The organism is Streptomyces sp. NPDC059454, assembly GCF_042749965.1.
Classification (GTDB): Bacteria; Actinomycetota; Actinomycetes; order Streptomycetales; family Streptomycetaceae; genus Streptomyces.
Genome location: NZ_JBHYVC010000058.1, coordinates 1 through 50,026 on the forward strand (window position 1 = coordinate 1; position 50,026 = coordinate 50,026).

At 73.4% G+C, this 50,026-nt stretch carries 38 protein-coding genes; 25 read left to right on the plus strand and 13 right to left on the minus strand.

The window, feature by feature from the left end:
* The first annotated feature begins 33 nt into the window (after window positions 1-33).
* On the plus strand, window positions 34-294 hold the full coding sequence (locus ACFXAE_RS28840) for an integrase core domain-containing protein (protein WP_384720122.1): 261 nt from the start codon (window positions 34-36) through the stop codon (window positions 292-294).
* Between the two features lie 571 nt (window positions 295-865).
* Here the strand turns inward: ACFXAE_RS28840 and ACFXAE_RS28845 are convergent.
* Complete coding sequence (locus ACFXAE_RS28845; RefSeq protein WP_384720052.1) at window positions 866-1,837, minus strand: pirin family protein; 972 nt, start codon at window positions 1,835-1,837, stop codon at window positions 866-868.
* A gap of 180 nt (window positions 1,838-2,017) precedes the next feature.
* Between ACFXAE_RS28845 and ACFXAE_RS28850 the strand changes: the two genes are divergently transcribed.
* Window positions 2,018-2,851: a pentapeptide repeat-containing protein gene (locus ACFXAE_RS28850; protein ID WP_384720054.1), complete on the plus strand. Its 834-nt coding sequence runs from the start codon at window positions 2,018-2,020 to the stop codon at window positions 2,849-2,851.
* Here the strand turns inward: ACFXAE_RS28850 and ACFXAE_RS28855 are convergent.
* The 4 genes from ACFXAE_RS28855 to ACFXAE_RS28870 are packed head-to-tail and all read right to left on the minus strand — an operon-like array spanning window position 2,829 to window position 6,947.
* Entirely contained in the window at window positions 2,829-4,958 is a 2,130-nt protein-coding gene (locus tag ACFXAE_RS28855) for a xanthine dehydrogenase family protein molybdopterin-binding subunit (protein WP_384720056.1), read from the minus strand. The two genes, ACFXAE_RS28850 and ACFXAE_RS28855, sit on opposite strands and share 23 nt — an antisense overlap.
* Window positions 4,955-5,974, minus strand: a complete 1,020-nt coding sequence (locus tag ACFXAE_RS28860; protein ID WP_384720058.1) for an FAD binding domain-containing protein — start codon at window positions 5,972-5,974, stop codon at window positions 4,955-4,957. Before ACFXAE_RS28860 ends, ACFXAE_RS28855 begins: the two co-directional genes overlap by 4 nt.
* Window positions 5,975-6,511 carry a (2Fe-2S)-binding protein gene (locus tag ACFXAE_RS28865; RefSeq protein ID WP_384720060.1) on the minus strand — a complete coding sequence of 179 codons (537 nt, stop codon included), beginning with the start codon at window positions 6,509-6,511 and terminating at the stop codon, window positions 5,975-5,977. It abuts the gene before it with no gap.
* Window positions 6,512-6,533: 22 nt separating this feature from the next.
* The gene (locus tag ACFXAE_RS28870; protein WP_384720062.1) at window positions 6,534-6,947 is read right to left on the minus strand and encodes an SRPBCC family protein; all 414 of its coding nucleotides are present in this window, start codon (window positions 6,945-6,947) and stop codon (window positions 6,534-6,536) included.
* A 201-nt stretch (window positions 6,948-7,148) separates the two neighbouring features.
* On the opposite strand from ACFXAE_RS28870, the gene ACFXAE_RS28875 reads away from it, so the two are divergent.
* Entirely contained in the window at window positions 7,149-7,808 is a 660-nt protein-coding gene (locus ACFXAE_RS28875) for a lysophospholipid acyltransferase family protein (RefSeq protein ID WP_384720064.1), read from the plus strand.
* 8 nt (window positions 7,809-7,816) lie between these two features.
* On the opposite strand, the gene ACFXAE_RS28880 is transcribed toward ACFXAE_RS28875, so the two are convergent.
* Window positions 7,817-8,260 (minus strand): DNA-binding protein, encoded by a 444-nt coding sequence (locus tag ACFXAE_RS28880; protein ID WP_384720066.1) that lies wholly within the window; start codon window positions 8,258-8,260, stop codon window positions 7,817-7,819.
* A gap of 161 nt (window positions 8,261-8,421) precedes the next feature.
* Here ACFXAE_RS28880 and ACFXAE_RS28885 point away from each other — a divergent pair, with 161 nt between their 5' ends.
* Complete coding sequence (locus tag ACFXAE_RS28885; RefSeq protein ID WP_384720068.1) at window positions 8,422-8,865, plus strand: SRPBCC domain-containing protein; 444 nt, start codon at window positions 8,422-8,424, stop codon at window positions 8,863-8,865.
* Between the two features lie 89 nt (window positions 8,866-8,954).
* Window positions 8,955-10,433: a glutamate-cysteine ligase family protein gene (locus ACFXAE_RS28890; RefSeq protein WP_384720070.1), complete on the plus strand. Its 1,479-nt coding sequence runs from the start codon at window positions 8,955-8,957 to the stop codon at window positions 10,431-10,433.
* 54 nt (window positions 10,434-10,487) lie between these two features.
* Here ACFXAE_RS28890 and ACFXAE_RS28895 read toward each other — a convergent pair whose 3' ends face one another.
* A complete protein-coding gene (locus ACFXAE_RS28895) occupies window positions 10,488-10,868 on the minus strand; it encodes a hypothetical protein (RefSeq protein ID WP_384720072.1) in 381 nt (126 codons plus the stop codon).
* 253 nt (window positions 10,869-11,121) lie between these two features.
* On the opposite strand from ACFXAE_RS28895, the gene ACFXAE_RS28900 reads away from it, so the two are divergent.
* From ACFXAE_RS28900 to hypE, 15 genes are all read left to right on the plus strand, one after another.
* Window positions 11,122-12,828 carry a hydrogenase maturation protein gene (locus ACFXAE_RS28900; RefSeq protein WP_384720074.1) on the plus strand — a complete coding sequence of 569 codons (1,707 nt, stop codon included), beginning with the start codon at window positions 11,122-11,124 and terminating at the stop codon, window positions 12,826-12,828.
* 56 nt (window positions 12,829-12,884) lie between these two features.
* On the plus strand, window positions 12,885-13,973 hold the full coding sequence (locus ACFXAE_RS28905) for a hydrogenase expression protein HypE (RefSeq protein ID WP_384720076.1): 1,089 nt from the start codon (window positions 12,885-12,887) through the stop codon (window positions 13,971-13,973).
* 65 nt (window positions 13,974-14,038) lie between these two features.
* Window positions 14,039-15,820, plus strand: coding sequence for a nickel-dependent hydrogenase large subunit (locus tag ACFXAE_RS28910; protein WP_384720078.1), 1,782 nt, complete (start codon window positions 14,039-14,041; stop codon window positions 15,818-15,820).
* Window positions 15,817-16,401: a hypothetical protein gene (locus ACFXAE_RS28915; protein WP_384720080.1), complete on the plus strand. Its 585-nt coding sequence runs from the start codon at window positions 15,817-15,819 to the stop codon at window positions 16,399-16,401. Before ACFXAE_RS28910 ends, ACFXAE_RS28915 begins: the two co-directional genes overlap by 4 nt.
* Window positions 16,398-17,048 carry a DUF5947 family protein gene (locus ACFXAE_RS28920; RefSeq protein WP_384720082.1) on the plus strand — a complete coding sequence of 217 codons (651 nt, stop codon included), beginning with the start codon at window positions 16,398-16,400 and terminating at the stop codon, window positions 17,046-17,048. Before ACFXAE_RS28915 ends, ACFXAE_RS28920 begins: the two co-directional genes overlap by 4 nt.
* On the plus strand, window positions 17,045-17,683 hold the full coding sequence (locus tag ACFXAE_RS28925) for a DUF6084 family protein (protein ID WP_384720084.1): 639 nt from the start codon (window positions 17,045-17,047) through the stop codon (window positions 17,681-17,683). The genes ACFXAE_RS28920 and ACFXAE_RS28925 overlap by 4 nt, the downstream gene beginning before the upstream one ends.
* A complete protein-coding gene (locus tag ACFXAE_RS28930; protein ID WP_384720086.1) occupies window positions 17,680-19,089 on the plus strand; it encodes a hypothetical protein in 1,410 nt (469 codons plus the stop codon). Before ACFXAE_RS28925 ends, ACFXAE_RS28930 begins: the two co-directional genes overlap by 4 nt.
* Complete coding sequence (locus ACFXAE_RS28935) at window positions 19,086-19,673, plus strand: hydrogenase maturation protease (RefSeq protein ID WP_384720088.1); 588 nt, start codon at window positions 19,086-19,088, stop codon at window positions 19,671-19,673. The genes ACFXAE_RS28930 and ACFXAE_RS28935 overlap by 4 nt, the downstream gene beginning before the upstream one ends.
* Window positions 19,670-19,786: a DUF6893 family small protein gene (locus ACFXAE_RS28940; protein ID WP_384720090.1), complete on the plus strand. Its 117-nt coding sequence runs from the start codon at window positions 19,670-19,672 to the stop codon at window positions 19,784-19,786. Before ACFXAE_RS28935 ends, ACFXAE_RS28940 begins: the two co-directional genes overlap by 4 nt.
* Before the next feature lie 98 nt (window positions 19,787-19,884).
* Window positions 19,885-20,280: a hydrogenase maturation nickel metallochaperone HypA gene (locus ACFXAE_RS28945; protein ID WP_384720092.1), complete on the plus strand. Its 396-nt coding sequence runs from the start codon at window positions 19,885-19,887 to the stop codon at window positions 20,278-20,280.
* Window positions 20,281-20,282: 2 nt separating this feature from the next.
* A complete protein-coding gene (hypB, locus tag ACFXAE_RS28950; RefSeq protein WP_384720094.1) occupies window positions 20,283-20,978 on the plus strand; it encodes a hydrogenase nickel incorporation protein HypB in 696 nt (231 codons plus the stop codon).
* Window positions 20,975-23,356 carry a carbamoyltransferase HypF gene (gene hypF / locus ACFXAE_RS28955; protein ID WP_384720096.1) on the plus strand — a complete coding sequence of 794 codons (2,382 nt, stop codon included), beginning with the start codon at window positions 20,975-20,977 and terminating at the stop codon, window positions 23,354-23,356. Before hypB ends, hypF begins: the two co-directional genes overlap by 4 nt.
* Window positions 23,357-23,398: 42 nt before the next feature.
* Window positions 23,399-23,710 (plus strand): HypC/HybG/HupF family hydrogenase formation chaperone, encoded by a 312-nt coding sequence (locus ACFXAE_RS28960; RefSeq protein WP_384720098.1) that lies wholly within the window; start codon window positions 23,399-23,401, stop codon window positions 23,708-23,710.
* Window positions 23,707-24,837: a hydrogenase formation protein HypD gene (gene hypD, locus ACFXAE_RS28965; protein WP_384720100.1), complete on the plus strand. Its 1,131-nt coding sequence runs from the start codon at window positions 23,707-23,709 to the stop codon at window positions 24,835-24,837. Before ACFXAE_RS28960 ends, hypD begins: the two co-directional genes overlap by 4 nt.
* Window positions 24,830-25,897 (plus strand): hydrogenase expression/formation protein HypE, encoded by a 1,068-nt coding sequence (gene hypE / locus ACFXAE_RS28970; RefSeq protein WP_384720102.1) that lies wholly within the window; start codon window positions 24,830-24,832, stop codon window positions 25,895-25,897. Before hypD ends, hypE begins: the two co-directional genes overlap by 8 nt.
* Window positions 25,898-25,990: 93 nt before the next feature.
* Here hypE and ACFXAE_RS28975 read toward each other — a convergent pair whose 3' ends face one another.
* Together ACFXAE_RS28975 and ACFXAE_RS28980 are read right to left on the minus strand one after the other, a co-directional pair.
* Window positions 25,991-26,713, minus strand: coding sequence for an FAD binding domain-containing protein (locus ACFXAE_RS28975; RefSeq protein ID WP_384720104.1), 723 nt, complete (start codon window positions 26,711-26,713; stop codon window positions 25,991-25,993).
* 208 nt (window positions 26,714-26,921) lie between these two features.
* Entirely contained in the window at window positions 26,922-28,373 is a 1,452-nt protein-coding gene (locus ACFXAE_RS28980) for a WGR domain-containing protein (RefSeq protein WP_384720106.1), read from the minus strand.
* Between the two features lie 131 nt (window positions 28,374-28,504).
* Here ACFXAE_RS28980 and ACFXAE_RS28985 point away from each other — a divergent pair, with 131 nt between their 5' ends.
* Entirely contained in the window at window positions 28,505-40,231 is an 11,727-nt protein-coding gene (locus tag ACFXAE_RS28985) for an amino acid adenylation domain-containing protein (protein ID WP_384720108.1), read from the plus strand.
* Here the strand turns inward: ACFXAE_RS28985 and ACFXAE_RS28990 are convergent.
* The gene (locus ACFXAE_RS28990; protein ID WP_384720110.1) at window positions 40,208-40,765 is read right to left on the minus strand and encodes a tellurite resistance TerB family protein; all 558 of its coding nucleotides are present in this window, start codon (window positions 40,763-40,765) and stop codon (window positions 40,208-40,210) included. The genes ACFXAE_RS28985 and ACFXAE_RS28990 overlap by 24 nt on opposite strands.
* A gap of 165 nt (window positions 40,766-40,930) precedes the next feature.
* Here ACFXAE_RS28990 and ACFXAE_RS28995 point away from each other — a divergent pair, with 165 nt between their 5' ends.
* Both ACFXAE_RS28995 and ACFXAE_RS29000 read left to right on the plus strand, forming a co-directional pair.
* Window positions 40,931-42,061: an acyltransferase family protein gene (locus ACFXAE_RS28995; RefSeq protein WP_384720112.1), complete on the plus strand. Its 1,131-nt coding sequence runs from the start codon at window positions 40,931-40,933 to the stop codon at window positions 42,059-42,061.
* Between the two features lie 140 nt (window positions 42,062-42,201).
* On the plus strand, window positions 42,202-46,170 hold the full coding sequence (locus tag ACFXAE_RS29000) for a metallophosphoesterase (RefSeq protein WP_384720114.1): 3,969 nt from the start codon (window positions 42,202-42,204) through the stop codon (window positions 46,168-46,170).
* A gap of 57 nt (window positions 46,171-46,227) precedes the next feature.
* Here the strand turns inward: ACFXAE_RS29000 and ACFXAE_RS29005 are convergent, their stop codons facing one another.
* The 3 genes from ACFXAE_RS29005 to ACFXAE_RS29015 form a co-directional block, all read right to left on the minus strand.
* The gene (locus ACFXAE_RS29005; protein ID WP_384720124.1) at window positions 46,228-46,608 is read right to left on the minus strand and encodes a hypothetical protein; all 381 of its coding nucleotides are present in this window, start codon (window positions 46,606-46,608) and stop codon (window positions 46,228-46,230) included.
* 37 nt (window positions 46,609-46,645) lie between these two features.
* The gene (locus ACFXAE_RS29010; protein WP_384720116.1) at window positions 46,646-47,878 is read right to left on the minus strand and encodes a ricin-type beta-trefoil lectin domain protein; all 1,233 of its coding nucleotides are present in this window, start codon (window positions 47,876-47,878) and stop codon (window positions 46,646-46,648) included.
* 168 nt (window positions 47,879-48,046) lie between these two features.
* Window positions 48,047-48,403, minus strand: a complete 357-nt coding sequence (locus tag ACFXAE_RS29015) for a hypothetical protein (protein WP_384720118.1) — start codon at window positions 48,401-48,403, stop codon at window positions 48,047-48,049.
* Window positions 48,404-49,184: 781 nt separating this feature from the next.
* Between ACFXAE_RS29015 and ACFXAE_RS29020 the strand changes: the two genes are divergently transcribed.
* Window positions 49,185-49,463: a hypothetical protein gene (locus ACFXAE_RS29020; RefSeq protein ID WP_384720119.1), complete on the plus strand. Its 279-nt coding sequence runs from the start codon at window positions 49,185-49,187 to the stop codon at window positions 49,461-49,463.
* A 98-nt stretch (window positions 49,464-49,561) separates the two neighbouring features.
* Complete coding sequence (locus ACFXAE_RS29025) at window positions 49,562-49,984, plus strand: DUF350 domain-containing protein (RefSeq protein ID WP_217132512.1); 423 nt, start codon at window positions 49,562-49,564, stop codon at window positions 49,982-49,984.
* The last annotated feature ends 42 nt before the right edge of the window (window positions 49,985-50,026 follow it).

The window sequence follows — 50,026 nt, forward strand, 5'->3', positions numbered from 1 at the left end:
GTATCAATTCGGTATACGGAGAGGCTGTCCGACATCGGGGCTTCAGCCTCGGTCGGCTCGGTCGCGGACAGCTACGACAACGCGATGGCCGAGGCCCTGAACGGAACGTTCAAGGCCGAGCTGATCGAGATGCAAGGCCCTTGGCGGGACGTCGACCAGGTCGAGCGGGCGATCTTCCAGTGGGTCACGTGGTACAACGAGGAACGGCTCCACTCCGCCCTCGACTACGTACCGCCCGCCGAGTACGAACGCGACTGGTGGCGGCAACAGGAAGCCACCCCGCAGTCCGCCTGAAGCAAGATCACCGGACTCTACGAAAGTCGGGGCAGCTCAGCCCATTGAGCGAGTCAGCCACTGGCTTCGCACCCGGCAGCGACTCGCTGGCCGTGTGCGAATGTTGCAGCCGATCGGGGACTGATGGACACCATCGCTTCCGAGGGAAGCCTGTAACTCAAGCGTCCTGACCCAGAAGTCAGGGTTGGGTACCTACTCGCCCAGCACGCCGCTTGTCAGGTTTCCACAAGCGGCTACTCCCCCTACACATGTGGATGGCCTCACACGACGGATCCAACACTCCAGCGCCCGCGTCAGCGGAGAGTTACGGCGCTGAGAACGCCTCGCGAGGTACACAAGCAGAGAGCGCTCTGCGTCAGCCGATACCTGATGACTCGTCAGTAAAGTCAGCAAAAGGTCAGCAAGTGTTCGGCTAGAGTTGCCCACAGATGCCCACACATTGGGAATCGCAGGCAGCTTCAGAGGCACGTATGCGGCTGGAGCCGACGCGGGCGCTGCGGGATTCGCGCGTTGCCGGCCAGGAGCAGCAGCGATCTCGCCCTGTCGACGTACGGCGTGCCGTATCCGCAGGTCAGCGCACTCTTCCTCGCGGCTTCAAGGGTGCGTTCGGCAGTTCCGGCGCGGGCAGTGGAGCCCCGTCGTACCCCTGTACCTCGCCGAAACGTGCCCCCTTCATCCAGTCCTCGCGGGCCTGTACGATCTCGTCATGTGACCGTCCGATGAAGTTCCACCACATGACGATCTCCTCCTCGAAGGGCGGCCCGCCCAGGAGCAGCAGCCGGGCCGGGTCCGTCGCCCGGTTGACCAGGGTGAGGGCGCTGCGGCCCGGGGGCGCGTACCCCAGTTCGGCCGGCTTCAGGGACGTGCCGGCGAGGAGGACGTCGCCGCTGTCGACGAGGACTCCGTGTTCGAAGCCGGGGTCCACGTCGAGGGTCACGCGGGCGCCCGGGTCCAGGATGATCTCGGCGCCGAGCAGTGGGGTGAAGGTGCGCACCGGTGAGGTGTCGCCGGCGAGCGTGCCCAGGAAGACGCGCGCCTCGCCGCCGTCCAGCGCGACCGGGGCGGGGACGTGGTGCTGGAAGTCCCGGGCCGTGTCGCGGTGTTCCGCGGGCAGCGCCACCCACAGCTGCGCGCCGTGCAGGATCCGGGTGCTCCGGGTGGAGACCTCGGAGTGGCTGATGCCGTACCCGCCCGTCATGAGGTTGAGTTCGCCGGGCCGGACGTAGGCGTGGCTGCCGAGGCTGTCGCGGTGTTCGATCTCGCCGCTGAACAGCCAGCTGACCGTCTGCAGGCCGGTGTGCGGGTGCGGCGGCACCCGCATGCCCCCGGACTCGGTGATGTCGTCGGGGCCGTAGTGGTCGGCGAAGCACCACGCCCCGATGAGCGTCCGCGCCCGCTGGGGCAGGGTCCGCCGTACCCGCATGGCCCGGGGGCCGCCGAGGGGCACGTCCCTCGGGGTGAGGATCTCGATGTCCGGCGGGAGCGGTCCGTCGACGTCCGCGCCGCAGATCGTCTCCGTCGGACGCGTTTCCGTGTTGCTCATGCTCCGATCCTCCTCCACCACAGAAAAGTTCGAAGTTCAACTTTAATGGGTCGATCGCAGGACGAGCGGCCCGGGATCGCGCGCCGACGGCCGTGAGCCGTCGGCCGTCCCCGGAAATCCGCAGGTGAACCGTCTGCGAGAATGGGCGCGACCCCTCGTCGTACAACGGGAGCCCGCACGGTGTCACCACAGCACGAAACCTCCACGGCCTCCGGGGAGCGCAAGGACCTCCAGGCCGACTGCGCCAACTGCTTCGGCCTGTGCTGCGTGGCCCTGCCCTTCGCCCGCTCAGCCGACTTCGCGGCCGACAAGGCCGCCGGGCAGGCCTGCTCCCACCTCCGGACGGACTTCCGCTGCGGCATCCACGAGCGGCTGCGCGACCGGGGCTACCCCGGCTGCACCGTCTTCGACTGCTTCGGCGCCGGACAGAAGGTCTCCCAGGTCACCTTCGGCGGCACCGACTGGCGCCGGGCGCCGAAGTCGGCGCGCTCCATGTTCGAGGTCTTCCCCGTGATGCGGCAGCTGCACGAGCTGCTCCATTACGTCACCGAGGCCCTCGGCCTCACGGCGGCCCGACCCGTCCACCAGGAGCTGCGGCGGGCGCTGGCCCGGATCGACGGCCTGACCCGCGGCAGCGCCGAGTCGATCGCCGGGCTGGACGTGCACGCGCTGCGCGGTGAGGTCAACCCGCTGCTGCTGCGGGCGAGTGAACTCGCCCGGGCCCGGGTCCCGGGCCGCAGGAGGAACCACCGCGGAGCCGATCTGATCGGCGCGCGGCTGTCCGGCGCCGACCTGCGGGGGGCGAGTCTGCGCGGCGCCCTCCTCGTCGCCGCCGACCTCGGCGGGGCGGACCTGCGCGACGCCGACCTGATCGGTGCCGACCTGCGCGACGCGGACCTCGGCGGCGCCGACCTCACCGGCGCGCTCTTCCTCACCCAGGCGCAGCTCGACGCGGCCAGGGGCGACGCGGCCACCGTACTGCCTCCCGCCCTCAGCCGCCCCGCCCACTGGTAGGCGCGGGCGCTCCCGACAGTCCGGCGAGCACCTTGTCCGGGGTCAGCGGGAGTTCGCGGAAGCGGACGCCGGTGGCGTGGTGGACGGCGTTACCGATGGCGGCCGCACTGCCCACGTTGCCGATCTCGCCGATTCCCTTGCCGCCCATCGGGTTGAGGCGGGTGTCGTCCTCGTCGATCCAGTGCGCCTCCACGGCGGGCACGTCGGCGTGCGCGGGCACGTGGTACGACGCCAGGTCGCACTCGGTGAAGTCGCCGAACGCGGCGTCCATCGTGCTGCCCTCGGTCAGCGCCATGCCCAGCCCCATGATCATGCCGCCGATGAACTGGGAGCGTGCGGTGCGGGCGTTGAGGATCCGTCCGGCGGCGAAGACACCGAGCATCCGGCGCACCCGGACCTCGCCGGTGACGGAGTCGACGGTGACCTCGGCGAAGTGCGCCCCGAAGGCGTGGCGGGCGTAGGGGCTCTCGGCGTTCGCCCGGCCCGTCGTGTCGGCGTGGGCGGTGACGCCCTCGTCGGGCAACCGGCCCGTGAGGCCGCCCAGCCGACCCGCGAGCCCGGTGCACGCGTCGTGTACGGCCCATCCCCAGGAGGCGGTTCCGGAGGATCCGCCGGCCACGGACGCGGACGGCAGGCCGCTGTCGCCGATCTCGGTCCGTACCCGGTCCAGGGGCACGCCGAGGGTGTCCGCCGCCACCTGGGCGAGCACGGTACGGGCTCCGGTGCCGATGTCGGTGGCGTTGACGCCTACGACGAAGGTTCCGTCCGGCAGTGCGCGTGCCTCGGCGGTGGACGGCTGGACGAGGACGGGGTAGGTGGCCGCCGCGACGCCCGTGCCGACGAGCAGAGGTCCCTCCGCCCGGGTACGGGGGCGGGGGTCCCTGCCGTCCCAGCCGAAGCGGCGGGCGCCCTCGCGCAGACACTCCGTGAGGTGCCTGCTGCTGAACGGTTTGCCGCTGTCCGGTTCGCGCTCGGGTTCGTTGAGGAGGCGCAGCCGGACCGGGTCCGTGCCGAGGGCGGTGGCGAGTTCGTCCACCGCCGACTCCAGGGCGTACATGCCGGGGCATTCACCGGGGGCGCGCATCCAGGACGGGGTCGGCACGTCGAGCCGGACCACGCGGTGGAGCGTACGGCTGCTCGGGGTGGCGTACATGACGCGTGCGGGGACCGCCGCCTGTTCCACGAACTCCTTGACGCGGGAGCTGTGCGTGACGATCTCGTGGATCAGGCCGGTCAGCCGGCCGTCGGTGTCCGCGCCGAGCCGCAGCCGGTGCAGGGTGGGGGCCCGGTGGCCGACGAGGGCGGGCATGTCGCGGCGGGGCAGGGCGACGGTGACGGGCCGGCCGGTCTCCCGGGCGGCCATGACGGCGAGCACGACGTCGGGGCGCGGGGTGCCCTTGGACCCGAAGCCGCCGCCCACATGGCCCGTGACGACGGTGATCCGGTCCTCGGGCAGCTCGAACAGCGCGGCGAGCGTGGCGCGCACCGCGGTGCCGCCCTGGCTGGAGGTGTGCACGACGAGGCGGTCGCCTTCCCACGCGGCCGTACTGGTGTGGGGCTCCATGGGGTGGTTGTGCAGCGGCGGCACACGGTAGGAGACGTCGACCCGGACGGGAGCGGAGGCGAAGGCGCCGTCGGGGTCCCCGTACTCACGGCGGGCCGGGTGTCCGGCGTTGGCGGTTTCCGGCTCGTACGCCTCGGGATGGTCCGCGGCGAGCGTCACGTCGTGCTCCTCCGCGGCGTACTCGACCCGGACGGCCGCGGCGGCGGCACGGGCCTCCTCCGGGGAGCGGGCGACGACGAGCCCGACGATCCAGCCGCGGTGCGGCACCCCGGGTTCCTGCAGCACGGCGAGGGTGGGGTCGTCGGGCTCGGCGAGCCGGGGGGCGTTCTCGTGGGTGAGCACGGTCAGGACGCCGGGCAGGCCGAGGGCGGCCGTGGTGTCGACGGCCGTCACCCGGCCGCGGGCGACGGCCGCGAGGACGGGCCGGGCGTGGGCGCGGTCCGGCAGGGGGTGTTCGGCGGCGTAGCGGGCGCCGCCGGTGACCTTCAGACGTCCTTCACGGCGTTCGGCCGGAGCACCCAGCGCGGTACCGGTGCCGGTCATGAGTCCTCCGTGAGGTGTCGGGCGCGCCGGGTCGGTGGCGCGAGCCGGGTCAGGACGTCCACGGCGAGATTGCGGGCGAGGGGCACCTTGTAACCGTTGTCGCGCAGCGGCCGGGCCGCCTCCAGTTCCAGGTCCACGGCGCGGGCGAAGGAGTCCGGGGTCGCCGGGGCGCCGCGCAGTGCCGTCTCGGCGCGCTGCGCCCGCCACGGTTTGTGGGCCAGCGCGCCGAAGGCGAGCCCCACGTGGGTGACGGTGCCGTCGTCCGCCGTGTCCAGGACGGCGGCGACCGACGCCAGGGCGAACGCGTACGAGGCGCGGTCGCGGGCCTTGCGGTAGGCGGAGGGCAGCGACGCCGTGGCGGCCGGGAGCAGCACGCCGGTGATCAGTTCGCCGGGCCGGATCCCGGTGTCCCGCTCCGGGTGGTCACCGGGGAGCCGGTGGAACCGGTCCGCCGGGACGTCCCGGGCGCCCCGGTCGCCGTACAGCTCCACGCGCGCGTCCAGGGCGGCCAGGGCGACCGCCATGTCCGAGGGGTGGGTGGCGATGCAGTGCTCGGAGTGGCCGAGCACCGCGTGGTCGCGGTGGGTGCCCTCCCGGGCGCCGCAGCCGCTGCCCGGTGCGCGCTTGTTGCACGGCTTGGACAGGTCCTGGAAGTAGGGGCAGCGGGTGCGCTGGAGGAGGTTGCCGCCGGTGGTCGCGGCGTTGCGCAGCTGTCCGGAGGCGCCGGCGAGGAGCGCCCGGGACAGGGCGGGGTAGCGGTCGCGGACCAGGGGGTGGGCGGCGAGGTCGCTGTTGCGGACGGTGGCGCCGACGCGCACGGAGCCGTCGGGCAGTTCCTCCACCGTGTCCAGCGGCAGCCGGCCGACGTCGACGAGGACGCCGGGGCGTTCCACGCCCAGTTTCATCAGGTCGACGAGGTTGGTTCCGCCGCCGAGGCAGCGGGCGTCGGGATGCGCGGCGAGCGCCTCGGCCGCCTCCTCGACGGTGCCGGCCCGTACGTATCCGAAGGGTTTCACTCAGATCACGTCCCGTACGGCCTCGACGATGTGCGGATAGGCGCCGCAGCGGCACAGGTTGCCGCTGAGCCGCTCGCGGATCTCGGCGGCGTCCAGCGCAACGGGGCGTCCCGAGGGGGTGGCCGGGTCGGTGACGTGGGACGGATGGCCGGCCGCGGCCTCGGCGAGGGCGCCGACGGCGGAGCAGATCTGTCCCGGCGTGCAGTACCCGCACTGGAAGGCGTCCCGGTCGAGGAAGGCCTGCTGCAGGGGGTGCAGACCCTCGCCGCCGTCGGTGAGGCCCTCGACCGTGGTGATGTCGCGGCCGTCCAGGGACACGGCCAGGAGCAGGCAGCCGTTGACGCGGCGGCCGTCGACCAGGACCGTGCAGGCCCCGCACTGGCCGTGGTCGCAGCCCTTCTTGGCCCCGGTGAGGCCGAGGTCCTCGCGCAGGACGTCCAGCAGGACCCGCCGGTGGTCGAGGAGGAGGGTGTGCGGCTCGCCGTTCACCCTCAGGGTCGTTTCCGAGCGGTGCTCGGGGGTGGGCCCGCTGCTCATGGCGTACCTCCGCGGCGGCCGGTCAGCCGGCGGCGTTGTCGACACGGAGGCGTACCTGTTCCTCCAGGCGCCGGAGGCTGGTGTCCAGGGCGTCGCCGACGGCCTTCTCGCCCGGGTCGTGGCTGTCGTCGAAGAAGGACAGGTGCACCGTGACCTCGCTGGCCCCGCTGTCGATGCCGGCGACCTGCAGCCAGCCGGTGTAGCCGCCCTGCTCCCGCGTGCCCCATTCGAGCCGCATCTGCTCCCGCCGGGCACGGAACAGCGCGGAGGTGTCCTCGTCGGAGCGGTCCTCGTGCACGGTGACGGCGGGCAGTTCCTCGGCGTGCACATGCAGGTCGTCGGGCAGCCAGTCACCCATCTGGTCGATGTTGGCCGCCTGGTCGAAGACGTGCTCGGGTGATGCGGGCATCGTGTGTGAACGCTCGTACTCGGTCATCGCGGCACCGTCCCTGGGGTTCGTGTGCCTGGCGGGTACCCAGGGCGCCCTGAGGTGATTCAGCCGTCGTCCCCGCCCTGGGTCGTCCCGGCCCCGGTCCGAGCAGGAGGCGCCACCGGTCCGAGTACGCGTACTCAGGCGCGAGGGCCCGCCGCGCCCGAAACTGACCGGCAGGAATCCCGTCTGCCGGAAGGACCTCCCTTGCTCAGCCGTGCCGCCACCGTCCTGCTGCCGTTGTTCGGGCGGCTCACCGTCACCCGTGAGACCGACGGGCCGTTCCCCGCGGGCAGTGTCTTCGTCGCCAACCACGACTCGACGGCCGATCCGGCGCTCGTACTGGCCGCCCTGCGCGAAGTGGGCGTGACACCGGCCGTCCTGGCGACGGCGGGGCTGTGGCGGGTGCCGGTGCTGGGGCGCCTGCTGTCGGCGGGTGGACACGTTCCCGTGCACCGGGGATCGGCCCGCGCGGCGGACGCGCTGGAGGCCGCGGCGGAGGTGGTGCGGTCGGGACGCCATGTGCTCATCTACGCGGAGGGCGGCCTGCCTTCGCGCCGGGACGCGAGGTGCGCCGCGCCCCGGCCGTTCCGTACCGGTCTGGCACGGCTCTCGGCCGCCACCGGCGCCGCGGTCGTCCCCGTGGGCCAGGCGGGGGCCCGGCGGCTGGCCTCCGGACCGGTCCCGAAGCAACTGGCCGGTGTGCTCACCGCTCCGGTGCGCCGTCCGCGCCTGCACGTCCACATCGGCCGTCCCGTGCACCTGCCGCCCGGTACGGCGACCGGCACGGAGACGGCGCACCGGGCGGTCACCACCGCCTGGCGGCGAGCCGCCCGGGCCGTGGGCGAGCCGGCCCGCGGCGGCTGACCGGGCGGCTACCGGTCGTCCGTGTCGGTGCGGCCGGCCAAGCGCTCGTAGCGTTGCCGGGCGGCCTGCGGGCTGCGCAGGCCGAGGCCGAAGGCGATCTCGGGCCAGGTCATGCCGCGTCCGCGCGCCATCTGCAGGAGTCCGGCCTCCAGTTCGTCCATCTCCGCGCGGGCACGGGGTACGAGGCTCAGCGCGGCGGTGATGTCCGCGCGGTCCACCTCGGGTTCGCCGTCCTCGGGCAGCGCGGCGCCGCTGAGCAGGAAGGCCACGAGCCTGACCGCCTCGTGCGGACCGATCACGCCGGGGTGGATCTGGCGGCGGCGCTGCTCGTCCGTGGCCGCGTGCCGCTCGGCGATGCGGAACAGGGAGGCGTGCACCCGTTGCACTCGTGCCGCGTCGGAACTCGGCGGCGTGAAGGGGTCGTCGGACTGACCGGGAGTCGTCGGAAGCATGGCAGGAGCATCACAGGATGAACATTCTGTTGTCAACCAAAAATGCCCGCCGGGGGCCGATGACTTTCCGCGCCCCCGCACGTCCACCCCTGTGACAGGCTCACCCGCCGACCGGGACGCAGGACAAGCCGACCGGGACACACGACAATGGGGACAACGCCATGAGCGCCGAGCGGACCACCACGGACGACACCTTCTCCTACCACCTGACCCGCACGCTGGACGCCCCCGTGGGCAGGGTGTGGCAGGCGTGGACCACTCCGGACCGGTACGCCCGGTGGGCGTACGCCGTCCCCGGTTCCGTCGAGATGGACGTACGGCCGGGCGGCGCCTGGAAGGCCACCGTGGTCACGCCGGACGGCGGCGAGTTCCCGCTGACCGGGTCCTACCTCGACGTCGCCGAGAACCGCCTGCTGGTGGTGGGGATGGACGCCCCCGGGAAGCCCGAGCCGTCGACGATGGCCGTGGAACTCGCCGAGGACGGCGGCCGGACGCGGATCGCGGTCCGCCAGACGTGCGACACGGCGGAGGAACGCGACATGGCCGAGCAGGGCAGCACCATGCTCCTCGACAGCCTGACCGCCTTCCTGGCCGGGGACGCCTAGGCGACGGACGGGCTCGCGTGGTCGGACCCGCCCGCCGGTGCGACGCTGGGGTGGACAGTTCCGAGGACGAGAGCCCTGGAGGGAGACCGATGGGACGGGACGTCCCGGCGCTCACCTTCACCCGCGAGGACCGCCGCCGCTACCGGATCAAGATGCAGGAGTGCCTCGAGACGTTCGCGCAGATGCTGCGCGAGTCACGCTTCGAGGCCGAACGGCCCCAGGTGGGGCTGGAGATCGAGCTGAACCTGGTCGACGAGCGGGCCGAGCCCGCGATGCGCAACACCGATGCGCTGGAGGCGATCGCGGACCCGGCCTGGGCCACGGAGCTGGGCCGGTTCAACCTCGAGATCAACATCCCGCCGCGGCGGCTCACGGCGGGCGGCCCCGACTCCTGGGAGTCCGAGATCCGCGACGCGCTGAACCACGCGGAGCAGCGCGCCAGGTCGATCGGCGCCCGTCTGATCATGACGGGCATCCTCCCCACCCTGCGCCAGGAGGACGCCGGCGAGGGAGCGCTGTCGGAGAACCCGCGCTACCGGCTGCTCAACGACCAGATCTTCGCGGCGCGCGGGGAGGACCTGCACATCGAGGTGACCGGCATCGACCGGCTGCGGACCTACGCGGACACGATCACCCCGGAGGCCGCCTGCACCAGCACGCAGTTCCACCTCCAGGTGTCCCCGGAGCAGTTCGCCGCCTACTGGAACGCGGCACAGGCGATCGCCGGCGTCCAGGTCGCACTCGCCGCCAACTCACCCTTCCTGTTCGGCAAGGAGCTGTGGCACGAGACCCGCATCCCGCTGTTCGAGCAGGCCACCGACACCCGCCCGCAGGAGATCAAGGTGCAGGGGGTGCGGCCCCGGGTGTGGTTCGGGGAACGCTGGATCACCAGCGTCTTCGACCTCTTCGAGGAGAACCTGCGCTACTTCCCGGCCCTGCTCCCCCTGTGCGACGAGCAGAACCCGGCGGAGACGCTGGAGCGGGGCGACACCCCCGAGCTCGCCGAACTGACCCTGCACAACGGCACCATCTACCGCTGGAACCGCCCGGTCTACGCCGTCGCCCACGACAAACCGCACGTGCGGGTGGAGAACCGGGTGCTGCCCGCAGGACCGACCGTGGCCGACACCCTCGCCAACGGCGCCTTCTACTACGGGCTGACCCGCGCCCTGGTGGAGGAGGACCGTCCGGTGTGGTCACGGATGTCCTTCTCGGCCGCCGAGGACAATCTGCGGACGGCGGCGCGGTACGGCATCGACGCCCGGCTGTACTGGCCCGGGATGGGCGAGGTGCCCGCGTCCGAACTGGTCCTGCGGCGGCTGCTGCCGCTGGCGCACCGCGGGCTGGAGCGCTCCGGCATGGACGACGCCTGGCGCGAGCCGCTGCTCGGCGTCATCGAGCAGCGCTGTGTCACCGGCCGCAACGGAGCGGTGTGGCAGAAGGAGATGTTCCATCACATCGAGTCCTCGGCGCACTGCGGCCGCCACGAGGCGCTGCGGCGCATGACGCAGCAGTACATCGACTACATGCACCTCAACGCCCCGGTCCACACCTGGCCCGTCGACTGACCCGGGCGGGCGTCCGGGCCGGAACCGTGACCCGCCCGTACACCCGCCCGCCCGTCAGCCCGGCCGGCGTCCGGTGTCGGAGTCACCGGGGTCGACCCCGGTGAAGGCGGACTCGTCCTTCGTGCCGCTGGGGCGTGCGGAGCGGCCCCGGCGGCCCGTGTCCCGCTTGCCCTCCTCACCCCGCTCCGCGTACTCCTCGCCCCGCTGCGCGTCACTGCGCGCGACGTCACCCGGGACGGAGGTGCGCTCCTCCTCCACGTGCTTGCGGCCCGCTCCGCGCGACGGCGCGTGTTCCTCCGCGTGGAAGGAGCGGCGGGCGCTCGGGTTCTCCTCCTGCCGTGTCTCGTCGACGTCCGGGGACCAGCCGTGGTGCTCGCTCCCCTGGTGACGGCCGGCCCCGCGGCCCTGTGACGGTGACTTGCGATCCTCGGGCATGTGTCGGCCCACCTGTCCGCTCTCGTAGGGGGCGCGTCCCTCAGCACCCCGGCAGTAAAAGCGTCCCACTCATCACCATGCAGGGCATATCGGGTGATATTGAGCCTTTCACGCCTCCCGCCATGCGGTCGGAAGGATCACCCGCGAGGGTGAGGAACAGGATTCGTGTCGACGTTCGGGGCCCGGTATGCCCGACCATCGCAGTCAGCCGGGCCGCCCCCGTTCCCGCCGCCCCTCCGGAAGGGCCGTCGCCATGCGCATCCTGCTCGTCGCCAGCGCCTACAACAGCCTCACGCAGCGGGTCCACACCGAGTTGCGGGACCGCGGGCACGCCGTCGCCGTCGAGGTGACGCCGGCCGGCCGGGACGTGGTCGCGGCCGCGGACCGGCACGATCCCGAGCTGATCGTGGCCCCCCTGCTGAGGACGGTCGTCCCCCGCGAGGTGTGGACGGCCCGGACGTGCCTGATCGTGCACCCGGGTCCCGTCGGCGACCGGGGGCCGTCCTCCCTGGACTGGGCGATCCACGAGGACGCGGCCGAATGGGGCGTCACCGTTCTGCAGGCCGAGGAGAAGATGGACGCCGGGCCCGTGTGGGCCACGGCGACGTTCCCCGTGCCCCGGGTCGCCAAGAGCGACCTGTACCGGGGCGAGCTGTCCGACGCCGCCCTCGACGCCGTGCTGACGGCCGTCGAACGGTTCGCCTCCGGCCGTCACTCCCCCGCCGCCCAGGAGGGAACGCCCGCCGCGCCGGGTGCCCGGACCCGGCCTCCGATGCGTCAGGAGACCCGCCGTATCGCGTGGGCGGACGATCCGACCACGACGGTGCTGCGCAAGCTGCGCGCCGCCGACTCCCAGCCCGGCGTCCTGGACGGACTGCTCGGTGAGGAATGGTTCCTGCACGGCGGTCATCCGGAGCACGGACTGCGCGGACGTCCCGGCGAACTGCTGGCGACCCGGGCGGGCGCGGTCTGCCGGGCCACCGCCGACGGCGCGGTCTGGATTCCCGAACTGCGGGCGCGTACCGGCCCGGGTGTCCCGCGCGCCTGCAAGCTGCCCGCCGCGCTCGCCCTGGCCGGGCGGCTGCCGCGGCTGCCGGAGCTGTCCGTGCCGCCGCTGTGCCCCGCCGGTGACGGCGCGCCCTGGTCGGACATCACGTACCGGGAGGACGGCCCGGTCGGGACGCTGTCGTTCTCCTTCCCCGGCGGTGCGATGTCCACCGGCCACTGCCGGCGGCTGCTGAAGGCGTACCGGGCGGCCTGCGAGCGGCCCACCTCGGTGCTGGTGCTCGGCGGCGTCCGCGACTTCTTCTCCAACGGCATCCACCTCGGCGTCATCGAGGCGGCACCGGACCCGGCGGCGGAGTCCTGGGCCAACATCAACGCCATGGACGACCTCGTCGAGGCCGTCCTGACCACCACCGACCGGCTGGTCGTCGCCGCGATCGGCGGCAACGCGGCGGCCGGCGGCGTCATGCTGGCGCTGGCCGCCGACGAGGTGTGGTGCCGCTCCGGCTCCGTGCTCAACCCGCACTACCGCCTCATGGGCCTGTACGGCTCCGAGTACTGGACGTACAGCCTGCCGCGGCGGGTGGGCGCCGCGGCGGCCGAGCGGCTCGTCCGGGAGGCGCTTCCGGTCAACGCCGGGCAGGCGAGGGACACCGGCCTGGTCGACCGGGTGATCGAGTGCCCTCCCGCCCGTTTCCCCGCCGAGGTCACCCGGCTGGCCCAGCACTGGGCGGGTTCTTCCGGCGCGCAGTCGCGGCTCGTCGCGAAGAAGGCCGAGAGCGAGCGCCGCGAGGCCGTCACGCCACTGGCGGCGGTGCGCGAGCGGGAACTCGCGCACATGCACAGGATTTTCTTCGACCCCGGTGCTCCGTACCACGCGCTGCGCCGGGCGTTCGTACGCAAACAGCCGTCGCCGGCTCCGCCTGCGGTGCCGTCCGGTGCGGCCGACGCTTGAGCCAAGGACACGGGCCGAGAGATCGGCATGACCGCATTCCTCCCCAGGAGGCGTTGATGAACGCAAGCCCTCCGGCCACGAACGCCGAGGCGGAGACGTCCGGCGGCATCGGCACGGACGAGAAGCCGATCCACATCCTCTGGATCAACGCCGGGCTGAGCTGCGACGGCGACTCGGTCGCCCTGACCGCCGCGATGCAGCCCAGCATCGAGGAGATCGCCCTGGGCGCTCTGCCGGGTCTGCCGAAGATCGCCGTGCACTGGCCGCTCATCGACTTCGAGTGCGGTCCTGTCGGCGGATCGGACACGTTCATCGAGTGGTTCTTCAAGGGCGAGCGCGGGGAGATCGACCCGTTCGTCCTCGTGATCGAGGGGTCCGTGCCGAACGAGGCGATCAAGAAGGAAGGGTACTGGTGCGGCTTCGGCGACAACCCGGAGACCGGTCAGCCCATCACCACCAGCGAGTGGATCGACCGGCTGGCGCCCAAGGCCCTCGCCGTGGTGGCCATCGGCACCTGCGCGACCTACGGCGGCATCCACGCCATGGCCGGGAACCCGACCGGCGCGATGGGCGTGCCCGACTATCTGGGCTGGGACTGGAAGTCGGCGGCCGGCATCCCGATCGTCTGCGTCCCCGGCTGTCCCATCCAGCCGGACAACTTCGCCGAGACCCTCACCTATCTGCTCTACCAGGCCGCGGGCTCCGCGCCGATGATCCCGCTGGACGACAAACTGCGCCCCACCTGGCTGTTCGGCGCCACCGTGCACGAGGGGTGCGACCGGGCCGGCTACTACGAGCAGGGCCAGTTCGCGATGTCGTACGACTCCCCGCAGTGCCTGGTGAAGATCGGCTGCTGGGGGCCCGTGGTGAAGTGCAACGTGCCCAAGCGCGGCTGGATGAACGGCATCGGCGGCTGCCCGAACGTCGGCGGCATCTGCATCGCCTGCACCATGCCCGGCTTCCCCGACAAGTTCATGCCGTTCATGGACGAGCCGCCCGGCGCAAAGTTCTCCTCCGCCGCCAGCGGCGCCTACGGAGCGGTGGTGCGCAAGCTGCGGACCATCACCGCGCGGACGGTGGACAAGGAGCCCAAGTGGCGGCACACCGGCCGGGAACTCACCACCGGCTACCGGCCGCCCTGGTGATCACCGCCTGACGCCGGCCCGCGACCCGCTCACCGACCCGAACGACCGAAGGGCAGCACAACACAATGGCGACCTCGACGACGACCGGTGACGGCACCGGCCTGGTGGAGATGGCATGGGACCCGATCACCCGGATCGTGGGCAGCCTCGGCATCCACACGAAGATCGACTTCAAGCAGAAGCGGGTCGCCGAGTGCTACAGCACCTCGTCGGTCTTCCGCGGCTACAGCCTCTTCATGCGGGGCAAGGACCCCCGCGACGCCCACTTCATCACCAGCCGCATCTGCGGCATCTGCGGTGACAACCACGCCACCTGCTCGGTGTACGCGCAGAACATGGCGTACGGCGTGAAGCCGCCGCACCTCGGTGAGTGGATCATCAACTGCGGCGAGTCCGCGGAGTTCATGTTCGACCACAACATCTTCCAGGAGAACCTGGTCGGGGTCGACTACTGCGAGAAGATGGTCCGCGAGACCAACCCGGGCGTCCTCGAACTCGCCGAACGCACCGAGGCACCGCACGCCGCCGACCACGGCTACCGCACCATCGCCGACATCATGCGCTCGCTCAACCCGCTGGAGGGCGAGTTCTACCGGGAGGCGCTCCAGGTCAGCCGGTACACGCGGGAGATGTTCTGTCTGATGGAGGGCCGCCATGTGCACCCCTCCACGCTGTACCCGGGCGGTGTCGGCACCATCGGTTCGGTGCAGCTCTTCACGGACTACATGACCCGCCTCATGCGGTACTGCGAGTTCATGAAGCGGGTCGTGCCGCTCCACGACGACCTGTTCGACTTCTTCTACGAGGCGCTGCCCGGCTACGAGGAGGTCGGCCGCCGGCGCGTACTGCTGGGCTGCTGGGGCGCGTTCAACGACCCCGAGTACTGCGACTTCACCTACGCCAACATGACGGACTGGGGACGGCGCATGCTCGTCACCCCCGGTGTGATCGTGGACGGCAAGCTGGTCACCAACGACCTCACCGAGATCAACCTCGGCATCCGCATCCTGCTGGGCAGCTCGTACTACGAGGACTGGGAGGGGAAGGAGCGGTTCGTCACCCACGACCCGCTCGGCAACCCCGTCGACCCGCGCCATCCGTGGAACCAGCACACCATCCCGGCGCCCCAGAAGCGGAACTTCGACGACAAGTACAGCTGGGTGATGTCCCCGCGCTGGTTCGACGGCAAGGACCACCTGCCGCTGGACACCGGCGGCGGTCCGATCGCCCGTCTGTGGTCCACCGCGCTGTCGGGGCTCGTGGACATCGGGTACGTCAAGGCGACCGGGCACAGCGTCGTCATCAACCTGCCGCGCACGCTCACCAAGCCGGAGACCACCTTCGAGTGGAAGATCCCGCAGTGGTCCAACGCGCTGGAACGCAACCGCGCCCGTACCTACTTCCAGGCCTATGCCGCCGCCGTGGCCCTGCACAGCGCGGAGAAGGGCCTGGCGGAGGTGCGCGCCGGACGCACCCAGACCTGGGAGAAGTTCGAGGTGCCGGACGAGTCGATCGGCGTCGGTTTCACCGAGGCGGTGCGCGGTGTGCTGTCGCACCACATGGTCATCCGGGACGGGAAGATCGCCAACTACCATCCGTACCCGCCGACCCCGTGGAACGCCTCCACCCGCGACACCTACGGCACCCCCGGCCCGTACGAGGACGCGGTGCAGAACACGCCGATCTTCGAGGAGAACTCCCCGGAGGACTTCAAGGGCATCGACATCATGCGCGCCGTGCGCAGCTTCGACCCGTGTCTGCCGTGCGGCGTCCACATGTACGTCGGCGACGGCCGGACGGTGAAGTCGATGCACGTGCCCACCGGCCTGAGCGGTCTGGCCGGATGAGCGGCGCGCGGACCGCGCCGAACGCGGAGACGGCCGGGCGGATGGTCGAGGAGGTCCTCGACCGGCTCGCCTCCTCGGGCGACCGCGCGGCCTGCGAGGCCGCCGAGGAACTCGTGCGCGTCCTCATGGAGTTCTACGGCGCCGCGTTCGCGCGGGCCATGGACCTGCTCGGCCACCGCCCGGAGCGGCCGGCCCGCGAGGCCGTGGACACGCTGCTCCGTGACGAGCTCGTCGCGGGCCTGCTGGTCCTGCACGGGCTGCACCCGGACGACGCGCCGACCCGTGTCGCCCACGCCCTCGCCGCCCTCCCGCAGGACGTGGAGAGCGCCGGCTTCGACCCGGCCACGGGCGAGTTGCGGCTGCGGCTCCTCGGCTCGGCCGGCTGCGGCTGCGGCGGCTCCCGGGACGCCGTCGGACAGGCGGCGCAGGACACGCTCGCGTGTTTCGCCCCCGAGGTGACGACGGTGACGCTGGAGGCGGACCCGGCGTCCGAGCCGGTGCTGCTCCAGATCGGCACGGGCCCGCCGGGCTCGTCCTCGTCCGGGCCGGGCGGCCGTCCGCCGGCCACTACGGCACCGTGAGTACGCGGCAACGCCCGGCGCGCGGGGGCCTGTTCCGGTTCACCGCGCCCCGGCCGTCCCGCGAGGAGCGCTGCGAGCTGTGTGCCGCCGCCCTGCCGGACCCCGGTCACCGGCACCTCGTCGACACCGAGCACCGCGCCCTGGTCTGCGCCTGCGACCCCTGCACCCGGCTGCTGGACGCGTCGGGCGCGTCGGGCGCGTCCACGGGCCGGTTCCGCGCGGTTCCCGGCCGCTACCTGAGCGATCCCGCGCACGGACTCGACGAGACGGACTGGGAGCGGCTGCGCATCCCCGTCGGCGTCGCCTTCTTCTTCCGCAACTCCGCGCTCGACCGGCTGGTCGCGCTCTACCCGAGCCCGGCCGGCGCCACCGAGAGCGAACTGGAGCCCGAGGCCTGGCAGTCCGTCCTGGACGCCTCTCCCCTGGCCGGGCTCCTCGAACCCGACGTGGAGGCACTGCTGCTGCGCCGCCACCAGGAGCGGGTGGAGTGCCATCTGGTGCCGATCGACATCTGCTACGAACTGGTGGGCCGGATGCGACTGCGGTGGCAGGGCTTCGACGGCGGCGCGGCGGCACGTGCCGATCTGGAGGAGTTCTTCGCCCATGTGCGCGAGCGAGCCCGTGACTTCACCGGGAGCCCGTCGTGACCGAGTTCGGCTTCGCGTGCACCGGGGTGCGCGCCGACCCGTACGCCGCGGGTCCGGCGCTGGTCTTCCGGCTGCGGGTCACCGCGTCACCGGACGCGCGGGTGCACGCGCTGGCGCTGCGCTGCCAGATCCGCATCGAGCCCGCCCGCCGGGGCTACGACGACACCGAGGCCGCCGCCCTGACCGACCTGTTCGGGGAACGGTCCCGCTGGGGCGCCACCCTCAACCCCCTGGAGTTCGCCCAGGTCCCGGTGATGGTGCGGGGGTTCACCGGCGAGACCGAGACCGACCTGGTGGTGCCCTGCACCTACGACATGGACATCGCCTCCTCCCGCTACTTCCACGCCCTGGACGACGGGGAGGTGCCGCTGCGGATGCTGTTCTCCGGCACCGCCTTCACCGGGGCCGGCGGGTTCCGGGTCGAGCCCGTCCCCTGGGACCGGGAGGCCGTGTTCCGGATGCCGGTGAGGACCTGGCGGGAGATGGTCGACCGGCACTTCCCCGGCTCGGGCTGGATCCGGCTGCCGCGGGACGCGATGGACGCACTGCTCGCCTACCGGTCCCGGGAGGCGCTGCCCTCGTGGGAGGCGGCCGTCGACCGGCTGCTGGAAGCGGCGGGTGAGAGGACACGATGACCACGACGACGTTCACCGCCTCCGCCGAGGCCCGCCTCGCGGTGGCCCGGCACGTCGCAGACGCCGTGCTGTTCGAGGGGTACGTGCTCTACCCGTACCGCGCGTCGGCCGCCAAGAACCGGCTGCGCTGGCAGTTCGGGGTGCTGGTGCCCCCCTCCTGGACGGCGACGGCCGCCGAGCACGACTTCCAGCACACCGAGCTGCTGATGGAGCCGCGCCGGGGCGCCGTCCTCTCCGTCGAGGTGCGCTTCCTGCACGCCCGGCGGCGCACGGTGCAGCGGGTGCTGCCGGGCGGCGGTTTCGAGACCGTCGGCGAACTGCGCCTGGCGGACCGGGTGATCGTCCCGTGGGACGAGGGCCGCGAGGAGCGGGTCCGGCTCACCGTCTCCGTCGAGCAGCTGGCGGGCTCCGGGACCGTCGTCCCCTTCGGCCGGCCGGCGGGCGAGGAGACCGAGCCGGTCACGGACGCGGGCGGGACGGTCCTGGGGCGGCTGGTCCGGCGCCACGAGGCGGTGGAGGGCGTGCTGCGCCTGTCGGCGAGCCCGCTGGACGGCCCGTACGCCACCCAGCGGCTGAGCGTGGTCGTGGAGAACACCGGCGAGTGGCTGCCCGGGGAAGGCGCCGGCCGTGACGCGGCGCTGTCCCGTTCCCTGGTCGCCACGCACACGCTGCTGCACCTGGACGCCGGGCGGTTCCTGTCCCTGACGGACCCTCCGGAATGGGCGAAGGAGGCCGCCGCGGCCTGCCGCAATCTGCACACCTGGCCCGTCCTGGCCGGTGAACCGGACTCCCGTGACCTGGTGCTCTCCTCCCCGATCATCCTGGAGGACCATCCGGCCATCGCCCCGGAGAGCCCGGGCGCCCTGTACGACGCCACGGAGATCGACGAGATCCTCGCCCTGCGCACCGCGGCCCTCACGGACGAGGAGAAGCGCGAGGCGAGGGGGACGGACGACCGGGCGGCGGCGGTGATCGACCTCACCGAATCGATGCCCGCGGAGGTGCTGGAGCGGCTGCACGGGGCGGTCCGCGGCCTGCGCGAGGTCACCGCGCCCGCGGTGCCGGTGTTCGGTGACACGGAGGGCGGCCCCCTCCGGCCGGACACCCCCTGGTGGGATCCGGGGGCGGACGCCTCGGTGGACCCGGCCCACGACCACGTCCTGGTCGACGGGCGGGAGGTGCGGGCGGGCAGCCGTGTCGTGCTGCGGCCCCGGCTGCGGCACACCGATGCCCAGGACCTGTTCCTCACCGGCCGGCGCGCCCTGGTCGAGGCGGTCCTCCACGACGTCGACGGGGGCGTGCACGTCGCGGTCACCGTCGAGGACGATCCGGGCGCCGACATCCGCCGGGAACAGGGCCGGTACCTCTACTTCCAGCCCGACGAGATCGACGTGGAGGCGCCTTGACCACCGGTACCGCACGTCCGCGCACCCTGGTCGCCGGGGTCGGCAACATCTTCCTCGGCGACGACGGCTTCGGCGTCGAGGCCGCCCGCGCCCTGGCCGGACGGCCGCTGCCCGAGGGCGTCGAGGTCTCCGACATCGGCATCCGCGGCGTCCATCTGGCCTACCGGCTCCTCGACGGGTACGACACGCTCGTCGTGCTCGACGCGACGGCGCGGGGCGGCGCGCCGGGCACCCTGTACGTGATCGACGCGGCGGAGCCCGGCAGCCGGCGGTCACCGGGCGGTGTCCCCCTGGACGGCCATCGCATGTCGCCCGACGCCGTGTTCGCCCTGCTCGACACCTTGTGCGCGGGCACCGGCGCGGTGCCGCCCCGGCGCACGCTGGTCGTGGGCTGCGAACCCGCCACCGTCGAGGAGGGCATCGGCCTGAGCCCGCACGTCGCCGCCGCGGTGCCCGAGGCGGCGCGTCTGGTCGTCGAACTGATCGGCGGACCGGTCGTCGGACCGGTCGTCGGACCGGTCGTCGACGGAACCGTCGTCCGGGTCGACGGCACCCCCCTTCCAACCCTTCGGAGAGCACCATGAGCAAACGCCTCGTCGGCGGTGTCGCCGCCGTCCTCACCCTGTCCGCGCTGGCGGCGGTCACCGTGAACCTCTGGCCGGACGTGCGGCGTTACCTGCGCATCCGCAGTATGTGACGCCCGCCGAACGGGCTACGGTCCCGGCGCGCCGGGCCGCCGGCCGCACCGGCCGTGCCTCTAATGGGCAGCGAACCCACCCCCGGGACGGAGCGGCGATGCACGAGATGTCCGTCGCCCTGTCCGTCGTGGACCAGGTCGAGCAGGCGGCGCGGTCCGGTGGTGTGCAGGGGGTGCGCCGTGTCGCCGTCGAGATCGGCGAACTGGCCGGCGTCGTTCCCGACGCCCTCGCCTTCTGCTTCGAACTCGCCTGTGCAGGAACGTTGTTGGAGGGGGCCGAGCTCGTCACCCGGTTCGTGCCCGGCCGGGCCTCCTGCGCGCCGTGCGGGCGCACCTGGGACACGGGCATGCCGCCGGACATGATCTGCGCGGCCTGCCGCGGGGGCGCCGGCGAACTGCTCTCGGGCCGCGAACTGCGGATCGCCGAGGTGCACTGGTCCACGCCGTCCACCGCACCCGACCTCACACCGGTACCGCAATCCGAGGAGAGCTGACGATGTGCCGCACAGTCGACCTCCGGCAGGCCGTGCTCGCCAAGAACACCATGGCGGCGGACGTCCTGCGCACCGAGCTCACGGCCCGGGGCACCACCGTCGTCAACCTCCTGTCGAGCCCCGGCAGCGGCAAGACGGCCCTGCTGGAGCGTGAACTGCTGCTGGCGCGGGAACGCGGCATCAGGACCGCGGCCCTCACCGCGGACCTCGCCACCGAGAACGACGCGAGGCGGCTGGCCCGTTCGGGGGTCCCGGTCAAACAGGTGCTCACCGACGGGCTGTGCCACCTGGAGGCGGACATGCTCGCCGGGCACCTGCACGACTGGCTGCCCGACGCCACCCGGCTGCTCTTCGTGGAGAACGTGGGCAACCTCGTGTGCCCGGCCTCCTACGACCTGGGCGAGTCCCTGCGGGTCGTCCTGGCGTCCGTCACCGAGGGCGAGGACAAGCCGCTCAAGTACCCCACCGCGTTCGGCCTCGCCCAGCTGGTGCTCGTCACCAAGTCCGACCTGGCCGGTCCGGCCGCGTTCGACGAGGCCGCCTTCCGTGCCCATGTGGAGCGGGTCAACCCGGGTGTCGAGGTGGTGCCGACCTCCGTACGGACCGGCGAGGGCGCCGGTGTCCTGGTGGACCGGGCGCTCGCGGCGGCGGACGGGGGCGCGGTCCACGCGCCGGTGATGGCGCGGGCCGAGACGTGAGCACCGCTCCCGGCGTCCGTCCCGCACCGGTACCGGAGACCGGCCCCCTGCGGCGCGTCCGTGTCCTCGTACGGGGCGTGGTGCAGGGCGTGGGCTTCCGGCCGTTCGTGTACGGGCTGGCCACCGGTCTCGGGCTGGCGGGGCACGTGACGAACACCGGTGACGGCGTGGTGGTCGAGGTCGAGGGAGCGCCGTCGGCCGTCGACCGGTTCCGCGCGCGGCTCGCGCCGGACGCGCCGCCGCTCGCGGTGGTGGAGTCGGTGGAGGCCACCGAGCTGCCCGTCACGCGGGAGAGCGGCTTCGGCATCGTCGCGTCCCGCTCCGGCGGGCCCGTGCGGACACTCGTCGCGCCCGACACCGCGACCTGCGCCGACTGTCTGGCCGAGCTCGGCGACCCCGGCGACCGGCGCCACGGCCATCCGTTCATCACCTGTACGCACTGCGGGCCGCGTTTCACCCTCGTCACCGGTCTGCCGTACGACCGTGCGCACACGACGATGGCGGGCTTCCCCCTGTGCCCGGACTGCACCCGCGAGTACCACGACCCCCGTGACCGGCGTTTCCACGCGCAGCCGGTCGCCTGTCCCGCCTGCGGTCCGCGGCTGCGGCTGGTCACCGGCCCCTCGTGCACCGGCGTGCCGCTGCCCGGCGGCGACGATCCCGTCGGCGCGGCGGGCGCGCTGCTCGCCGCGGGCGCCGTGCTCGCGGTCAAGGGCATCGGCGGCTACCACCTGGCCTGTGACGCCACCCGTCCGGAGGCGGTGGCCGAACTGCGCCGCCGCAAGGCGCGCGGGGACAAGCCGTTCGCGCTCATGGCGCGGGACGCCGGGGACGTCGAGCACCTGGTGCGCATCGGCGCGGTGGAGCGGGAACTGCTCACCGGGCGGGCGCGGCCGGTGGTCCTGATGCGGCGGCGCCCCGGTGTCCGGCGGGCCCCGGGGGCGCCGGTGCCCGCGGACGCCGTCGCGCCGGGCAGCCCCGACCTGGGCGTGATGCTGCCGTACACGCCGGTGCACCACCTGCTGCTGGGGGCCGCGGGGGCGCCCCGGCTGCTGGTGATGACGAGCGGCAACGTGTCCGGGGAGCCCATCGTGACGGACGACGACGAGGCCCTGGTGCGGCTGGCGGGGCTGGCCGACGCGTGGCTGTCGCACGACCGGCCGATCCAGGTGCCGTGCGACGACTCCGTCGTCCGCGTCTGCGACGGCGAGCCGCTGGTGCTGCGCCGTTCCCGCGGTTACGCGCCGCTGCCGGTCACGCTCCCGGTTCCGGTGGTCGCGGCGCTCGCGGTCGGCGGGGACCTGAAGAACGTCTTCTGCCTCGGACGGGACGACAGGGCCTGGCTGTCGGCCCATGTCGGGGACATGGACGACCTCGCCACCCAGGAGGCGTTCGACCGGGCCGAGCGGCACCTGGAGTCCGTGACCGGTGTGCGGCCGGCGCTGCTGGCCGCCGACACGCATCCCGGGTACCGGTCGGGGGCATGGGCGCGGCGGCACGCCGGGGACCGTCCCGTGGTCCGGGTCCAGCACCACCACGCGCACATCGCCTCCGTCCTGGCGGAGAACGGGGTCGCGGCCGACCGCCGGGTGATCGGGGTCGCCTTCGACGGCACCGGGCACGGGGACGACGGCGCCGTGTGGGGCGGTGAGTTCCTGCTCGCGGGCTACGGCGGATTCCAGCGGTTCGCGCATCTGGCCTATGTGCCGCTGCCCGGCGGTGACGCGGCGGTGCGCCGGCCGTACCGGATGGCGCTGGCGCATCTGCACGCGGCGGGCATCGCCGCCGGACCGGACCTGCCGTGCACGGCCGCCTGCCCGCCGGACGAACTCGACGTGCTGCGCACGCAGTTGGCGCGCGGGCTGAACTGTGTGCCGACCTCCAGCATGGGCCGGCTGTTCGACGCGGTGTCGTCCCTGGCGGGAGTGTGCCACCACGCGGGGTACGAGGCGCAGGCCGCGATCGAACTGGAAGCGGCGGCCGTGTCGGCCGGCGACCGGACCCACGACCCGCGCTACGCGTTCCGGCTGTCGGGCGGCCCCGGCCCGTTGACCGCCGCCCCGCAGCCGTTGCTGGCGGCGGTCGTCGAGGACGTGCGGCGGCGGGTTCCCGCGGCCGTGATCGCCGTCCGCTTCCACCTGGCCGTCGCCCGGCTGGTGCGGGAGGTGTGCGTGGCGGCCCGCGAGGCGACGGGGCTGCGGACGGTGGCGCTGACCGGCGGTGTGTTCTCCAACGCGCTGCTCTCCTCGGCCTGCGCCCGTGGGCTGCGCACCGCCGGTTTCACCGTGCTGCGCCACCGCGGGATCCCGCCGAACGACGGCGGGCTGGCCCTCGGCCAGCTGGTCGTGGCCGCCCGGGCGGGCGCCGGAAGCCGATGACGGGCGCGGGCGTCCCCGCGCGCGACGAGTGAGGAGATCCGCATGTGTCTGGCGGTACCCGGCCGAGTGCTGGGCGTGGAGGAACGGGACGGCACCCGCATGGCCACCGTCGATTTCGGCGGGGTGGTCAAGGAGGTGTGCCTGGAGTACCTGCCCGATCTGGAGGTCGGTGAGTACGCCATCGTGCACGTCGGCTTCGCCCTGCAGCGGCTGGACGAGGAGTCGGCCCGCCGGACCCTGGAGCTGTTCGGGGAACTCGGCATGCTCCAGGAGGAGTTCGGCGATCCGTGGGAGCAGGCCGCGCGGACCGCGCGGCCCGGCGGCGAGGAACCGGCCCGGGAGGTACGGCGATGAAGTACATCGAGGAGTTCCAGGACCCGGAGCTGGCGGCGCGTCTGTTCGACGACATCCGGGCCACGGTGACCCGGCCGTGGGCGCTGATGGAGGTGTGCGGGGGCCAGACGCACAGCATCATCCGGCACGGCATCGACCAACTGCTGCCGGAGGAGGTGGAGTTGATTCACGGGCCGGGCTGCCCGGTCTGTGTGACACCGCTGGAGGTGATCGACAAGGCGCTGGCGATCGCCTCACGGCCCGAGGTGATCTTCTGCTCCTTCGGGGACATGCTGCGGGTCCCGGGCACGGGACGCGACCTGTTCCAGGTGCGGGGCGAGGGCGGGGACGTGCGCGTGGTGTACTCGCCGCTGGACGCACTGCGGATCGCGGAGGAGAACCCGGACCGGGAGGTCGTGTTCTTCGGCATCGGCTTCGAGACCACCGCGCCGCCCAACGCCATGACGGTGCACCAGGCCCGCAGGCGTGGCATCCGCAACTTCAGTCTGCTGGTCTCGCACGTCCGGGTGCCGCCCGCGATCGAGGCGATCATGCAGTCCCCGGACTGCCGGGTGCAGGGGTTCCTGGCGGCCGGACACGTGTGCAGCGTGATGGGCACCGAGGAGTACCCGGCGCTCGCCGAGCGGTTCCGGGTGCCGATCGTGGTCACCGGGTTCGAGCCGCTGGACATCCTGGAGGGCGTACGGCGGACCGTGCGGCAGCTGGAGCGGGGCGAGCACACGGTCGACAACGCCTATCCGCGCGCCGTCCGTCCCGAGGGCAACCCCGCCGCGCGGGCGATGCTGGACGACGTGTTCGAGGTCACCGACCGGGCGTGGCGCGGTATCGGTGTCATCCCGGACAGCGGCTGGCGGCTGTCCGCGCGTTACCGGGACCACGACGCCGAGCACCGCTTCCAGGTGGGGGACATCGCCACCCGGGAACCCGCCGAGTGCCGCAGTGGTGAGGTGCTGCAGGGGCTGCTGAAGCCGCACGAGTGCGAGGCGTTCGGGACGACGTGCACCCCGCGTACACCGCTGGGGGCGACCATGGTGTCCAGTGAGGGCGCCTGCGCCGCGTACTACCTGTACCGGCGGCTGGAACTGGACGTGACCGTCCCGCGGCGCGAGGAGAACTCCGTTGTCTGACACCACCGCAGCCCCGGACATGCTCTCCTGGTCCTGTCCGGCGCCCCTGCGCGACCGGCCGCGCGTGGTGATGGGCCACGGCGGTGGCGGCGTCCTGTCCGCCGAGCTGATCGAGCAGGTCGTCCTGCCAGGGCTCGGCGCGGCGGCACCGGGCGCGCTCACCGACTCCGCCGTGGTCGAGCTGGGCGGTGCCCGGCTCGCCTTCTCCACCGACTCCTTCGTGGTGCGGCCGCTGTTCTTCCCCGGTGGCAGTATCGGTGATCTCGCGGTCAACGGCACGGTCAACGACCTCGCGATGAGCGGGGCGCGTGCGGCGTACCTCTCGTGCGGCCTGATCCTGGAGGAGGGCGTCGAGATCGAGACGGTCGGCCGGGTCGCCGAGGCGCTCGGTGCCGCGGCCCGTACCGCCGGAGTGCGGGTGGTGACGGGCGACACCAAGGTCGTGGAGGCCGGCCACGGTGACGGCGTGTACGTCAACACCTCGGGCATCGGCGTGATCCCCACGGGGGTCGATCTGCGCCCGGAGCGGGTGGTCCCCGGCGATGTCGTCCTGGTGAGCGGCGCCATCGGCGTGCACGGCGTGGCCATCATGAGCGAGCGGGAGAACCTGCGGTTCGAGACCGGGGTCGAGAGCGACTGCGCGCCGCTCGGCGGGCTCGTGGAGGCGATGCTGGCGGTCACTCCGGACCTGCGGGTGCTGCGCGATCCGACCCGCGGGGGTCTGGCGGCCTCGCTCAACGAGATCGCCGTGGCGTCGGGGTGCGGGGTCGTCGTCCAGGAGCGTGCCGTCCCGGTGCCGCCGCCGGTGGCCGGTGCCTGCGCGATGCTGGGGCTCGACCCCATGTATGTGGCCAACGAGGGAAAGCTCGTCGCTTTTGTGCCGCGGGAGCACGCGGACGCGGTCCTGGCCGCGATGAGGGCACATCACCTGGGTGCCGATGCCGCCGTCATCGGTGAGGCGGTCGCGGAGCACCCCGGCATGGTCGTCGCACGGACCGGGCTCGGGGGCACCCGGGTGGTGGACCTGCCGATGGGCGAACAGCTCCCGCGGATCTGCTGACCGGAAGCGGTGTTCCCGGGTGGGCGGGCCCGCCGGTCGCGTGCGGTGCGCGCCGGTGCGCCACCCGGACGGGCCGGGTGGCGCGCGCCGGTGTCAGCGGCCGGCGGTGCGGTCCAGGACCGCGGTCACCTCGCGGCGCACCTCGTCCCGTGCCTCGGCGGGGAGTGATCCCAGGTCCGTGCGGTCCAGGGTCCGGAGCACCTCCTCGGTCCCGGTGTGGCAGGGCGTGGTCTCGCTGATCACCTCGTAGCCGTCCCGGGCGGCGACGAAGAGGCGGTGGGTGCCGTCGCCGTCGGCGTGCACGGCGGTGGCGACGACGAAGGGCGGCCGCCCGCCCACCTCACCGGCCGCCTTGTGGTACCCGCTGGCCACGGGGTCGCGCCAGCGGATGCCGAGCAGCAGATGGCGCTTGGCCACCACGTCGGCCAGGTCGGTCTCGTAGGTGCCGTCCCGGTCCAGTACGGTCGCCCGCGCGTCCAGGACCAGCGCCGCGGGCAGCAGACAGCGCAGGGTGCTGCCCACGATGTTGCCGCCGACGGTGGCCGTCCGGCGTACGGCGCCGGTGCCCACGGTGGAGGCCGCGCGGCGCAGCACGTCCGGCACCCGGTCGTCCACCTGGTGCAGCAGGACGGCGGCGCCCAGCGCCTCGCGTTCTATGAGGTTGGCCTGGGGGAGTTTACGCAGGGACATCGCCTGCTCGGGGAAGCCGTCACGTTGCCAGAGGGCCCACACGAGGGTGGCTCCGCCGACGGGCACCGCTCCTTCGGCCAGATACCGCTGGGCTTCGGACAAGGACGTGGGCAGACGCAACAGCACGACGGTCGACCTGCTTTCCTGAACAGGGCCGGGAAACCACGGCTTCTCACGGGGTGATCACGAGCACTGCATTGTCCGTACCCATGCGGGGGCGCGTGCAGGGCTCACGGGTTCATCGTGTGCACCCACCGGTGGCAGGGCCTGGCGTTTCCCCGGCCGTGCGCCGGGGGACGGCCGGGGCCGGCGGCCGGGTCGGGGCGCGTCCCGGTCACTGGAGCCGGCGGATCTCGCCGCGCACCCGGTAGAAACCGCCGGCCGCCGGGTGCAGCGCGTCCACGACATAGCGTGCGCCGGGCACCCGTATCGCCCGCGGGAACTGCACGTTCCAGGAGTCGTCGTAGCCGTCGGAGACGACATGGACGCGCAGCCGGCCGTTGTGCTGCACGCATTCGACGACGACGGCGCCCGAGGGGGCCTGTGCGACGGTCGTCACCGCGGTCGCGGCCGTGGCCGGCGCGTAGGTCGGCAGGGCCGCGGCGAGCTTGACGTCCCGCGCGACCGGCACCGTGCCCTGCTGCGCCGCGGCGACGGCGGCCTCGCTCGCGTCGACGCACACCAGCGAACCGTCCGTGGTCACCAGGTAGAGCCGCTCGTCGCGGTACTGCATGGACAGCGCCGATCCGCCTCCCGTGCCGAGCTTCCACAGGCGCGTGCCGTCCCGGTCGAAGCAGTAGACGGACGACGCGGCGTCGCCGGCGAAGACGAACCGTCCGCCCGGGGAGGTGGCGCAGGAGTACACGGCGCTGTCGCAGGCGTAGGTGGCCTCGATGGTGCCGGTCGCCTTCGACAGCCGCTGCACCACGCGGTGCGCCGTACCGGCGTAGACGGTGTCGTCCTCCTGCCAGCCGAACAGCACCCCGCCGCGGGTGGGGGTGTGCCACAGCTCGCCGCCGCCGTCGGGCGCGTAGGCCGTGACGCCCCCGTGGTGGCCGTGGTAGACGGCCCGGTCGTCGGCGCGGACCATCCAGGCGTGCTCGCCCTGGCTGCGGCGGGTCCACTGGTGCTCGTCCTCGTGGTCGATGACGGTGAGGCGGCCGGCGCGGTCCGAGACGTTCAGCACGCCCTCGTGGATGTCCAGCCAGAAGATGTCGACGTCCGCGGCGATGTCGTAGGCGGCGAACGGCAGTTTCGAGGAGAGGTCGTAGACCCGGCCGTCGTCGCAGCCCGCGTAGATCCAGAAGTCGTCCGCGACCAGGCACTTCACACCGTCCGGCAGACTGAAGCGGGCCAGCACCTCGCCCTCGTGGTCCAGGGTGAAGACGTCACCGGACTGATTGCCGACCCAGCAGCGGTCGTCGTCGACGTGGATGCCGAACGCCGAGGAGCCGGTGCCGAACCGCCACAGCACGGGGGCCACGGCACGCGCGGTGGACGGGGCCGAGGCCACCTGACGCCGGGTCACCGCACGCGGGGCCCGCTGCCCCCGCACCGCCGGCGCATAGCCCTTGCGGACCTTCTCCCCCACCTTCTTCGCCGCGGCGGCCTGTGCCTTCGCGGCCGTGGGGAACGTCGTCGTCTGGGTCTGTCCCGCCGCGCCGATCCTGCCGTAGCGCACCGTCACCGTCCGGTCGTCGACCGTCACTTCGTAGAACTTGTGCGCGGCGCCGTCCTCCTGCGACAGCTCCAGATACGTCGTCGACACCGTGGAACCGGCAGACATGGCAAACCCCTCCCCAGACGGAACCCGCGGCTGTTCCGCCGGGTCCTACTGATCGAACCGTAGGCGCAGCCACTGACAATGGGGTCGGTCGTCGTCGCCGACCCGCCGCCCACGCGTGAACGAACGGACCCATGAACGCCGCAACGCTGCTGGACGTCCTGCTGGACGCCGCCCGCCATGCCCCCGACCAGGTGGTCGTCCATGTCCGGGGGGACGGCGTCGAAGTGCCCGTCACCTTCCGGCGGCTGCTGGAGGACTCCTTGCGTGTCGCGGGCGGGTACCGTGACGCGAGAGTCGCACCGGGCACCTGCGTACCGGTGGTCGCGGACCGCGGTGAGGACTTCCAGCCCCTGTTCTGGGGCGCGCTCGCGGCCGGTCTGGTGCCGGTGCCGCTGGCGCCCGACATGCGGCGGGTCCGTCCCGTGTGGGAGCACCTCGGCCGCCCCCCGGTCGCGGTGGACGAGGCCTGCGCGGACGTGGCCGGCCAACTCCCGGACGACGCCCGTGTGCTGCGGCTGGAGGAGCTGAGGACGTCCTGCGCCGTCGAGTCGCCCGCCACCGCCGCCCCGGACGACCTGGCGTTCCTGCAGTTCTCCTCCGGCAGCACCGGGGCGCCCAAGGGCGTGGAGCTGACCCACGCCGCCGTGCTGGCCAACCTCCGCCAGCTGCTGGAGGCCGCCGCGCTCACCGACCGGGACGTGGTGGTCGGCTGGATGCCGTACTTCCACGACATGGGGCTCATCGGCACCCATCTGGCGCCGCTCGCCGCACGGGCCAAGCAGGTGCGGATCGCCCCGCTGTCGTTCGCGAAGAATCCCCGGCTGTGGTTCGAGGTGGCCGCCGCGCACCGGGCCACCCTCCTGTCCGCCGCCAACTTCGCCCTGGCGCTGACCGTCCGCAGGGTGCCCGAGGAGGTGTTCGCCGGGCTCGATCTGAGCGCGGTACGGCTGATGCTGGTGGGCGCCGAGCCGATCTCGGCGACGGTGTGGCGGGAGTTCACCGCCAGGACCCGGCCGTCCGGGCTGGACCCCCGGGCGGCGACGCCCGTGTACGGGCTGGCCGAGGCGACCCTGGCCGTCGCGTTCCCGCCGCCGGGCGAGGTGGCCGTGCCCGTGGCGCTGGAGCGTGCCGCGCTCAGCCGTGGGCGGGCGGTGGAGCGGGAACCGGGCGGCGACGCGGTGGAGTTGATGGATGTGGGGCTGCCGGTGCCGGGGTGCTCGGTGCGTGTCACCGATGACCGCGGCCGTTTGCTGGGCGACCGGCGGGTGGGGCACATCGAGGTGCGTGGTCCGCAGCTCGCCCGGGGGTACCACGGTCTGCCGGAGGTGACGGCGGCCGCCTTCGCCGACGGCTGGCTGCGCACCGGCGACCTCGGTTTCCTCCGGGACGGCCGGCTGTGCGTCAGCGGCCGGCACAAGGACGTGCTCTTCGTCAACGGCCGTACGTTCCACGCCCCGGACATGGAGGAGGTCGCGGCGGGCACGCCCGGGGTGCCGTCCGGGACGACGGTGGTGATCGGGTCGACCGACCCGATGACCGGCGGGGAGCGGGTGGTGGTGTTCGTGGCCTGGGCGCGGCCGCCGCGTTCCGCGGCCGGCGCGCTGGACCGGGTCGCGGGGCGGGTGCGGGCGGCGCTGGGCCACGACGACGTGCGGGTGTTCGCGCTGCCGCCGTCCGCCTTCCCGCGCACGACCAGCGGCAAGGTGCAGCGGCAGCGGATGCGGTCACGGTTCGAGGCGGGGGCGTACCGGCCCACGGCCGCCTCCGGGGCGGCCCCGGAGGGCAGGGAGCCGCGGCCGTCCGGGGACCCGGCGCCGGCGCCCCGCTCCCGCGCGCAGGTGCGGGGCGTGGTGCGGGAGGTCTGGGCGAAGGTGCTGGGGATACCGGAGCCGTCGTTCGGGGACCGGGACCGGTTCGCCGAGCTGGGCGGCGGCTCGCTCAAGGCGATGGAGGCGCTCGCCGGACTGGAACGGGCGCTGGGCGTGACGCTCGGGCCGGCCGTGATGCGCAACGACACGGTGGCCGCTCTCACGGACCACCTCCTGGACGCGGCAGGGCACCGGGGGTCCGAGCGGCGGGAGATCGCGGGCGGTACGCCGTCGCAGCGCACGGAGACCGCCGTGGTGGGGCTGGCCTGCCGGTTCCCCGGCGCCGGTACGCCGGAGGAGTTCTGGGACCTGCTCACCGCCGGCCGCGACGCCGTGACGGCGGTGCCCGCGGGCCGCTGGGGCACGGCCGGGGCGGAGGACGGACGGTGGGGCGCCTTCCTGGACGACCCCGCCGCCTTCGACGCCGGGCACTTCGGAATCGGTGCCGAGGAGGCGCGCGCACTCGACCCGCAGGCCCGGATCTTCCTCGAACTCGCCCACGAGGCACTGGAGCGCGCCGGATACGCCGGGCCGCGCCGCCGCGGCCTGCGGATCGGCGTCTTCGCCGCCGTCGGCGACAGCGGCTACCGGCAGGTCCTCGCCGAGGCCGCCCCCGGCGGTGCGCCGCCGGCCGAGGCCGCCCTGACCGGCAACCTCCCCAGCCTCGTCGCCGCCCGCGTGGCGCACTGTCTCGACCTGGACGGCCCGGCGCTGGCCGTGGACACCGCCTGCTCCTCGGGCCTGGTGGCCCTGCATCTGGCCCGGCGCAGCCTCGCGGACGGCGAGTGCGACCTCGCGGTCGTCGGCGGCGTCAACCTGCACCTGACCCCGGCCGCACACCGGTCCCTGGAGGCGGCGCGGGCCCTGTCGCCGACCGGGCGCAGCCGCGCCTTCGGCTCGGCGGCCGACGGGTTCGTACCGGGCGAGGGCGGGGCGGCACTCGTCGTACGGCATCTGGCGGAGGCCCGGCGTGACGACGACACGGTGCTCGCCGTCGTCCGCGGCACCGCCGTCAACAACGACGGTACGTCGCTGAGTCTGATGGCTCCCAATCCACTGCGCCAGCGGGAGGTGATCACCCGGGCCTACCGGGACTGCGGGGTCGACCCGGCGTCGGTGACCTACGTCGAGGCGCACGGCACGGGCACGGCCGTCGGCGACCCGATCGAACTGCGGTCCCTCGCGCACGCCTTCCCGCCCCGCCCGGACGGCCGGCCCCGGCTGCTCGGCTCGGTGAAGACCAACCTCGGGCATCTGCTGAACGCGGCCGCGCTGCCCTCGCTGGTGAAGGTCGTCCTGGCCCTCGGCCACGGCCGGCTGCCCGCCTCGCTGCACCACACCCCGCCCTCCCCCGCGCTGGAACGGTCCGGGTTCGCCCTGGTCACCGGGGAGACCGACTGGGATTCGGACGGGCCGCGCAGGGCGGGCGTCAACGCCTTCGGCTTCGGCGGCACCAACGCGCACGCCGTCCTGGAGGAGGCCCCGCCCGCGCCGGTGCGCACCGCGCGCCCGGCGGGCGACGGCCCTCGTCTGCTGACCCTTTCGGCGGGCAGCGCGGAGGGACTGGAGGCGTGGACGTCGCGGCTCGCGGATCATCTGCGCGAGCACCCCGGACTCGACGAGGCCGACGTCTGTGCGGCGGCCGGCGCGGCACGGGACGACCGGCCCCACCGCCTCGCGCTCGTCGCCGACGGCGACCTGCCAGAACGGCTCGCCGCGGCGTCCGCGACGCTTCGAGGGGTGTTCACCGGGACGGTGACGCACCGGCCCCGGACCGTCTTCGTCCTGCCCGGTCAGGGGGGCCTGCGGCCGGGTCCGGGCCGGGCGCTGTACGCCACGGCACCGGTGTACCGCGCCACGCTCGACGAGGCGTCGGCGCTCGTCGGCACGGTACACGGGCGGGAACTGACGGACTGGTGCGCGAGCGGCGACGTGACCGAGGACGACCTGGCAGCGACGGAGGTGGCGCAGCCGCTGCTGGTCGCGCACGGTGTCGCCCTCGCCCGGCAGCTGACCGCCTGGGGCGTACGGCCCGACGCGGTCGTCGGGCACAGCGTCGGCGAACTCGCGGCCGCCTGCGTGGGCGGGATGCTGTCCCTGCGCGAGGCGGTCACGTTCGCGGCGGAACGCGGCCGGCTCATGGGCGGGTCGACCGCACCGGGCGTCATGGCGGCCGTGCGGGGCGCCGGGGAGCGGGAGGTGTCCGCCCTGGTGGACGCCTCCGGAGGTGAACTGGCGGTCGCGGCGTACAACGGGCCGGGGCGGCTGGTGATCTCCGGCGCCCCCGACGCGGTCCGCCGGGCGTCCCGGCGGCTCACCGAACAGGGCGCGCTCGTCCGCCCGTTGCGGGTGTCGCGCGCCTTCCACTCCCCGCTGATGGAGCCGGTCGCGCAGGCCCTGGCGGACGCGGCGCGCGGGCTGGCGCCGACGGCGCCCTCGACACCGGTGATGAGCACGCTCACCGCCGCGTGGCAGCCGCCGATGGACCCGGCCCACCTGCGTGAACACGCCCTGCGGCCGGTGCGGTTCGACCGGGCGGTGGCGCGTCTGGTGGAGGAGGGCTACGACACGTTCGTGGAACTCGGTCCGACCCGGACCGTCCCGCCCGCCGCCGGCGTCTTCGTGGTGTCCGCGGTCGAAGCATCGGGTGGGGCACGGGAGTTGCTGGAGACCGTGGCCCGACTGTGGACCCGGGGCGTACCGGTGGACCGTACGACGCTCGACGAGGGCCGCCGGCGGGTCCCGCTCCCGCCGTACCCGTACCGGCGACACGTCTACCGGCCCGAACCCACGACGCAGGGCCTGCTGCACGACATCGTGTGGCGAAACGCGCCCGCTGCGGACGTTCCTGCCGCCGGGGCGACGGGGGTCCCCCGGCCGGCCCCGACGCACCCCGGCGGCGGCACCGTCGCGGTGACCGGTGCGGACCCGGCGGCGGCACACCGGCTGGCGGACCGGCTCGCCGCCCACGGCGTGCGCACGGTCACGGAAACGGACGGCGTCGAGGCCCTGGAAACCGTGATCCTGGCCGGCGGTGCGGCCCGACCGGACACGGTGCCGGATCTCCACCGGCACCAGCGTGAAGCGATCAGGGCGTTGCGCGACGCCCTCGCGCTGCTCGACCGTACCGGCGCCCGTCGTCTGCTGGTGGTGACCCAGGACGCACACGTCACGGGCCACGGCCCGGAGCGCCCGAACCCCGCCCAGGCGGTCCTCGGCGGACTGGCCCTCGCCGTACCCGGGGAATCGGCGGGGGCCATCGCGAACTGGGTCGACCTCTCCTCCCTCGACGACGAGGAGCAGCACCTGCGGGCAGTGCTCGCCGAGACGTCGGCGCCGCAGGCGGAGGGGGCCGTCGCCTGGCGGGCCGGGCAGCGCTCGGTGCGCGTCGTCGTGCCACGGCCCGGGGAACGAACGGCCGGCACGGCCCCGCTCCCCACCGACGGCACCTACCTCATCACCGGCGGCGCCGGAGGCATCGGCTCCGCACTGGCCCGGGACCTCACGGGCCGGGCCCGCCCCGTCCTCGTCCTGGCAGGCCGTTCCCCCCATCCGCCCCGGGGCCTGCTGGAAGAGCTCACCGCCCGCGGCGCCGAGGCCCGCTACGTCAGGGCCGACCTCACCGTCCCCGACGACGTCGAACGGCTCGTCGCCGGCCTCCCCCCGCTGGACGCCGTCTTCCACGCGGCCGGAGTCGCCCGGCCCGGCAGTCTGCGCGGAACGGACGTGCGGGAGACGGTGGACGCCCTGGGGGCGAAGACGCTCGGCACCGTCCTGCTGGCCGAGGCACTGGACCGGCACGGGCAGCGCCCCGGGGTGTGCGTCGCGTTCTCGTCGGTGTCGTCGGTGCTGCCCGGCCTGGCCGGCGCCCTGGGCGCGTACGCGGCGGCGAACGCCTTCCTCGACTCCTTCGCCGGCGCCGAACGGCGGGCGGGCCGCCCGTGGCTGTCGGTGAACCTCGGACCGTTCGGCGAGACGGGCCTCGCCGCCGGGCGCGTCGGCGGCCACGCGAGCGCCGCGGGCCGGCCGCTGGCGACGGCGCCCGCGCTGGCGGCCCTGCGGTCGGCCTGCGGCACGGACGTGGCACAGCTGGCGCTCGCCGATCTGACACCCGCAGCACCTCCGGTCGCCCCCGAGCCGCCCACGGGTGACGAAGCAGGCCGACAGGTCCCGGCTGCCTCCGGTACGGCCGCCGTACTGCGGGAACTGCTGGCGCAGTCCCTCGGGATCCCGCCGGCGGCGGTCGACGACGACACGCCGTTCCTGGCCCTGGGCCTGGACTCGCTGGGCGCCGTCGATCTCGTCAAACGGCTGGAGCGGAAGCTGGGGCGGGACCTGCCCACCACCCTCTTCTTCGAGCACCGGACCGTGCGCGAACTCGCCGCCCACCTCGACGACCGGGCCCCGGACCGCCCGGACGGCGAGCCCTTCGCGCTGACGCCCGTCCAGCTCGCGCTGCACACCAGCAGCCTGCTTCACCCGGACGTCCCGGCGCGCGGTCATCTGCGGCTGACGGTCCGCGGCCCGCTCGACACCGGCGTCCTCGGCCGGGCGCTGGCGCACCTGGCGCAGCGGCACGGCACGCTGCGGCTGCGGGTGGACACCTCGGGCGCGCGGCCGGCGCAGCGGGCGGCGCCGCCGGTTCCGGTGGCGGACTGGTACGAGGTGCTGGACTGCGCCGCCGAGGACGTGGCCGGCATCGAGTCCGCCGTGTGCAACCGGCCCTTCGACCTGACGGCGGGTCCGCCGGTACGCGCCGTGCTGCTCCGCCAGGAGCCGGAGCTCGCCCATCTGCTGCTGGTCGTGCACCACGCGGCCGCCGACGGGTACAGCCTCAACGTCCTCGCCGAGGAACTGTGGACCTCGTACACCGCGCTGTGGCACGGAGAGCCCGCGCCGCGGGCGGTGCCACCGGCGCCGGACTTCGCGCGGTACGCGGCGAGCACGCGGCGCTCCGGCGTGCCGGACGCCGTCCGGCGCTACTGGGCGGAGCGTCTCGCCACGCGCGGTGAACCACTGCGGCTGCCCTACGACGGTGATCCCGACGCTCCCGCGACCGGCCCGATCGTGCAGCACCACGGCGAGTTCGACGCCGAGTCGAGCGCCGGTCTCGAACGGCTCGCCGCCACGCACGGTGTGTCCCTGTTCCATCTGCTCCTCGCCGCGTACGTGCGCTGCCTCGCGCGGTGGACGGGGCGCCGGGACGTCGCCGTGAACGTGGCCAGGGCCGGGCGCGACGACCGCTTCGACGGGGTGGAGCGGCTCGTCGGTCCGCTCGCCGACACCCTGCCGCTGCTGTGCGAGGTGGCCGGTGAGGAGCCGGTCGTGGTGCTGGCGGAGCGGTTGCGCCACCTCTGGTTGGAGAGCGAGCAGCACGCCGGGGTGAGCAGCCTGGACCTGGCCGGGATGCTGCCCGGCGACGGTGCCGGGCCGCGCACGGTGAGCCCCGCGGGCTTCAGCTTCGCCCGGTTCCCGGCCGCGGCGGCCCCCGGCTGCCCGGTGGAGGTGGGGGCGACCGCGGCCGGCACCGGGTCGGCGACGACCCGGCTGTCCCTGCTGTGCTGGGCGGACGGTCCGGTGCTGCGCGTGTCGTGGAACTTCCCGGCGCCGCTGTTCGAGCGGGCCACCGTGGCCCGTCTGGACCGGGAGTTCCGGGAGGAGCTGGCGGCGCTCCTGCGCACGCCCGAACCGGCACCGTCCGTGCTGCCCGACGGGCGTCTCCCCCTGGTCGGCCGGCTGCTCGACCGGTTCCGTACGCGCTCCGGCGCGACCGCCGTGGACGCCGGGGAGGCATCCCTCACTTACGGGGAGCTCGACCGCGCCTCCGCCGCCCTCGCGGCACGGCTGCGTGCTCACGGCGTCCGTCCGGGCGACCTGGTCGGGCTGCTCACCGAGCCGGGCGCGGACACGGTGGTGGGTGTGGTGGGCATCCTGCGGGCCGGGGCCGGCTGGGTCCCGCTGGACCCGGAGCATCCCCGGGCGCGGCTGGCCGATCAGCTGGCCCGTACCGGCGCCTCCACGGTGGTGTGCCACTCCCCCACCCTGGGCCTGGCCGGGACCCTGACCGGCGTACGGACGGTGGCGGCCGACGACCCGTCCGCCGACGACGGCCGCCCCTTCGCCGTCGCGCCGGATCCCGGGGCGGTCGCGTACGTCATCTTCACCTCCGGGTCGACGGGACGCCCGAAGGCGGTGCCGGTCACCCACCGGGCGATGGAGAACTACCTCGACTGGGCCGTCGACGCCTTCGGCTACGGCCCCGACGACCGGCTCGCACAGACCGCGTCGCCGTGTTTCGACGCCTCGGTGCGCCAGTTGCTCGCGCCGCTGATGGCAGGCGGCACCGTGGTGACCGTGCCCAGGCACCTGCTGCGGGACCCCGAGCTGTTGCTGACGCATGTGGAGCGGGCGCGGGTGACCGTGTGGAGTTCCGTTCCGACACTGTGGGAGCAACTGCTGTCGGCCGCCGAGGCGCGGACGGCGCGGGGCGTGGATCCGGTGGACCTGTCGGCGCTGCGCTGGGTGCACGTCGGCGGTGAGGCGCTGCCCGTGGAGCATGTGCGCCGCTGGTTCGACCTGTTCGGCGGCGGCACGCGGATCGCGAACCTGTACGGGCCGACCGAGACGACCGTCAACGCCACCTGCCACATCATCGAGGCGCGTCCGGGCGACGGGGTGCGGCGGCTGCCGATCGGGCGGTCCGCGGCCGGCGCCCGGCTGGAGGTGGTCGACGCCGGCGGTGCCGTGTGCGGGGCGGGTCAGGCCGGGGAGCTGCTCATCTCGGGCGTCGGTCTGACCTCCGGCTACCTGGGCGAACCGGAACTGACCGCGCGGGCGTTCACGGTGCGCGGAGGGCGGCGCTGGTATCGCAGCGGGGACCGGGTGCGCCGGTCGGCGGACGGCGTCCTGGAGTTCCTGGGGCGGGTCGACGACCAGGTGAAGATCCGCGGGAACCGGGTGGAGCCGGGCGAGGTGGAGGCGGCGCTGCAGACCTGTCCCGGTGTCGGGCGGGCCGTGGTGCTCGCGCACGAGGGGCGGCTGCTCGCCTTCGTCACCACCCGGACGGGGGCCGAACGTCCGGTCGCGGGTGAGGTGCGCCGGCAGCTGGCCGGGCTGCTGCCGTCGTACATGGTCCCGGCTCGGATCACGTGCGTCGACGCGCTGCCGCTGACCGGAACCGGCAAGGTCGACCGGCCGGCTCTGCTGACCACGGACCCCGGTATCGCCTCCGGCGGTCCGGACACCCCGTCCGGTGACAGGAGGACTCCCCCGGCCACGGCGACCGAACGCCGGCTGGCGGCGATCTGGTGCGCGGTGCTGCGGGTGACCGCCGTGTGCCGGGAGGACGACTTCTTCGAGCTGGGCGGCGACTCACTGCTCGTCCTGGAGGTGTTCGCCCGGCTCACGGAGCGGGCGGAGCCGCTGCCCCGGCCGACCGTGATCTACCGTCACCGCACCCTCGCCGCGCTGGCGGAGGTTGTGGACGCCGCCGCGGGAGAGGACCCCGTGGCCGGGGACGCCGGGCCCGCTCCGGCCGGTGACCGGGATCCGGGTCCGTTCCCGGTCACTCCCGGTCAGCGCGGATTCCTCCTCGCCGAGGCGCTCTCGCCGGGCGGCGGAACGTGGCTGGCGCGCCTTCGGCTGTCCGGGCCGCTGGATCCGGACCTCTTCCAGCGGGCGGTGGACGTGCTGGTGGAGCGCCACGGCATGCTGCGCACCGTCTTCCCCGCCGGCGCCCGGCCGCCCGTTCAGCAGGAGCTGCCCCGGTCACTGCGCCTGCCGGTCGGCTTCGAGACGGTCACCGGCCCCGCCGAGGTGGACGAGCGGGCCGCGACCGAGGCCGAACGGCGTCTGGAACCCTGGGCGTGGCCGCTGCTGCGGCTTCGGGTGCTCACCCTGGAGCGGCAGGAGCACGTCCTGCTGGTGCACGCGCACCATCTCATCGGCGACGGTTACAGTTCGGCGCTGCTGATACGGGAACTCACCGAGGTGTACGACCGGTTGGCGGGCGGTGCCGCGCCCGGGCTGCCCGCGCTGCGGGCCGGCTTCCGCGACCATGCCCTGGCGGCGGCCGGGTCCGGCACCGGCACACCGGCCACGGCGGAACACCGGGCCCGGACCGGCCGGCTGAACGCCCCGTACCGGCCGCCGGTGCTGCGCGGTGCCGCCGTGAGCGGCGACCACCGTTTCGGGTCGGCCGAGTTCACGCTCGACGCGGCGCTGACGGCCGCCCTGCGCGAGGTCGCCTCGGCCGCGCGGACCACGCTGTACGCCCCGCTGCTGACCGCCTACTACCAGGAGTTGACGGCGGTGACGGGCCGGCCGGATCTGGTCGTGGGCCTGGCGGTCAGCGGCCGTGACCGCGCGCTGCCCGACGCGCACCGGGTCTTCGGGCCGTTCGCCGGCGCCGTCCCCGTGCGGCCGGCCGGTGCGGCCGACGCGCCCCTGACGGACGGGGAGTTCGGTGACGCGCTGCGCCGGATCACGGCGGAGGCGGAGGAGGCGCGCGCCCACGAGGACGTGGTTCCCCGGCGCGCCGACGGTCTGCCCGTGACGTCGCAGTTCTTCTTCACCCACCTCGACTTCGCCGCGCTGGCCCCGCGGGGCGACGGCGCGCTGCGGGTGTCGTGGGAGGCGGGGGACAGCATGTTCCTGCCGCCGTCGTCGGCGACGGACCTGTTCATGGCGGTACGGCCGGACGGTGACGGGCTGCGGGTCACGGTCCGGGGCTCCGCCGCCGCGTTCTCGCCGGCCGCGCTCGACGGGTTCGTCCGCTCGGTGCGCGGCCGTCTGGTGCGGGCGGCCGGGAACCACCGGGTCGTGGTGCCCCGGCCGGGGAAGCGGCGGGGGACGATGGACGCGGCGCTCGTCGGCTATCTGCCGGCGCCGGGGCATCTCGCACGACTGGCCGGCCTGCCCGAGGCGGCGCTGCCCCGGGCCGAGGTGCGCGACCTGCTGTTCCCCGACGGCGGGCCGAGGCTGCTGGAGACGGTGCGCACACCGCTGGGCCGGTCGGGTTTCGTGTGCGTGCCGCTGTTCGCCGACGAACTCGGGCGGGGGGCCTCTCTGGTGGACCACACCGCTCGCGCGGTGTCACTGGCCGCCTCCCTGGGCGCGCGCTGTGTGTCCCTCGCCGGGATGATCCCGTCGCTGACCGGATACGGCTTCGACGTGCTGCGGCACCGGCAGTACCCGTCGGCGGTGACGACGGGGCACGCGGCGACGGTGGTGTCGGTGGTCAGGACCGTGCACGCGGCGCTGGACGCGACCGGCCGGGATCTCGCGGACCTGGAGGTGGCGTTCGCCGGGCTGGGTTCGATCGGTGCGTCCTCGCTCGAGCTGCTGCTGTCGCTGGCCGCCCGCCCGCCCCGGCGTCTGCTGCTGTGCGATGTGCGCGGCAGCGGGCCACGGCTGCGGGAACTCGGCCGCCGGCTGAGGGAGCGCGGGCTGGCCGGCGAGGTGGAGACCGCCGAGGCGCAGCGGATGCTGCCGGACGCCGTGCATGCCGCGGATCTGCTGGTGACGGCGGTGAGCGGGGCGACGGCGGTGCTCGACGTCGACCGGCTCCGGCCCGGTGCCGTCGTGGTCGACGATTCCTTCCCGCACTGCTTCGACACCGGACGGGCCCTCGCCCGTATGCGGGAACGGAGCGACGTGCTGGTCCTGGGCGGCGGGCTGCTGCGGGTCGGCGCCACCGGCCGGGAGGTCGCCGCCGACCTCCCGGCCGCCGTGGCGGCCGGCTACCTCGCCCAGCCCTGGATCGAGGGGACTTTGGCCTCCTGCCGCACCGAGTCCCTGCTGCGCGCCTCGGACGACCGGCTGCCGCTGGTGCACGGCCTGGTGGACGCGGCGGTGGCGCGGGCCCACTGGGACGCCATGGAGGAAGCCGGGGTCACGGCGGCACCGCTGCACCTGCTCGGTCACACCGTCGGCCCGGCGTCGGGCGCCGGTCTCCCCGAGCCGCCGTCAGATGCCGAACTCCGCCGGTGACAGACCGAGGGCCGAGCAGGCGTCGCGCACGGCGTACTGCTCGGCCGGCTCGAAGCTGCCGTCGGCCCCGGCGACGACCATGCCGGTCTGGACGACGGCCCGGGCCTCGGCCGGCTTCTTCGCCGCCTTGGCGATGTCCTCCAGCGCCTTGGCCTTGCCCAGCTCGAAGTTGGCGGTGAGCCGGTCCACGTGCTCGTTGAACCGCTTGCGGAGCTGGTCCGCCGGGAAGTTCTGCAACACCTCGTTGGAGACGATCAGTTCCTCCACACGCTGCCGCTCGGCCGGGTCGACGCGTCCGTCGGCCGCGGCGACCAGCGCGCACATCGCCATGCTGGCGTCCCGGTAGGCGCCGCTCTTGAGCTCCGCCTTGGCCGACGCGAGCTGGGACTTGAACAGCCCCATCAGCTGGGCCTTGGAGCCGCCGCCCGAGGACGAGGAGGAGCCGTGCCCGTGCTGCTGTCCGCCCCCCGTGCGTGCGCCCTGGGACTGCTGGAGGGCCTTGGCCTGTTCCTTGAGCCGGTCGAACATCGCCACTTGGTGCCACCTCTTCTGTCGCTGTCACGGTCCGTCCGGTCAACGGACGCGGCCGCGACCATGTTCCCGGACGGCAAAAGAAAAGCAAAGCCGATCCGGAAGGGGATCAAAGGTTTCGAGCCGCACCGAGGTTTAGCCACCCGCGGGACGGGTGAGGCGGCTGGGATGTCGTCGCCCCACGCCCCTGCCACCGCCTCCGGTACCGGACACCTCGCCGCGCCACAGCCGGCCCGCGCGGCCGACACGAGCGGGCCGGAGCGGTGGCGGGCGCCCGCCGAACAGGACGGCACGCCCCGGCGGGCACCACAGCGTGACGCGTTCTTCGACAACGCCAAGTACCTGGCGATCGTGCTGGTCGCGGTGGGGCACGCCTGGGAACCGCTGCGCGACGGCAGCCGGGCCGTCAGCGCGCTGTACATGCTCGTCTACGCGTTCCACATGCCCGCGTTCATCGTCCTCGCGGGCTACCACTCGCGCGGCTTCGACGGCAGTCCGGAGCGCGTCAAGCGCCTGATCACCGGCGTCGTCCTGCCGTACCTCGTGTTCGAGACGGCGTACACCTTCTTCACCCGGTGGACGGACGGCGTCCCCGACCGGCCGGTCACGCTGCTGGAGCCGCTGTACCTGACGTGGTTCCTGGCCGCGTTGTTCGTGTGGCGGCTCACCACGCCACTGTGGAGGCTCGTGCGGTGGCCGGTCCCCGTCGCGCTCGCCGTCGCCATGCTGGCGACGGTCTCCCCGTCGCTCGGCGAAGACCTCGATGTGCAGCGCGTGCTGCAGTTCCTGCCGTACTTCGTGCTCGGTCTCCACCTCCGTGCCGAGCACTTCCGGACGGTGCGCCGCCGCCGGGTGCGGATGCTGGCCGTACCGGTGTTCGCCGGGGCACTGGCCGTGGCGTACTGGGCGGTCCCGCGGGTGACGTCCGGCTGGCTCTACCACCGGGACAGCGCGCAGGAACTGTCCGCCCCCGCCTGGTACGGCCCCGCCATGACCCTGGTCCTGTTCGGCTGTTCGCTGCTCCTCGTCGCCTGCTTCCTCGCCTGGGTGCCGGGGCGGCGGACCTGGTTCACGGCACTGGGCGCGGCCACGCTGTACGGCTATCTCCTGCACGGTTTCGTCGCGCAGGTCAGCAAGTACTGGGGCTGGTACGACCCGGACTGGCTGTACCGACCGCTCGGCGAGATCACGGTCACCCTGGTCGCCGCCGTGGTCGTGACGGCGCTGTGCACACCGCCGGTGCGACGGGTCTTCCGCTGGGCGGTGGAGCCGAGGCCCGCCTGGGCGTTCAAGCGCTGACCGGATCGCAGGCCCCCTTCCCCTGATCGTTCACGGCTGCTCCACCCGCGTTCACCCGCGCCACTCAGGATTCGCCATGGGCACGCCCGCAACAGCCGGTGTGCCCTTCATCGTGCGGCGATCAGGGAGGGCGGCTGCTGATGCGGACGAGACAGCGGCGAAGACGGCCGGGCGGCGGGTCCGGGGCACGGCGTCTCGCGGGAGTGGCGCTCGCGGCGCTGCTCCTGGTGAGCGGGACCACGGCGGCGGCCCAGGCCGACCCCGAGCGGCCCGCGGGGCAAGCCGGTTCGGCGGAGGGGAGCAGCCTGCCGGCGCTGGTCCCCCGCGACGGGACCTATCTGGAGGGCACCGAGCACATCGCGGCCACGCCGACGCTCGCCGGTGACTCCGTGACGAAGCTGGCGGTCGACGGGAAGGAGGTCGACGCGGAGCGGACGGTCGGGGTGTCCCGGCTCACCTTCGACGTGGGCTCGAACTCGACGGAGGCCCGCTACCGCAACCACATCGTGGTCAACGGCGACCACCGGGCCGACATCGGCGACCTCGTCAACGAGCGGGGCACGATCGAGATACCGAACCAGCACCTGGTCAGGGGCGAGAACACGATCGAGATCGTCGCCGGCACGGTCGAGAGCGCGTGCGGCACCAACCACGACGACTTCGTGCTCTCGGACATCGGTCTGGAACTGCTCGGCGAGAGGGCCGACGGCGAGGAGAACGAGTACACCTACTCGTTCGGCGACGGCAGTTGCGGCTCCAACCCCACCCTGCGGACGAGGGCGGCACTCACCTTCTTCGTCCTCGGCGACCCGCGGGGCACCACCGGACTGCGCGCCGATCTGGACACCACGGAGCTCCGCAACGGCGCCCACGTCCTCAGCGCGACCACCACGTCGGGCAAGACCGTCGAGAACGACGTGACCGTCAACAACGCGCCCGCGGGCGCGCCCCGGCTGCTGCCCGAGGACGGCACGCTGGTGGCCGGCCCGCGGACGGTGTCCGCGAGCCTTCCGGCCGGAACCGGCGGCGGCGTCGGGTCGCTGACCGTGGACGGTGCGGCGCCCGTCACCGAGGCGCACCTCGGCAACGGCGCGGCCACCTTCTCCTTCGACGTCGGACCGAACTCGATCGACGACAAGTACGACAACCACCTGGTGGTCAACGGCAAGCGGATCGACCTGGGCGGCACCTGGGTGAGCCAGCGGACGGAGATCACGGTTCCGGCCCGCCATCTGGTGCCGGGGGACAACACCGTCAAGGTCGTCACCGGCGCGTACCGGGACAGCTGCGGCGACAACCGCGACGACTTCGACCTCGCGCACCTCGAACTCGCCCTGGAAGGCGGCACCGTCACGGGCCGGGACGTCGCGGACTCCTACGCCCTGGGCGACGGTTCCTGCGGCAGTGATGACACGCGCCTGCGGGAGGTCGAGCTGCACTACTCGATCGACGCCCCGGCCGTGCACGTCAGCGACACCCTCGGCTCGGGCAGCGCGATCCTCGGCTTCACCGTGGGCAGCAACTCGATCGAGGCCCGCTACGGGAACCACGTCCTGGTGAACGGCCGGAAGCACGTGCTGGAGAGCGATGTCGCCGGACAGCACGTCGACCTGGCCTTCCCCAACGAGTGGCTCGAACCCGGCTGGAACACCGTCGACCTCGTCGCCGGCACGTACCCCACCTCGTGCGGGGACAACCGCGACGACTTCGCCGTCTTTGGCATCACCCTCACCCCGGCGAACGGCACCGCCACCGGACGGATGGTCAAGGGCTCGTACAGCCTGGGCGACGGCAACTGCGGGGACAACGTCAACCCGTTGACCGAGATCGATCTCGAGTTCTTCGTCGAGGGTCCCGCCCAGGGGCTGCGCGCCGACCTCGACACCCGGCTGATCGACGACGGCGAACACACTCTCGCCGCGGTCTCCCGGTCCGGCGAGAAGGCCACCCGCACGCTGGTCACCGACAACTCGGCGCCCCGGGTCGCCGCCAGTGTCCCGGCCGCCGGGCAGCGGATCACCGCGTCGGTCGTGCTCGACGTACGGCTGGAGGACATCTCCGGTGTGGTCGGCGGCCCGGAGCTGAAGCTCGACGGGAAGCCGGTCGAGTCCGGCACGGCCGTGGGTCCTGGCCTCCCGGCCGGTGAGCACACCCTGTCGGTGTCCGGCACCGACGGCCTCGGCAACACCGGCACCCGCGAGGTGAAATTCACCTCCGCCGGCATCCCGGACACCCCCGCCGGCCTCACCCCGAAGGCCGGCACGACCGACGCGGGCCGCAGTGTCCGGCTGTCGGCCGAGGTGGCGGAGCCCGACGGGGGCACGGTGAGCGCCACGTTCTCCGAGGCCGAGATCCTCACGCCGCGGCAGGTGTACGAGGGCACCGCGGACTCCGTCCCCACGACGCTGCGGGTGCCGGGTGAGCGCCGGGTGAAGGCCGCCGGCCTCGCGCCCGCCGACGGCAGGACCCTCGACGCACCCGCCGCCCGGGAGGTCACCTACCAGCGCTTCGACGTCCCGGTGAAGGGCCGTACCGACGCGCCGGTGCTGCGCTGGGAGGGTGCCATCGACCCCGAACGGCTCGCCGCGCTGCGCGTGTGGAACACCGCGACGGAGCGGTGGGACGTCCTGACCAGCGCCCGGGGCGCCGCCGACGGCGACACCGTGCTGACGGCGGTCGTCGACCGCGCGTACGTCGACCGGCAGCGGGTCCACGTCATGGTGACCGGCGAGGACCCGTTCGCCGACGACATCGACGCCGGTGACCCGGACCGGTTCGCCGACCCGGACGCGTACGACTTCTCGATCGTCCACTTCACCGACACGCAGTACCTCTCCGAGGGTGCGGTGGAACAGGAGACGGCCGCGGAACGCGCGGTGTGGGAGAAGGCGTACGGGGACGTCACGCGCTGGATCGCGGCCAACAAGGACGAGCGGAAGATCTCGTACGTCGCCCACACCGGCGACATCATCGAGAACAACATCCGCAAGCCCGCCGACGAGGCCACCCAGCGGCAGGTCGTGGGCGAGATGGAGGTGTCCTCGAAGCAGCAGCGGATCCTCGACGACGCCGGGGTTCCCAACGGTGTGATCGCGGGCAACCACGACAACCAGTCGGGCACCGAGAACGGGCCGGGCGCGCTGTACAACCAGTACTACGGGCCGGACCGCTACCGGGCACTGTCCGAGGGCTGGCGGCACGCCGAGTACGGCGGTCCCTGGCGGCCGGGTGACAACCAGAACCACTACGACCTGTTCTCCGCCGGCGGTGCCGAGTTCGTCGTGGTGGGTCTGTCGTACGGCGTGACGAAGGAGGAGGCCGCGTGGGCCGCCTCCGTCTTCGCGCGCCACCCCGACCGCAACGGCATCCTGCTCTCGCACGACTACCTGGCGCCGAGCACCAGCCCCGACGGACGCGGCGCCCCGTTCTCCGCGCCCGACGGCTCGATGCTGTACAGGACGGTGGTGCAGGACAACCCGAACGTGTTCCTGATCCTGGCCGGTCACGAGCACGGCGTGGGCACCAATGTGAAGCCGAAGGCGGGCGAGGTCTCCCACGGTGTCGTCGAACTGCTCGCGGACTACCAGTTCTACACCGTGTCCGCCGACCGGCTCGGCCTCACCGAAGTGGGCGGCTACCGGCCCGACGACCAGCTGCGGTTCGGTTCGAGCTTCTTCCGGATGCTGCAGTTCGACGTCGACCGGGCCGAGTTGACGGTGGACACCTACTCACCGCTGCTCGACGAGTTCGGCGCCACCGAGTACGACGCGGACCACCGCTACGACGGCACCGAGGACAACATGGTGCTGCCGGTGGACCTCAACACCCGCACCACGTCGTTCAGGACGGACTCGCTGGCGCTGTACGACCCGGTGCGCGTCATCGGCAGGGACCGGGCCGGCTCCGGTGAGGTCGCCTCGGTGACCTGGAAGAACCTCAGGCCCGGCACGGCCCACGCGTGGTTCGTCACGGCGCGTTCGGCCGGCGGCGGCATGACCGCGTCCGAGCCGAGCGTCTTCGTCACCAAGGACGCGGGCGGCCGCCCCGGCACCTGGGGACCGGACGCACCCGCCTACCCGTGGTTCCCGTCGGCCGCGGCCCGGCGCTGACCGGCTGCCGGACCACACCGCCGCCCCGGACCCGACCGGTCCGGGGCGGCGGTGTGTTCACCTCGTGCCGGTGCCGCCACGCCGTTCGTACCGGAGCGCCGCGCCCGTCGCGGCTGCGCCGAGGCCCTCCCAGACCGCGACGCCGGCGAACGCCTCCGGCGCCCTGCCGCCGATCACGGCAGCCGTGAAGACCGTGCAGGTCAGCAGCCTGAAGGGCACCGTCCAGCGGAAGAAGGCCCGCCAGTCGGCCAGCGCGGCCAGCACGTAGTACGCGCCCATGTTGAGCGCCGCCATGGACGACGCCGTCACGAAGGCCGGCGTGTGGTCGCCGCTCCCCCGCTCGCCGGGCGTGACGAGGCCGAGCACCGACAGCTGCGCGGCCGGCGAGACCAGGCCCACCGCGCCGAGGGCGGCGGCGAGCACGCCGAACACGGCCATGGTCCAGCCCGAGGCCGAGCGGGGGCGTCTCACCGGTTCAGCCCACCGTCCACTTCTGGTTCGCCCCGCCCGTGCAGGTCCAGATCTGCAGGCGGGTGCCGTTGGCGGAGTTGTTGCCGGTCACGTCCAGGCACTTGTCGGCCTGCGGGTTGACGATGTCGCGGGCGGCGGTGACGACCCATTTCTGGGCGGCGGTGCCGTTGCAGTTCCACAGCTGTACGGGGGTGCCGTCGGCGGTGCCTCCCGAGGCGACGTCCAGGCACTTGCCGAGGGCGCGGATCGTGCCGTCGGAGCCCACGGTCCAGTTCTGCGCGGAGGTGCCGTTGCAGTCGTGGAGCTGTACGGGGGTGCCGTCGGCGGAGTTGGCCCCGGCGACGTCGGCGCACTTGCCGGCCAGGCCGCGGATCGCACCGCCGGCCGGGGAGTCACCGGTCGTCACGGACACGTGGTCCACCACGAGTTGCTGCGGGAAGACGGTGGAGCCGTCCGGGTCTCCGGGCCAGTAGCCGCCCACCGCCAGGTTCAGGATCAGGAAGTACGGCTTGTTGAACACCCACTGCTTGCCGCCGAGGTCGGCGGGGGTGCGCCGCTGGTAGACGTTGCCGTCGACGGACCAGGTGATCGAGTCCGGTGCCCAGTCGACGGCGAAGGTGTGGAAGGCGTCCGCGAAGGCCTGGCCGCCCGGCAGCGTGTAGCCGGCGCCGATGCCGCCGGAGCCGGAGTAGCCGGGGCCGTGGATCGTGCCGTGCACCGTGGAGGGTTCGAAGCCGACGTTCTCCATGATGTCGATCTCGCCGGAGTCCGGCCAGTCGACCGGCGTGCCCAGCATCCAGAACGCGGGCCACATGCCCTGCCCGCGCGGGACCTTCATCCGCGCCTCGACGTGCCCGTACTGCGCGGTGAACCTGCCGGAGGTGTTGAGCCGGGCCGAGGTGTACTGGCAGGTGCCGTACCAGCACTGGTAGCCGGCCGGGTTCTCCTTGCGGGCCGTGATCACCAGATGGCCCTGACCGTCCAGGGCGGCGTTCTTGTTGCCGGACGTGTAGTACTGCCGTTCGTGGTTGTTGACGTTGTCGCCGGTCTCGATCTGCCACTTCGAGGAGTCGACCGCCGCGCCGGCGGGCCCGTCGAAGGTGTCCGAGAACGTCACGGCCGCCGCGGCGGTGACATCGGCCGGTTCCGCCTTCGCGGTCCCTGCCGCACCGGACGCGACCAGCGCGGCGGACACGGCGGCGATCAGCCATCTGCGGAGTCTGCGCGGAGAGGACATGGCTCTCCCTTTCCGTACGGCGACCCGGATGTACGGGTGCGCCGACCGAGGTTGTGGGGGGTGAACGTGCAACCACTTGATTCAAGGAGTGAGATAAGAGGCCGTCAAGTCCCTGGTACGGACCAGGAACCGCCAGTGCGGGATCCGGGCCGCGGCCCGGGTCCCCGTTCACGCCGTTGTGCCCCACGAGGTCCGGTGTGCGCAGCCCAGGTCGTGCTCGGTCGCGCACGAGGTCCACCAGCGTTCGCAGCACGCGGCCTCCACCTCGGCCTGTGCGAGCGCGGCGGCCGCCGCGTCGCGCCACGCCGCCCGGCGCCCCTCCCGTTCCCGCAGGACGGCGACGGCACGCCGTTCGTCGGCGATGACGGTCTCCCGCACCACACCGGTCACGGGAGCGAGCGAGGCGACCGCCATCGCGAGGGTGGTCCAGAGGGGGACGGTGCCCCAGGTGCGTACCGTGCAGAAGGAGAGCCAGAGGGCGACGGCGACGTACATGACGATGAGAGTGCGGCTGCCCCTGCTCATGGCTGGTTCCCCTTCTCGGTCCGTCCGGTGGACTTCTGATGCCCCGGATGCGCGCGGGCATGACTCCTGGGCGGCGACACCGAGCAAGTACCTTTGTATGCAGTCGAGTTGGTACCCGACCGCCCCACCATGCGCCACGCTGCTCACGGGAAGACCGACCGTTGGGGAGCGGAGCGTGGTCGCGCACAGACCGGTCGTGGCCGCGGTGACGGGGACGCTGCTGCTGGTGGGGTGCCGGAACGGACGAGGGGGCCGGCGCCCCGAAGCCGTCCGGGGGAGGGAGGAGCACGGCCGGTGAACCGGGTCCCGGCCCGTCGTCCCCGGCCGCCTCCGAGGGCACCGGCCCGTACACCGTGGCGGAGGACCGGGCGCCCGGCACACGGGTCGAGGCGGTCGAATTCGTGCGGGGAATCGCCGTGCGGCCCGACTGCTTCGGCGTCGGATTCCGCAAGAGCGATCCGTACGAGAGCGATCCGGCCGAGTGGGCGGTGCTGGGCGAGGACTGTCTGTGGCGTCGCGAGCCACTGCCGGACCGGGTACTGGCCAGTCTCACCCGGGCGTTCGTCCTGCCGGAGGCGAAGGGCAAGGAGGCCGTGCACGTGTCCGTCACCGTGACGGTGCACGAGGACACCGCGGCCGGGCGACGGGACATGGCCGTCTCCCTGGAGGAGGCGCTGCGCTGCCCGGAGCAGCGGCTGAACGCCACGCAGCGGGTGCGGGGGCTGTACTCGCCTCCCGTGACGACGACCCGGGCGGCTCCGGCCCGCGACGCCCCTCGTACGTGCTCGGTGTCCACTCCACCCGCGGGGCGTCCGCCGCCCTGTTCAGCGGGGCGTGCGAGGGCGCGGCACGGCTCGCGGTCGCCGAGCACAACGCCGGCCCGGGCCGCGCCTACGACCTGACGGTACGGCTGGCGCGGGACCGGGGTGACGCCGCGAGCGCCCGCGAGGCGGTCCGCTCCTTCACCGCCGACCGGGACGGGGGCGCCTTCCTCTACCGGATCAGCGACGGCGCCGCACGCTTCGTCGCCCGCGCGGACGACATCGGCCGCAGGGCATGACGGGGCACCGGGCCGGGGCGTCGAACGGGTGCGCTACATTTTGCACGCCCTTGACCGCGATCACTCACGATCTCTCACGCTACGGAGCCGGCAACCCCATGAGCGACATCGTCAACGGACTCGGCCGGGCCACCGCCTACGGCGCACTCGGACTGGTTCTGCTGGTCCTCGGCATCGTCCTGGTCGACGTGCTGACGCCCGGAAAGCTCGGCCGGCAGATCTGGCAGGAGCGCAACCGCAACGCCGCGATGGTGCTGAGCTCCGCGCTGCTCGGCATCGGCGGGATCGTGTTCACCTCGATCTGGACCACGTACGAGGACTTCGGCAAGGGACTGGCGTCGACCGCGGCGTTCGGTGTGCTGGGTCTGGTGATGATGGCCGTGGCGTTCCTGGTGGTGGATCTCATCACCCCGGGGCGACTGGGTGCCACGCTGGTCGAGCCCGAACCCCACCCGGCGGTCTGGGTGACGGCGTCCTGCAACCTCGCGGTGTCCGCCGTCATTTCGGCGTCCATCGCCTGACGCGGGGTTCCTCCGGCCGCCCGGCTTCCGCGCCCCGGGGCC

Excerpts from the sequence above, each read along its gene's own strand:
- ACFXAE_RS28845 (WP_384720052.1), bottom strand. The coding sequence starts at position 1,837 with ATGAGCAACACGGAAACGCGTCCGACGGAGACGATCTGCGGCGCGGAC.
- ACFXAE_RS28855 (WP_384720056.1), bottom strand. The coding sequence starts at position 4,958 with ATGACCGGCACCGGTACCGCGCTGGGTGCTCCGGCCGAACGCCGTGAA.
- ACFXAE_RS28865 (WP_384720060.1), bottom strand. The coding sequence starts at position 6,511 with ATGAGCAGCGGGCCCACCCCCGAGCACCGCTCGGAAACGACCCTGAGG.
- ACFXAE_RS28870 (WP_384720062.1), bottom strand. The coding sequence starts at position 6,947 with ATGACCGAGTACGAGCGTTCACACACGATGCCCGCATCACCCGAGCAC.
- ACFXAE_RS28880 (WP_384720066.1), bottom strand. The coding sequence starts at position 8,260 with ATGCTTCCGACGACTCCCGGTCAGTCCGACGACCCCTTCACGCCGCCG.
- ACFXAE_RS28885 (WP_384720068.1), top strand. The coding sequence starts at position 8,422 with ATGAGCGCCGAGCGGACCACCACGGACGACACCTTCTCCTACCACCTG.
- ACFXAE_RS28890 (WP_384720070.1), top strand. The coding sequence starts at position 8,955 with ATGGGACGGGACGTCCCGGCGCTCACCTTCACCCGCGAGGACCGCCGC.
- ACFXAE_RS28895 (WP_384720072.1), bottom strand. The coding sequence starts at position 10,868 with ATGCCCGAGGATCGCAAGTCACCGTCACAGGGCCGCGGGGCCGGCCGT.
- ACFXAE_RS28900 (WP_384720074.1), top strand. The coding sequence starts at position 11,122 with ATGCGCATCCTGCTCGTCGCCAGCGCCTACAACAGCCTCACGCAGCGG.
- ACFXAE_RS28905 (WP_384720076.1), top strand. The coding sequence starts at position 12,885 with ATGAACGCAAGCCCTCCGGCCACGAACGCCGAGGCGGAGACGTCCGGC.
- ACFXAE_RS28910 (WP_384720078.1), top strand. The coding sequence starts at position 14,039 with ATGGCGACCTCGACGACGACCGGTGACGGCACCGGCCTGGTGGAGATG.
- ACFXAE_RS28915 (WP_384720080.1), top strand. The coding sequence starts at position 15,817 with ATGAGCGGCGCGCGGACCGCGCCGAACGCGGAGACGGCCGGGCGGATG.
- ACFXAE_RS28930 (WP_384720086.1), top strand. The coding sequence starts at position 17,680 with ATGACCACGACGACGTTCACCGCCTCCGCCGAGGCCCGCCTCGCGGTG.
- ACFXAE_RS28940 (WP_384720090.1), top strand. The coding sequence starts at position 19,670 with ATGAGCAAACGCCTCGTCGGCGGTGTCGCCGCCGTCCTCACCCTGTCC.
- ACFXAE_RS28945 (WP_384720092.1), top strand. The coding sequence starts at position 19,885 with ATGCACGAGATGTCCGTCGCCCTGTCCGTCGTGGACCAGGTCGAGCAG.
- hypB (WP_384720094.1), top strand. The coding sequence starts at position 20,283 with ATGTGCCGCACAGTCGACCTCCGGCAGGCCGTGCTCGCCAAGAACACC.
- ACFXAE_RS28960 (WP_384720098.1), top strand. The coding sequence starts at position 23,399 with ATGTGTCTGGCGGTACCCGGCCGAGTGCTGGGCGTGGAGGAACGGGAC.
- hypD (WP_384720100.1), top strand. The coding sequence starts at position 23,707 with ATGAAGTACATCGAGGAGTTCCAGGACCCGGAGCTGGCGGCGCGTCTG.
- ACFXAE_RS28980 (WP_384720106.1), bottom strand. The coding sequence starts at position 28,373 with ATGTCTGCCGGTTCCACGGTGTCGACGACGTATCTGGAGCTGTCGCAG.
- ACFXAE_RS28985 (WP_384720108.1), top strand. The coding sequence starts at position 28,505 with ATGAACGCCGCAACGCTGCTGGACGTCCTGCTGGACGCCGCCCGCCAT.
- ACFXAE_RS28995 (WP_384720112.1), top strand. The coding sequence starts at position 40,931 with ATGTCGTCGCCCCACGCCCCTGCCACCGCCTCCGGTACCGGACACCTC.
- ACFXAE_RS29000 (WP_384720114.1), top strand. The coding sequence starts at position 42,202 with ATGCGGACGAGACAGCGGCGAAGACGGCCGGGCGGCGGGTCCGGGGCA.
- ACFXAE_RS29005 (WP_384720124.1), bottom strand. The coding sequence starts at position 46,608 with ATGGCCGTGTTCGGCGTGCTCGCCGCCGCCCTCGGCGCGGTGGGCCTG.
- ACFXAE_RS29010 (WP_384720116.1), bottom strand. The coding sequence starts at position 47,878 with ATGTCCTCTCCGCGCAGACTCCGCAGATGGCTGATCGCCGCCGTGTCC.
- ACFXAE_RS29015 (WP_384720118.1), bottom strand. The coding sequence starts at position 48,403 with ATGAGCAGGGGCAGCCGCACTCTCATCGTCATGTACGTCGCCGTCGCC.
- ACFXAE_RS29025 (WP_217132512.1), top strand. The coding sequence starts at position 49,562 with ATGAGCGACATCGTCAACGGACTCGGCCGGGCCACCGCCTACGGCGCA.